We start from the raw sequence: 56,229 nt of genomic DNA on the forward strand, positions 1-56,229 counted from the left end.
CCGCCGCGGCGGCACCGTCTACGGCGCGTACTCCTCGCAGAACACCGGCCGGCTGCAGATCCAGTCGCTGATCCCGACCGCCACCGAGCCGTTCCCGACGGCCAACGTGGGCGACACCCTCAAGGGCACCACCGAAGGCCCGCTCGACTACAACCAGTTCGGCGGCTACACGCTGACCGCCCGCACGCTGGGCACGGTGAAGGCCGGCGGTCTGGAGCGCGAGACGACGCGCAAGCAGTCGCGTTCCGAGCTGGCGGTGGCGACGTACAACGTCGAGAACCTCGACCCGACGGACGCCACGTTCGCCGCCCACGCGGCCGCGATCGTGGACCACCTGCAGTCGCCCGACATCGTGTCCCTGGAGGAGATCCAGGACAACAACGGCGCGAAGAACGACGGCACGGTCGCCGCCGACCAGACGATGCAGAAGCTGATCGACGCGATCGTCGCCGCGGGCGGCCCGGCGTACGAGTGGCGCTCCATCGACCCGGTGAACCTCGCGGACGGCGGTGAGCCGGGCGGCAACATCCGTCAGGCGTTCCTCTACAACCCGGAGCGCGTGTCGTTCGTGGACCGCGCGGGCGGCGACGCCGCGACGGCCGTCGGCGTCACGAAGGTGCACGGCAAGGCGCAGTTGACTCTCTCGCCGGGCCGTATCGACCCGGCGAACGCCGCGTGGACGAACAGCCGCAAGCCGCTCGCGGGCGAGTTCAGCTTCCGCGGCAAGTCGGTCTTCGTGATCGCGAACCACTTCGCGTCGAAGGGCGGCGACCAGTCGCTGCACTCGCAGTTCCAGCCGCCGGCGCGCAGCTCGGAGACGCAGCGCCACCTCCAGGCGACCGCGGTGAACGCGTTCGTCAAGGACATCCTCGCCAAGCAGAAGAACGCGGACGTCGTGACGCTCGGCGACATCAACGACTTCGAGTTCTCGCGGACGACGAAGCTCCTGGAGGACGACGGCGCCCTGTGGTCGGCCGTCAAGTCCCTTCCGAAGAGCGAGCGTTACAGCTATGACTACCAGGGCAACAGTCAGGTTCTGGACCAGATCCTGATCAGCCCGTCGATCCGCAGGGACTGCGACTTCACGTACGACAGCGTGCACATCAACTCGGAGTTCTCCGACCAGATCAGCGACCACGACCCGCAGGTGCTGCGGTTCCGCCCGTAGTCGCGGCACGAGCACGCGGGTGAGCCCGGCCCCACGTCAGGGGGGCCGGGCTCACCCGCGTCTCCGGCGGGGCGTCAGGCTCCGAAGGCCTCGTTCAGCCAGCCCTGCCAGGCGGCCTCGTTCCCCTTGGCGTCGGCGCCCGGGGCGAAGTCGTGGACGCTCATGCCGACGGGCGCGCCCCAGTGGTTGCGGCCGAAGAAGCGGATGAGGGCGTCGTCGGTGCGCAGCCCGATGAAGTACGGGTTGCGGTAGTCGACGACGGCGTCCAGCACCTGGCCGTCGGGGCCGTGGGCCCGTACGCGCGTGCCCTCGGCGGTGTCGTCCGCGAGGCCGAGTGCCCGGCCGACGGCGGCGAAGGCGTCGGCCGCCTTTGACGCGTCGGGCCCGTCGAAGGTGGCGAAGGCGGCAGGCCTGGCCGCGAACCTCGTCAGGTACTCGCACAGGGTGTGGAGGTAGAAGTCGGTGTGCCTGCTCGCCCCGTCGTACTGGTTGTCCCAGTCGTCGACGAAGATCCCGCTGTGCACGTACCTCACCCAGGCACGCCGGCCGTCGTCGCGCGGCTCGACGGTGTAGTCGAGCTGGTTGAGGGTCTGCGCGGAGTTCTCGTCGGCACCCTCAAGGCGGTTGGTGTACTTGTGCGGCGGGTCCCAGGCGGTGACCGTGGATCCCCAGGGGCCCCGGCCGCCCTCACGCGGCTCGGGGGGCTCCATCGGCCACAGCCAGCCGCCGGTACCGCTGGTGACGGCGTCCCACACCTGGTCGGGTGTGGCGTCGACCTCGAACTCGCGGGCGATCTCGAATTCCTTGGACATGGTGTGCTCCTGCGCGTCAACTAGGCGTGTCAGTCGGTGAGTTCGGGCGCCGCCGCGGGCGCCTCGGAAGCCTTGAGCCCCTCGGCCGTACCGGATGCGTCAGCTGCACCGGACGCATCGGCCGTGCCGGACGCCCCGGGCTTGACCGTGGGATGGACCGCCACGACGATCCGGTGGTCACGGCCCCCCTCGGCGTCGGCGGAGTCGTACTTGCGGATCAGGGCGCCGACACCGGCCGTCAGCTCCTGGATGAACGCGGCCCGGTCGGCGGCGGAGGCGAAGCGCACCTCGCCGTCCAGCGCGTACGTGGCGAGCCGCTTGCGGGCCTTCGTGGCGCCCGTGATGAGCGTGCCGACGTCCCGCACCAGCCGGGCGCCGAGCGCGAGCAGCCACCGCGCCGAGAGCTGATCCCGGAAGCGGTCCGGGTCGGGCTGCACGGCGGCGAGGGCGAGCGGCGAGATGACGTACGACGCCGCCGTCGCCCTCATCAGCCGCTCGGTGACGTTCCCCTTGCGGCGCTCCCCCGCGAGCTCGACCAGACCGTGCCGCTCCAGCGTCTTCAGGTGATAGTTCACCTTCTGCCTCGGCAGTCCGACCTTGCCAGCCAGCATGGCGGCCGACGCGGGTCCGGCCGCCAGCTCGGCCAGGAGCCGGGCCCTTATGGGGTCCAGCGAGGCGGCTGCCGCCGCGGGGTCCTCGATCACGGTCACGTCCAACATGACTCCACCGTCTCACCGAACATTTTATTTGTCCAGACGGTTCTTGTTGTCGGCTTCCGTGATCTTCTGATCACTCGGGGACGAGGCCGAGCGCGTGGGTGTAGCGGCGGACCGTGGACTGCTTCAGACCGGGGTACGTCTGTACGCGCTCCCACTCAGGCGTACGGGATCCGACGCCGCCCGGCGAGGCCAGCGCGTCGATGTGGGCCTGCGCGGTCTCCCACTCGGCGTAGTTGAGGACCTTCGTGCCGTCGGTGCTCAGGTGGAAGTGGGCGGAGATCCCGCCGGGACTGAGGTTCGGCTCGCTCTCCAGGGCCTCGAACACGGCGTCCACCCAGGCGCGTTGCCGGTCGGGGTCCGGCCCCTCGAACTCGATCTCGACGATCACGACGCACCCCGGAACCCGGGTCTCCGCCTCCTGGGCGCCGCTGCGGTAGCGCCGGTAGCGGCCGAGCCCCACGCGCTCGATCCCGGGCACAGCCACGTCCACCTCGTCCACGCGCTCCTGCCGGTGGACCTTCACGAACGCCTCGTAGTCCTGCTCGCTCCGCCACTGCGAATGGTGCAGCAGGGTCGTGCCGTCCTCACCGGTGTAGACGTGGTACCCGAGCAGCCCCTCGGCCGGCCACGCCCTGCGCTCCCAGGTGGCGGCGATCGCCTCGACCGTCTCCTTCTGCCGCTCGGGCGTCCCCACCCGCCAGGTGCTGAAGAAGGGAGCCCCGACCTCGGGGCGGGTCATCGCGGGGTGCGCGTCGGTACGACGGGTCATCACGAACTCCAGTGATCGCTGATCGGTGTCCACGGCTCCACCCTCGGACCTCAACCGAACTTCAGGTCAAGCGCCGGTGCCACGGACGGGTCCGCCTCCACCGGGCCGCGACAAGCGCACGACGAGCGGCGGGGCCAGTCGATCGGCCCCACCGCTCGTCGTCCGGCACCGGTCGGTGACCGGTGCCGGAGGTGTGCGTGTGAGTAGTGCGTATCTGTGGCGCGCGTGAGTGGTGCGTGTCGGTGGCGCGCGTGAGTGGTGCGTGTCAGTGGTGTCCGTTGTGACGTCGGCGCCACACTCCCGCCGCGACCACCGCTCCGGCCCCGGCGATCAGTACGGGCCCGGGGTGCCGCTTTCCGGCCTGGACGGCATTGGTCACGGCCGTGCGCACCGGCCGGGGCACGTTGTCCTGAACGGCGTGGCCGGCCTGCGTGGCCCTGCTCTGCACCACATGCCCGGCCTGGACGGCCTTGTCCTGCACGACCTGACCGGCCTCGCCGGCCTTGCTCTGCACGACATGGCCGGCCCGCACCGCCTTGTCCTGTACGACGCGACCGGTCTCGGTGGCCTTGTCCTGTACGACATGGCCCGCCTGCGCCGCCTTGTCCTGCACGGCGTGGCCGGCCTCGGACGCCTTGTCCTTCAGTTCGGCGCCCCGGGCCCGCGCACGGCCCTTCATGTCGGCCTTCGCGGCCAACTCCTCGACGGTGTCGCCGAGTTGGCCCCGGGTCTCCTGGATCTGCCGTCGCAGCTCGTCCGGGCCCTTCGCGCCGCCGGCGGCCTTGTCGGCGGCCTTGCCGGGCTCAGTGGGATCATTCCTGTCCTTCATCGATGTGCCCTTTCCTTGATCTCGTCGACGTCGGCCCGGACGCTGTCGAGCGCCTCCTCGGGCAGCGGCGGGGCCGCGCGCCCGAGCTGGGCCCGGCCGGTCCTCGCCAGCACGCCCGCGACCAGGAAGAGCACGGCCGTGACGATGAGCGCAGCCGCCCACACGGGCAGCACGAGGGAGAGCACGGCAGCACCGGTGGCGGCCAGGGCCATCAGCCCCACGTAGGCGACGGCACCGGCCGCGCCCAGCAGCCCGCCGCCGCGTCCCACCCGCCGGCCCTTCTGCGCGAGCTCCTCCTTCGCGAGCAGTACTTCCTGTCGTACGAGCTCGGAGAGCTGTTCGGTGGCCTGTCCGACGAGTTCACCGACCGAGTGCTGCTCGCCCGGCCGCCGGTCCATGGTTTTGGTCACGGCGTCCCGCCTCCTTTCGTCCGGGACGCCCGGGTACCCTTCCGGGCCGCCGTCACCCCTGTCCGGCCCCGCGCTCGCCGAGTCGCGCCAGCTGGCTCTGGAACCAGTCGAGCCTGGCCTGCAGCAGTGCCGCCTCGGCGACGAGCTCGGGGACCCCGAGCCCCTCGGGCAGGCCGTCACCGGCGCCCGGTGCCGCGCCGCCCCCGGCCCGTACCCGCAGCCTTTCCCCGCCCAGCCGGGCGAAGGTCGCCAGCGACACCGCCGTACGGCCGCGCACGCATCCGGCGCAGGAGGCCGCGAAGCCCCGCCAGCCGGGCCTGCCCCATCCCGCGTCGGCCAGCGCCACGGCGACGGCGCCGCACGCGCAGGGGCCGACCGTGGCGGTACGCACCCGCTGCCGCGCGTACCGGAAGCCCAGCTCGAAGCGGAGGTAGGCGCCGAGGACCGTCACTTCGAGGAGTGCGGCGCTGCGGTGCTCGGCGGTGCACAGCATGGCCTCGGCCGCCGTGCGCTCGTGCACGCAGTGGAAACCGCAGTCGCAGCGGCGGTGCGGTGCCCGGTGCCGCAGGCCGTAGACGCAGTGCGCCTCGTCGAGCACTCCGTACGGCAGCGCGCCGCCCAGCGACACACCGGTGAACCCGGCCCGGGTGCCGTCCTGGGACAGCATCGGGTGGGCGATCTTGAATCCGGTCGGCGGCTCCGCCGGACGTTCCTCGGGGAGCCGCATCCTCATCGCGCGACCGGAACCTCTTCGACCGCGGCCTCCAACTCCTCGATCTCCTCGGGGAGTCGGAGCTCTTCCTCCTCCAGGCGCGGCTGCTCCTCCGCGACTCCGGTGGCCAGTGCCTTGCCCAGCTTCATGACGCCTCCCGTGACAGACGACCTTCTACCGTCCCCGCCATGGTGACCGAAACGGGGGCGAGTTCCTAGAGCGCCCCTGCCGTGCCGAATGCCGCAACAGATAAGAACCACTTACTCATATCTCGTAGAAGAATTAAGTGGAGCTTCAGGATCGGTATGCCGAGACTACCTTCATGACCTCACGACGCACCCCGCCCTTCGGCCGTGCCCTCTGCGCGATGATCACGCCCTTCACCGACGAGGGACTGCTGGACCTGGACGGTGCGCAGCGGCTGGCCGACCGGCTGGTCTCCGAGGGCTGCGACGGGCTGGTGCTGTCCGGGACGACCGGGGAGTCACCGACCACGACGGACGCCGAGAAGTCGGCGCTCGTGCGGGCGGTGGCGGACGCGGTCGGGGACCGCGCCGCGGTCGTCGCGGGCATCGGGACCGCCGACACCCGCCACACCACCGAGCTCGCCCTTGAGGCCGAAAAGGCGGGCGCGGACGGCCTGTTGGTGGTCACGCCGTACTACAGCAGGCCCCCGCAGGACGCCGTCGAGGCACACTTCCGGGAGATCGCGGACGCCTCGGGACTACCGCTCGTGCTGTACGACATCCCGGGCCGCACCGGCACCCGCATCGAGCCGGAGACGATGCTGCGGCTCGCCGGGCATCCGCGGATCGTGGCGGTGAAGGACTGCGCGTACGACCTGCTCGGCACCCAGAAGGTGCTGGCCGCCACGGAGTTGGCGTATTACACGGGCTGCGACGAGTACGTGCTCGCGCTGTACGCGATCGGCGGTGCCGGCTACATCAGCACGGTGGCGAATGTGACCCCGCGTCACTTCCGGTCGATCCTGGACGCGTTCGACGGCGGAGACCCGGACGAGGCCGTCCGGCTGCAGCAACTCACCATCCCGCTCACGGAGTTGATGATGGCCTCCGGCCTGCCCGGCACGGTGACTGCGAAGGCCCTGCTGAGCGCCCTCGGCCTGCCGGCGGGGCCGGTCCGGGCACCGCTGCGGCCCGCCGGCCGGGAGACGGTCGACGGGCTGCGGGCGGCATACGAGCGGCTGGTGGCCGCCTCGGCCGGTGTGTGATCGGAGCGGCCTGCTCAGCGTTCGGCGAAGACCGGCGTCCAGCGCCCGGCCGCACCGTCGTTCCCCTTGCGGAAACCGCTCAGCGGGACGGTCTTGTCACTGCCGATCGTGACGAGCACGAGCCGGTTGTGGAACTCGTTCGTACCGGGTGCGATGTCGAAGGCGATGAGCCGCTTGTTGTCGACCCAGGCGAGCAGCTGCTGTCCGGGGATCTTGTGGAGCCGCTTGCCGGTGTAGGGGTCGATGATCTCGGACGCGGTGGTCTTGGCACCGCCCGCGAAGTCGCCGGCGGCGAGCTTGCCGTCCGGAGAGAGACCGGCGTCGACGAACCAGTGCAGGTACTTCTCGTTCGCGGGCTTGGCGACCTCCTTGCCCTCGAAGTCGTAGTACTGCATGTGGGGTTCCGAGGTGAGACCCGAGTAGACGAGCTTGCCGTCGTGGCTGAAGGCGAAGTCCTGACGGGCGTTGAGGGAGGACCCGGGCATGTCCTCGTCGTCGTGCACCGTGACCTTGCTCCAGGAGCCCTTGCCGGAGTCGACGTCGATGACGTAGAAGCCGGTCCGGGCCGACTCTCCGAACCGCGTCGTCCAGTCGTTCTTCTTGCCGTCGCCGTCGCTGTCGTAGTCCGCCTTGAACCGCAGGTCGGGGTTCTTGCCGTACGTCGTCGCGACGAGCTTGCCGCCGTCGGGCGAGAACTCGACGCCCGCGACACCGCGGTCGACCGGGATCCAGCGCTCGACCTCGCCGGTGAGCAGGTCGAGCAGGCCGATCCGCGTGGTCGGCAGCTTCTGCTCCAGGACGGCGGCGGTGCGCATGCCGGGAGCGACGTCGAGGATCGACCACTTGGTGGTCTTCACGTACTTGCCGGTCTCCTGGTCGAGGAGACGGTAGGTACGCCGGGTGACGCCCCGGTCCTCGGTCTCCTTGACGGTGCTGTACGTGTAGTAGGCGGCCAGCGCGGTGTCGCCCGCCGCGATGAGGTCGCGCGGCGGTGTCTGGTCCGGGTGGGCGATGATGTCGCTCTGGTTGATCTGGCTGGCGAGCCGGGGCTCGTCCTTGCCGCGGTCCAGCATCGGTACGGCCACCCCGACGGCGACGGCGACCGCCGTGGCCACCGCGGCGCCGGCGATCGTACGGGTCCGGCGGCGGCGCCGGACGGCCAGGACGCGGCCTGCGAAGTCGGTCGGCGGGGTCGTGGTGTCCGCGGCCTGCTCGTGCAGGGCGTCGCGGACGAGCTGATCCATGTTCACGGACGTACCTCCACCGGTGAGAAGTCGCGGGACGGGCTCTGTTCCGCGTCGGCGGGTCCGAGAGCGGCCAGTTCCGGCGCGAGGGCGCGCAGTTTGGCGAGCGAGCGGTGGGTGGTGGACCGCACGGTCCCCACCGAGCAGCCGAGGATCCGGGCCACGTCGGCCTCCGGCAGGTCCTCGAAGTAGCGCAGCACGAGCACGGTCCGCTGCCGGGCGGTCAGCCGCGCCAGCGCTCCGCGCATCACGATCCGCAGGTCGGCCGCGGAGGAGGCGTCCGCCGTGGCCGCCCCGCCCGTCCCCTCGGGCGGTTCGGCGACCGTCAGTTCCCGTCTGCGCCACTTCAGCCGCCATCGGCTCACCTGCTGGCGGTACAGGATCTGCCGTACGTACGCCTCCGGTTCGTCGATGCGCTGCCATCGCCCGGCCGCCTTGACCAGCGCGGTCTGCAGCAGGTCCTCGGCCGCGTGGCGGTCGCCGCCGCTGAGCAGCACGGCGGTCTTCAGCAGTGCCGACGACCGGTTCTCCACGAACTCCCGGAACCGCTCTTGCCCTTGGGCATCCATCGTCACCTTCTCTCCCCCAGCGGGCTCTCCCCGCTCCCACCCGTACTGACGTCCCCGGCGGGCCCCCGCTATGCCTGACGGCGCGAGGAGTTCTCACGGTCCGGTGGTGATGTGTGCGGGTGGGTGGGGGCCGGTCGCACCCGGCATCCGACGCCCGAACGACCGAGCGCCCTCCCACAGCATGTGGGAGGGCGCTCGGTCACACAGCAAGGGCGTGGCTCAGTTGTGGCTGTGGAGGATCTCGTTGAGGCCACCCCACACCGCGTTGTTCGGCCGTGCCTCGACCGTCCCGGTGACCGAGTTCCGTCGGAACAGGATGTTGGACGCACCGGACAGCTCACGGGCCTTGACGATCTGCCCGTCGGGCATCGTGACCCGCGTCCCGGCGGTGACGTACAGCCCGGCCTCGACGACGCACTCGTCACCGAGGGCGATCCCGACGCCCGCCTCCGCGCCGATCAGGCAGCGCTCGCCGATCGTGATGCGGACGTTGCCGCCGCCGGACAGCGTGCCCATCGTGGAGGCGCCGCCGCCGATGTCAGAGCCGTCGCCGACCACGACGCCGGCGGAGATGCGGCCCTCGACCATCGACGTGCCGAGCGTGCCGGCGTTGAAGTTCACGAAGCCCTCGTGCATGACCGTGGTGCCCTCGGCGAGGTGCGCGCCGAGGCGGACCCGGTCGGCGTCGGCGATGCGGACGCCCTTCGGCGCCACGTAGTCCGTCATGCGCGGGAACTTGTCGACGGACGTCACGGCCAGGTGGAGGCCCTCGGCGCGGGCGTTCAGCCGGACCTTCTCCACGTCGTCCACGGCGACCGGGCCGAGCGAGGTCCAGGCGACGTTGGCGAGGTGGGCGAACAGGCCGTCGAGGCTCTGCCCGTGCGGCTTCACCAGGCGGTGCGAGAGGAGGTGCAGGCGCAGGTACGCGTCGTGCGCGTCGACCGGCTTCTCGTCGAGCGAGGCGATGACCGTGCGGACCGCGACCACTTCGACGCCACGCCGGGCGTCCGGGCCGATCGCCTTCACGGCGCCCTCGCCGAGCAGCTCCTCCGCGCGCTCGGCGGACAGCCGCTCGGAGCCGGAGGGGCCGGGCTCGGCGGCCAGTTCGGGGGCCGGGAACCAGGTGTCGAGGACAGTCCCGTCGGCGGCGAGCGTGGCAAGCCCGGCGGCGACGGCGCCGGTGGTGCGAGTAGCAGTCGTGTCGGTCATGAGGGAAACCTAACCGGCCGGGGCCCACGGGTGCCAACCAGTGCGCCCGGCGTCTCAGGTGCCGGGCGCGGTGTGCCTCGTACACAGGCGTACGAGGCACACGGCCCGCACTCCCCGTGACACGACCCGCACTTCCCCGTGGCGCGGGCCGCACTTCCCCCGTGACCCGCCGCTTCCCCGTGACACGGCCCGCTCCCCTCCCCTGCTTCGTCGTGCCAAGCCTTTCACCCCTGTTCCCCGCGGGGCCGTGAAAGGTTCCCCCTCGACGGACAGGAGGGTTCAGGGGATCACCCGCGCCAGCACCTCGCGCGTGTACCCCTCGTCGTACTCCGCCCCCGTCACCAGCACCTGCAGACAGATGCCGTCCATCACCGCGACGAGGGCCCGCGCGGTGACGGGGTCCGTGCGGCGGCCGATCCGCTCGGCGAGGTCCTGGCACCACTCGGCGGCGACCGGCCGCAGCACGGGGCGGCGCAGGGCGGCGAGATAGAGCTCGTACTCCAGCTCCACGCTCGCGCGGTCGCCGCCCAGCCACTCGCCCAGGAGACCGGCGAGTTCACCGGCCAGCTCGGCCCCGGTGTCCTCCAGCGCGCCCCGCGAGGCGACGACCTTCGCGAAGCCCTCGTTCGTCTGGCGCAGCGCGGCGACCATGAGCTCGTCGAGGGTCTTGAAGTGGTACGTCGTCGAGCCGAGCGGCACATCGGCCTCGGCGGCCACCGAGCGGTGGCTGAGCCCGCCGATGCCCTTGTCGGCCACGACACGGATCGCCGCGTCGATGATCCGCTGCCGCCGCTCGGGGTCGTAGCGCCTGACCATCAGCGGACCCCCGCCGGGCGGCGCGAGCAGGCTGCCGTCGCACGGCGCCGCATCAGTGCGCCCCGCCCAGGTTCAGCACCACGACCCCGCCGATGATCAGCACGATCCCGGCGAACTTGGCGGTGTTCATGCCCTCGCCCAGGAACATCATCCCGATCCCCGCGACGGCCGCCGTGCCGATCCCCGCCCAGATCGCGTAGGCCGTGCCGACCGCGACGGTCTTCAGCGTCTGCGCGAGCAGCGCGAACGCGACGACATAACCGATCGCGGTCACCAGCGAGGGCCACAGCCTGCTGAAGCCGTCGCTGTACTTCATGGCGGTGGTGGCGGCGACCTCTGCGGCGATGGCCCCGGCGAGCAGCGCGTATCCCATGTGTACGAGTGTACGCATCGATACGTACACCCGTACACAACTCCGGGAACCTCATCGGGAGCCTCGGGCGAAAGCGCCTCTTCAGCCGCGGCGCACAGGACCGGACCCCGCCACCGGGCCACTGTGCGAATGTGCGCGGCAGGCCGTGCTCGTTTGCTCATTTTCCTTATGGCGTACGGGAGTTACCGACGGTTACTGTTCGGCACCCCGCACCCGCCGTCGTCCCGATGGAGAGACCATGAGCACAGGAATCCCCCGCCCCCGCGGCCGGTGGCTGCGCGCCCTGACCGCCGGGGCGCTCGGCACGGCCGCGCTCACCGTGATGCCCTCGGCGGACGGAGCACCGGCCGGCGCGGAGGCCGCCCGCACCGAGACCCCGGTGGCCTCGGCCTCCCCGGTCGCCGGCATCACCGAGACCGTGGTCTCCGTGCGGATCCCGCTGCCCGCCTCGGTCGGCAGCCACCCCGAACGCTGCGACCGGCTGTCGTATCTGCGCTACCGCTCCTCCCAGGGACCGTCGAAGTCCGCCGACGCCGACCGGATCCTCGTCGCCCAGCCCGGCATCCTGGAGGGTGCGGGCGCCTTCGACAGCGTGGCCCGCAACACGGTGAAAACGGCCGCCGAGAAGGGCGAGCACATCGAGTTCTGGGCCCTGGACCGGCGCTCCAACTGCCTTGAGGACAACGCCGGTATCTCAACGGGCAGCACGGCCAAGGCTGTTGGCTACTACTACAAGGGCGAGAAGGTCGACGGACGCTCCTTCGACGGGTTCCTGACGAGTGATCAGACGGGCTGGCTCGCCGACGTCGGCCTGGAGCGCACGGTCCGTGACCAGTACGACCTGCTGTCCGCCGAACTGCCCAGTCAGAAGCTGCGCAAGGAGAAGGTGATGTGCGGCGGGCACTCCCTCGGCGGTGTCCTCACCGGTGTCTTCGCCACCTGGGACTTCGACGGGAACCCCACGACGACGGCGGACGCCGGCTTCAACCAGTGCGCGGGCTACTTCGCCCTGGACACGACGATCGCCACCAACCTCGACGACCTGAACGGCAGTTCGGGCACCCTCGACGGCGGCCTGCTGCCCAAGGGCACGGTCCCGGAGACGGGCCTCGGCTACACCGTCGTACAGGCCGGTCTGCGCAGCGGTGTCCTGCCCCGCTTCCTCGCGCTCCCCGCGGTGCTCAACCCCGAGATCATGAACGTCCTCGCCATCAGCGGCCTCGCCGCGCGCACCGCGCCCGACGCCCGGTCCACGCTCCAGGACGACCTCCCCGAGAACGCCAACATCGAGACGACGTCCCGCACGATGTTCTCCAAGGACGCCGGCGTGTTCCTGTCGGGCAAGCCCACGATCCGCGACTTCAAGCTCACCAACTCGGCGGTCCTCGGCGCCTTCATGGACGACAACTCGGCCCCGCTGTCCTTCATCCAGACCAGCGTGGGCCTCTTCGACGGCGGCCGGCTCGCGGACAAGAACTTCCCGGTCTCGAACGACGTACAGGGCTCACCGGCCCTGTTCGGTACGGAGTTGAAGGCGATCCCGGACCAGCCGGCCGGCCCGCTCTACACCTGGCGGAACTTCGACCGGGTGGGCGCGTCGGACGACCCGGTGCACCGCTCCGCTGACGGCACACCGTTCACGACGGCCGCCAAGGAGGTGTCGGACATCGGGGAGCTGGCCCGCAGCCTCTCCGAGCAGCCGCTGGACTTCACCGAGGACTACTTCCCGACGAAGCTGATCACCGACCTCTCGCTGGTCGACGACGCGCGCATCGCCCGGAACATGGCGCATCCCGGCGGTCTGACGGCGAACCCCACGATCACCTTCGTCGCGGGCGACGGGATCCTCGCGGACCACATCCCCGCGGACAAGAACCCCGTGGTCCTGCCCGGCTACCAGCACCTGGACGTGCTCACGGCGGCCCCGGTCCAGAACGGCGGAACCCGCGAACGGATCGCCACCCTCCTGTCGGCCTTCGCGACGCGTTGACACCGGTCCTCGCAACTCACGTCGGACACCGCTCCTCGCGACGCCTCAGGCGCCTTCTTCCGTAACCGAGTTAGGCCCTGAGAGGAACTTTCGGCCTCACCGGGACGCCGGCGGCCCGGCGCCCGAACTCCCCGCCCCGGGCGCCGGGATCGTCCCTCTCGCGGCCCTGATCTCGAATCCTTAAGCCTTGAACTATCTTTCTCGGGCCGTCGGACCCGACGATCACCGTCAACTGGCCGCCGAACCCCCGGCGTTCCTGGCAGAAACCGCTCTCAGAAACGCTACGCGGGGACCACAAGTTCTACTAATGTTCCCCTCGTCGCGCACGCGATCCTCCGGCCACAGCCGTCACGCGTGTCCGCGACCTCCGCCTCCTCTTGTGCCACGACCCACATGACCGATCCGCGTCCGCCTTCGGCGACGCTGGGGGACCTCGCATGCCAGAAAGAAATCCCGGGTCCGCTCCCGACCCGTCCACCCGCCCCGCGAAGGTGTGGGAGACCGGCGAAACCCTGGACGAGTCACGCGTACCCGGAACCCGCAGGCTCTGGCTCGCGGGAGCACTTCTCGTGGCGGTTCTCGCCTCCACCATCACAGCCGTCGTCGTGCTGGACGACGACCCGGACACCTCGGCGAAGGAGAAGACGAAGAACACCACCTCCTCGGCGAACGAGCCGCTCATACCCAGCCAGCCCCCCGCCACCGCGCCCAGCGGGAAGAGCGGCCTCGCCGCCCCGGAGTCCTCCAAGGCGGTCACGGACGGCTCCACCTCGCCCGAGGCCCAGCAGCAGGGCGGGACCGAGTCGAAGCCGGTCCCGCGGCCGTCCAAGTCCAAGTCCAAGTCCGCCGACAAGCCTCCCGCGTCCAAGCCCGCCTCCTCGAAGAAGTCCGTCCAGGCGGTCAACTACCCCGACCGCTACTGGCGCCTCGACCGCGACTCGGTGCGGCTCGACCAGGTGGGCTCCCACAGCTCGTCGTGGACCAGGGCCGAGGCCACCTTCAAGGTCGTCCCCGGTATCGCCGACTCCAGCTGTGTGTCCTTCTCCCTGGGCAACAACCGCTATCTGCGCCACTACGACTTCCGGCTCCGCGCGGACCGCCACAACGGCTCCGAGCTCTTCAAGCAGGACGCCACGTTCTGCCCCCGCGCGTCGTCCTTCTCCGGCGCGGTCATGCTGGAGTCGTACAACTACCGCGGCCGCTTCCTGCGCCACCGCAACTTCCAGGTCCGCCTCGAATCACCCGACCACAGCCAGCTCTACCGGGCGGACTCGGCGTTCAGGCTCGTGAAGGGCCTGGGCTGAGCGACCCCCCGGCAGCCGGGGCCGGCCGACACCGGCTCTCCCCGGCCCGGACGACAGACGAACGCGGCCCCCGGCATCATGCCGGGGGCCGCACACGTAAAATCAAGCGTTCGTACGAAATCAGACGTTGAAGCCCAGCGCCCGAAGCTGGTCGCGGCCGTCGTCCGTGATCTTGTCGGGGCCCCACGGCGGCATCCACACCCAGTTGATGCGGAGCTCGTTCACGATGCCGTCCGTGGCGGACTTGGCCTGGTCCTCGATGACGTCGGTGAGCGGACAGGCCGCCGACGTCAGGGTCATGTCGATCGTCGCGATGTTCGCGTCGTCGATGTGGATGCCGTAGATCAGCCCGAGGTTGACGACGTCGATGCCCAGTTCGGGGTCGACGACGTCGTACAGGGCCTCGCGGACTTCTTCCTCCGAGGCCGGTTTCATCTCGATGGTCTCGCTCATGCCGTATTCCTTTCGGCGTCGGCCTCGCCCAGGGCCTGGGCCGTCGCGTCCTTCCAGGCCATCCAGCTCAGCAACGCGCACTTGACGCGGGCCGGGTACTTGGAGACCCCCGCGAACGCGACCGCGTCCTCGAGGATCTCCTCCATCGCGTCGTCAGGCTCGATACGGCCCTTGGACTGCATCAGCTCCAGGAAGGTCTCCTGGATCTTCTGGGCCGCGGCCAGGTCCTTGCCGACGAGCAGCTCGTTCAGCACGGAGGCCGAGGCCTGGCTGATGGAGCAGCCCTGGCCCTCGTACGAGACGTCGCTGATCTTGGTGCCGTCGTACTTCACGCGCAGCGTGATCTCGTCGCCGCACGTCGGGTTGACGTGGTGCACCTCGGCGTCGCCATCTCGAAGACCGCGCCCGTGGGGGTGCTTGTAGTGGTCCAGGATGACTTCCTGGTACATCGAATCAAGCCTCACGACTCAGCCAGCTCCTCAGCCGAAGAAGTTCCGTACGTGCTCCAGGCCGTCGACCAGAGCGTCGATCTCGGTCGGCGTGGAGTACAGGTAGAACGACGCTCGTGTGGTCGCAGGAATTCCGTACCGCAGGCAGACGGGCCGTGCGCAGTGGTGACCCACGCGCACCGCGATGCCCTGCTCGTCGAGAACCTGGCCCACGTCGTGCGGGTGGATGTCACCCAGCGTGAACGAGATCGCCGCGCCGCGGTCCTCGGCCGTGGTCGGGCCGATGATCCGCAGGTCCGGGACCTCGCCGAGCCGCTTCACCGCGTACTCGGTGAGCGCGTGCTCATGGGCGAGGATCTTGTCCATGCCGATCGCGGAGAGGTAGTCGATCGCCGCGCCCATGCCGACCGCCTGCGCGATCGGCGGGGTGCCCGCCTCGAACTTGTGCGGGGCGGGAGCGTACGTCGACGAGTGCATCGACACCGTCTCGATCATCTCGCCGCCGCCGAGGAACGGAGGCAGGTCCTCAAGGAGTTCCTGACGGCCCCAGAGGACGCCGATGCCGGTCGGGCCGCACATCTTGTGGCCGGTGAAGGCCACGAAGTCGGCCTGCAGGGCCTGTACGTCCATCGGCATGTGCGGCGCGGCCTGCGAGGCGTCGATGCAGACCAGCGCGCCGACCTCCTGCGCACGGCGCACTATCGCCTCGACCGGGTTGACCGTGCCCAGGATGTTCGACACCAGCACGAAGGAGACGATCTTCGTCTTCTCGGTGATGATCTCGTCGATGTTGGACAGGTCGAGCCGGCCGTCGTCGGTCAGGCCGAACCACTTCAGCTTCGCGCCCGTGCGCTGCGCCAGCAGCTGCCACGGCACGATGTTGGAGTGGTGCTCCATCTCCGTGATGACGATCTCGGTCTCGTGGTCCACGCGGTAGGGCTCGTCGGCCCAGCCGAGCATGTTGGCCACGAGGTTGAGCGACTCGGAGGCGTTCTTCGTGAAGATCACCTCGTCGCGGCTCGGCGCGTTGATGAACGCGGCGACCTTGTCACGCGAGCCCTCGTACAGCGCCGTGGCCTCCTCCGCGAGCACATGCACACCGCGGTGGACGTTGGCGTTGTAGCGCTCGTAGTACTCGCTCAGGGCGTCCAGTACCTGGCGCGGCTTCTGCGAGGTCGCCGCGTTGTCCAGGTACACGAGCTTCTTACCGTCGTGGACCGTGCGGTCCAGGATGGGGAAGTCCTTGCGGATCGCCTCGGTGTCGAGGAGGCCCGGCAGCAGTGTCACGCGGATGCGCCACCCTTCACGTACTTGTCGTAGCCCTCGGCCTCGAGCTGGTCGGCGAGCTCCGCGCCGCCGGACTCGGCGATGCGGCCGTTCGCGAACACGTGCACGTGGTCGGGCTTGATGTAGCGCAGGATGCGCGTGTAGTGCGTGATCAGCAGCGTGCCGACCTCGCCGGACTCGCGGACCCGGTTGACGCCCTCGGAGACGACACGCAGGGCGTCGACGTCCAGGCCGGAGTCGGTCTCGTCGAGAATCGCGATCTTCGGCTTGAGCAGCTCCAGCTGAAGGATCTCGTGGCGCTTCTTCTCGCCGCCGGAGAAGCCCTCGTTCACGTTGCGCTCGGCGAAGGCCGGGTCCATGTTGAGACGCTGCATGGCCTCCTTGACCTCCTTCACCCACAGACGGAGCTTGGGGGCCTCGCCGCGGATCGCGGTGGCGGAGGTGCGGAGGAAGTTGGAGACCGAGACGCCGGGGACCTCGACCGGGTACTGCATCGCCAGGAACAGGCCCGCGCGGGCGCGCTCGTCGACGGACATCTCCAGGACGTCCTCGCCGTCGAGGGTGACGGTGCCGCTGGTGATCGTGTACTTGGGGTGACCCGCGAGCGAGTAGGCGAGCGTCGACTTGCCGGAGCCGTTCGGGCCCATGATGGCGTGGGTCTCGCCCTGCTTCACGGTGAGGTCGACGCCCTTGAGGATCTCCTTCGTGGCGTTGTCGGCCTCGACGGTGACGTGCAGGTCGTGGATTTCAAGCGTTGCCATGGGTTCCTCAGGACTCCTGGTTGAGGGAGGCGTGTACGTCAACGAGGACGCTGCCCCCTTCGATCTTTACGGGGTATACGGGGACGGGGCGCGTCGCGGGCAGGCCGGACGGTTTGCCGGTGCGGAGGTCGAACGCGGAGCCGTGCAGCCAGCACTCGATCTGACAGTCCTCCACCTCGCCCTCGGAGAGCGAGACGTTCGCGTGCGAGCAGATGTCGTTGATCGCGAACACCTCCCCCTCGGTCTTCACGACCGAGACCGGCGTGCCGTCGAGCTCCACCCTCTTGGGGGTGTCGTCCTCCAGCTCGTCCAGCCCACAGGCGCGTACGAACGTCGACGAGGCAGTCATCAGACGGACGCCTCCAGCTCCTCGTCGATCCTGGCGAGAAGGCGCTCCTGGATGTCGGCGACGCGGATCTGCTGGACCAGCTCGGCGAAGAAGCCGCGGACCACCAGACGGCGGGCCTCGTCGGCCGGGATGCCGCGGGCCATCAGGTAGAAGAGCTGCTCGTCGTCGAAGCGGCCGGTCGCCGAGGCGTGTCCGGCGCCGACGATCTCGCCGGTCTCGATCTCCAGGTTCGGCACGGAGTCGACACGGGCGCCGTCGGTCAGAACCAGGTTCCGGTTCATCTCGTAGGTGTCCGTGCCCTCGGCCGAGGCCTCGATGAGGACGTCGCCGATCCACACCGCGTGGGCGCCGTCGCCCTGGAGCGCGCCCTTGTAGGCCACGTTCGACTTGCAGTGCGGGGCGTTGTGGTCGACCAGGAGGCGGTGCTCCTGGTGCTGGCCGGCGTCCGTGAAGTACAGGCCGAAGAGCTCGGCCTCGCCGCCGGGGCCGGCGTAGGCGACCCGCGGGTGGAGGCGTACGAGGTCGCCGCCGAAGGTGACCACGAAGGACTTGAAGGTGGCGTCGCGGCCGATCAGCGCGTTGTGCTGGCCGACGTGGACGGCCTTGTCGTCCCAGTCCTGGACGGAGACGACGGTCAGCTTGGCGCCGTCACCGAGGACGTAGTCGACGTTGGCGGCGAGCACGGCGTCACCGGTGTGGTCGATGACGACGACGGCCTCGGCGAAGGCTCCGAGCTCCACGACCTGGTGGCCGTAGGCGACGCCGCCCTCGCCGTGCACGGCGACGCGGATCGGCTCGGTGAGGACCGTCTCCTTGGGGACGGTGATCACGCCGGCCTTCTCGAACGCCGAGTACGCCTGGGCGGCGATGCGGTCCACCGGAGTGCCCGCCCTGCCGAGCCGGGCGTCGTCACGGCCGACGGTCTCGACCGTGACGCCCTCGGGCGCGTCGATGGCGACCTTCACGCCGACGCCGGTCGCGACCGCGGTGCCGTCGTGCAGCCCGCGCAGGCGCTCCAGCGGGGTGAACCGCCACTCCTCCTCACGGCCGTGGGGGACCGGGAAGTCCGCCACGTCGAAGGACGGGGGCGCGCTCATGCGCGTGGCGACGGTCGACTCGGCGGCCACCGCGATCGATCCGGCGGTGGTGGAGGACCCCACCGTGGAGTTCTGAGCCTCAGCCATGGCTGTCGTAGTGCTCGCTTTCTATTACGTTCCTCGGCTCGCCCCGGAAGACGCGCCGCCTGCTGCCTGGACGCAAGGGGTGCGTCAGCCGACCGCGCCTTCCATCTGCAGCTCGATCAGCCGGTTGAGCTCGAGGGCGTACTCCATGGGGAGCTCCTTCGCGATGGGCTCGACGAAGCCGCGCACGATCATCGCCATCGCCTCGAACTCGGTCATGCCCCGGCTCATCAGGTAGAAGAGCTGGTCGTCGCTGACCTTGGAGACGGTGGCCTCGTGGCCCATGGACACGTCGTCCTCGCGGACGTCCACGTAGGGGTACGTGTCGGAGCGGGAGATGGTGTCGACGAGCAGCGCGTCACAGAGCACGTTCGACTTGGAGCCGTGGGCGCCCTCGCCGATCTCGACAAGACCGCGGTAGGACGTACGGCCGCCACCACGCGCCACGGACTTCGAGACGATGTTGGAGGAGGTGTTCGGCGCCATGTGGACCATCTTGGAGCCGGCGTCCTGGTGCTGGCCCTCGCCCGCGAAGGCGATGGACAGGGTCTCGCCCTTGGCGTGCTCGCCCATCAGGTAGACGGCCGGGTACTTCATGGTGACCTTGGAGCCGATGTTGCCGTCGACCCACTCCATGGTCGCGCCCTCGTAGGCCACGGCGCGCTTGGTGACCAGGTTGTAGACGTTGTTCGACCAGTTCTGGATGGTCGTGTAGCGGCAGCGGGCGCCCTTCTTCACGATGATCTCGACCACCGCGGAGTGCAGGGAGTCCGACTTGTAGATCGGGGCCGTGCAGCCCTCGACGTAGTGGACGTAGGCGCCCTCGTCGACGATGATCAGCGTCCGCTCGAACTGGCCCATGTTCTCCGTGTTGATACGGAAGTAGGCCTGGAGCGGGATCTCGACGTGCACGCCCTTCGGCACGTAGATGAAGGAGCCGCCGGACCACACCGCGGAGTTCAGCGACGCGAACTTGTTGTCGCCGACCGGGATGACGGTGCCGAAGTACTCCTTGAAGAGCTCCGGGTGCTCCTTCAGCGCGGTGTCGGTGTCCATGAAGATGACACCCTGCGCCTCCAGCTCCTCGTTGATCTGGTGGTAGACGACCTCGGACTCGTACTGGGCCGCGACACCGGCGACGAGGCGCTGCTTCTCCGCCTCGGGGATGCCGAGCTTGTCGTACGTGCTCTTGATGTCCTCGGGCAGGTCTTCCCAGGACTGCGCCTGCTTCTCCGTGGAGCGCACGAAGTACTTGATGTTGTCGAAGTCGATGCCGGAGAGGTCCGAGCCCCAGTTCGGCATGGGCTTCTTCTCGAAGAGGCGCAGGCCCTTGAGACGGAGCTTGGTCATCCACTCCGGCTCGTTCTTCTTCGAGGAGATGTCCCGGACGACGTCCTCGTTGATGCCGCGCTTGGCGGAGGCACCGGCCACGTCCGAGTCGGCCCAGCCGAATTCGTACGTACCCAGACCCTCCAGCTCGGGGTGGGCAGTCTCCTCAATGGGGAGCGTCATGCGGGGTTCCTCCCGGCGGTACTGGCAGATGCGTCATGGCCGTGAAAATCGTGCTTGGAAATCTTTGGGATGAACGTGGTGCAGACACCGTCGCCGTGGGCGATGGTGGCCAGCCGCTGGACATGCGTGCCGAGCAGCTGGGAGAAGATCTCGGTCTCCGCCTCGCAGAGCTGCGGAAACTGTTCGGCGACATGGGCGACCGGGCAGTGGTGCTGGCAGAGCTGCTCGCCGACCGGTGCGCTGCGCGCCGTAGCAGCGTACCCGTCCGCGCTCAGGGCCTTGGCCAGCGCTTCGGCGCGCTTTTCGGGGGCGGCGGCCTCGACGGCCTTGCGGTACGTGTCGGCCTGGGCCGCCATCCGGGCGCGGGCGAAGGCCACGAGGGCCTCGTCCCCGCCCTCGCGCTCCGCGATCCAGCGCAGGGCGTCGGCGGCGAGCTTGTCGTAGGACTGGTCGAAGGCGTCCCGGCCGCAGTCGGTCAGGGCGAACACCTTGGCGGGCCGCCCGCGCGTACGAGCGCCGTAGACCCGCTGCTCGCGGGCCTCCACGACGTCGTCGGAGACGAGCGCGTCCAGGTGCCGTCGCACGGCGGCCTGGGTGAGGCCCAGGCGCCCCGCGAGGTCGGTCACGGTCGACGGGCCGTGGTCCAGGATGGACCGCGCGACACGGTTGCGCGTGGAGCGCTCACCGGTCGCGAGCTCCTCCTGCGGGGCCTCGCCAACGTTTTTCACAACGCCATTGTTGCGTAATTCCTCAGAGACTGACAAGCCGCGTCCACGCCGACAGGGGTGCGGTGCATCACTTAGGTAAACCTAATCTGACCTGCGGGAATGATCTTTGATCGATCAATTCGGTGGCAGGGGGCAGGGTTGTCGGGGAGACTCCCGAACCATGTCGACACCCCCTCCGACCGGCCCTCTAGTCACCCGAGCCACCCTCGCGGCGGACCTGCGCGCGCTCGGCGTACGCCCCGGCGAGACCCTCCTCGCGCACTCGTCGCTGCGGTCCCTCGGATGGGTCAACGGTGGCGCGGTCGCCGTCGTCGAGGGGCTGCTCGACGCGCTCGGTCCGGACGGCACACTCGTGGTCCCCACCCAGTCCGGCGGCCTCTCCGACCCCGCCCTGTGGACCAGCCCGCCCGTCCCCGAGGCCTGGTGGGAGACGATCCGCGCCACGATGCCGGGGTACGACCCGCTCATCACGCCCACGCGCGGGGTGGGCGTGGTCCCGGAGGCCGTACGCACCTGGCCGGGCGCCCTGCGCAGCGCGCACCCGCAGACCTCGTTCGCGGCGATCGGACCGCGCGCGGCGAAGATCGTCGAGGACCACGCCCCGGACTGCCGCCTCGGCGAGAGCAGCCCGCTGGCCCGCCTGGAGGCCATGGGCGCCCGCGTCCTGCTGCTAGGCGCGGGCTACGACTCCTGCACCAGCTTCCACCTCGCCGAATACCGGATACCGTCCCCGCGTGTCGAGGTGGGACGGCCGGTCCGTACGCCCGAAGGGGGTTCCCGCTGGGAGCTCGTGACCGAGGTCTCGATCAGCTCGGAGCGGTTCGACGAACTGGGCGCCGACTTCGAACGGGACCGTCCCGTCGTACGGGGCCTGGTGGGCGCGGCCGACACCCGGCTGTTCCCCGTGGCCGACGCGGTGGCGTACGCGGAGCGGTGGCTTCAGACGCACCGTTCGCGCGAGGAGTGGGTCACCGACGACGCACCCGCCTCACGCCGCTCGTGACTCGACCCGCCCTCCGTGCCCCGCTCGCCCGTCCCTAGACTTGGCGCTCATGCGAAGCGAGGCCACCCATGCGAAGTGAGACTGTCGTCCAGGTCGAAGGCCTGGTGAAGCGGTACGGCAGGAAAACCGCGGTGGACGGCCTGGATCTGGTGGCCCGGGCGGGCATCACCGCCGTCCTCGGGCCCAACGGCGCCGGCAAGACGACCACCGTGGAGACCTGCGAGGGGTACCGCAGGCCGGACTCCGGAACGGTCCGGGTGCTGGGCCTCGACCCGGTGCGCGAGGCTTCCGCGCTGCGCCCCCGCATCGGCGTGATGCTCCAGTCCGGCGGTGTCTATTCGGGCGCCCGCGCCGACGAGATGCTCCGCCACATGGCCAAGCTGCACGCACACCCGCTGGACGTGGACGCCCTCATCGAGCGCCTGGGCCTCGGCAGCTGCGGCCGCACGACGTACCGGCGGCTCTCCGGCGGCCAGCAGCAGCGCCTCGCGCTCGCCATGGCCGTGGTCGGCCGCCCCGAACTGGTCTTCCTGGACGAGCCGACCGCGGGTCTCGACCCGCAGGCCCGCCGGGCCACCTGGGACCTCGTGCGCGATCTGCGCGCCGACGGCGTCTCGGTCGTCCTCACCACGCACTACATGGACGAGGCCGAGCAGCTCGCCGACGACGTGGCGATCATCGACGCGGGCCGGGTCGTGGCGAAGGGCACCCCCGAGGAGCTGTGCCGCGGCGGCGCCGAGAACACCCTGCGCTTCTCCGGCCGCCCCGGCCTCGACGTGGCCTCCCTCCTCAAGGCCCTCCCGGCGGACTGCACGGCGGTCGAGCTGACACCGGGCTCGTACCGTGTGGGCGGCAAGGTCGACCCGCAACTGCTCGCGACCGTCACCACCTGGTGCGCCCAGCACGGGGTGATGCCGGAGAAGATCTCGGTGGAGCGGCACACCCTGGAGGACGTCTTCCTGGAACTCACCGGTAAGGAGCTGCGCGGATGACCGCGGGAACGGACGCCCGGACCACGGGCGAGGGCACAGGCGAAGGCACGGGCACGTACGCGCCGAGGCCGGGAGCCGCCCCGCTCCCCCGCATGATCGCGGCGCAGGCGGCGCTGGAGACGAGGATGCTGCTGCGCAACGGCGAGCAGCTGCTCCTGACGGTGATCATCCCGACGCTGCTGCTGGTGCTGTTCAGCGCGGTGGACATCGTCGACACGGGCGAGGGCAAGGCGGTCGACTTCCTGGCGCCCGGCATTCTCGCGCTCGCGGTGATGTCGACGGCGTTCACGGGCCAGGCGATCGCCACGGGCTTCGAGCGGCGGTACGGCGTGCTGAAGCGGCTCGCCGCCTCGCCGCTGCCGCGCTGGGGGCTGATGACGGCCAAGACCCTCTCCGTCCTGGTCACCGAGGTCCTTCAGGTGCTCCTGGTGACGGTGATCGCCCTGGCGCTGGGCTGGTCGCCTCAGGGCAACCCGCTCGCCGTGCTGCTGCTCCTGGTCCTGGGCACGGCGGCCTTCTCGGGTCTCGGTCTGCTGATGGCGGGCACGCTGAAGGCGGAGGCCACGCTGGCCGCCGCGAACCTGGTCTTCCTGCTGCTGCTCGTGGGCGGCGGGGTGATCGTCCCGCTGGACAAGTTCCCGGACGCGGCCCAGGAGGTGCTCGGCCTGCTGCCGATCTCGGCCCTGTCGGAGGGCCTGCGGGACGTGCTCCAGCACGGGGCCGGGATGCCGTGGGGGAACCTCGGGATCCTCGCCGTATGGGCGGTGGTGGGTCTCGCCGCCGCCGGGAAGTTCTTCCGCTGGGAGTGACCTGGGAGTGATCGGGCGATGGCCGGCGACCGGCGAGGGGAGGGGGCTCGTGAAAGCATGCACAAGCGGCCCCCTACGATGGAGCCCGTGCCAAACGTGACCCGAGCCGACGCCGCCCAAGCCGTGCGCAACCCGCTCGCCTTCATCGCCGAACGCTGGACCCCGTCGCCCAGGACGGTCCAGCGCGCCGCCCTCGCCGCGCTCGTCATGGCGGTACTGATCGTGGTGACCGGAGGCGCCGTCCGGCTGACCGGCTCGGGGCTCGGCTGCCCGACCTGGCCCAAGTGCACCGACGACTCGCTCACCACCACGAGCGCGATGGGCGTGCACGGTGTGATCGAGTTCGGCAACCGCATGCTGACGTACGTCCTGTGTGCCGCGGTCGGCTGGGCGATCATCGCCGCGCGCTCGCAGAAGCCCTACCGGCGCAGCCTCACGCGGCTCGGCTGGGCGCAGTTCTGGATCGTCATGGGCAACGCGGTCCTCGGCGGCATCGTCGTCCTGGTGGGCCTCAACCCGTACACGGTCGCCGCCCACTTCCTGCTCTCCACCGCTCTGATCGCCGTCGCCACGGTGATGTGGCAGCGCACCCGGGAGGGCGACGACGCCCCGCGTCCGCTGGTCGGCAAGCCGGTGCAGCAGATGGCGTGGATCCTCGTCGCCACCACCGTCCTGCTGATCGCGGTGGGTACGGTCGTCACCGGCGCGGGCCCGCACGCGGGCGACTCCAGCGAGGTCGAGCGCATCCCGCTGAACTGGGAGAACGTCACCAAGCTGCATGCCGTGCTGGCCTGGATCGTGGTGACGCTGGCCTTCGCCCTGTGGTTCGTCCTGCGGGCCGTCGACGCGCCCAAGGGGCCCCTGCACCGCACCCGCGACCTGTTCCTGGTGCTACTCGCGCAGGGCGGCATCGGGTACGTCCAGTACTTCACCGACCTTCCGGAGGTCCTGGTCGGCCTCCACATGTTCGGCTCCTGCCTGGTGTGGATCGCCACACTCCGCGTCCTGCTGGCGCTGCGGGAACGGCCGGAGGTCGTGGCGGACCTGCCCGCCCAGTCGACACAGTCGTCGCTCTCGCGCGCGTGAGCGCCGTGCAGGTCATGTGAGGCGCCCGTCACGTGAGGTGTTCACAGGTCATTCGTACGCGGCCACCAGGCGGTCGATCGCCGGGCCGAGGTAGCCGCGGGTCAGCTCCGCCCTGCGGGCCGTCCACTCTTGGACCGGTGCCCCCGGCTCCTCGTACCGCCGCCGTCCGACGTCCGCGACCAGCTCGGCGGGCGTGCCGAGACCGGGCAGCAGGTCGAGTGCCTCCCGCTTGGTGATCAGCCGCCCGTCCTTCAGCGTGACCGTGGCACGGGCGTGGGTGACGAGCCCCAGATCCACCCAGACGTCCTGCGTCCAGTTGTCGGCCCGGTCCACCTGGCGTCGCCAGTAGTCCCGCTGGTCCCGCACGACGAACTCGGCGAGTTCGTCGTCGGTCACCGGGGGCAGCAGACTCCCGGGCGGCTCTCCTTCCAGGACCAGCCCGAAGGTGTGCAGCTCGCGCCGGGTCACCGGCGTGACCGTCCGTTTGAAGAGCTGCTGCTGCGCCCAGGTGAGGTGCCGCCGCTCCGCGCCGTCGGCCGTGGCGCGGGTCAGATAGCTGCAGTGCAGCTTGGCGACGAGCGGCTCGGCACGCAGCCGGGCATGCAGCCGGGCCACCTTCCAGAGCGTCCTCGCCGTGATCGGGCCGTCCAGGACCACGATCAGGTCCAGGTCGCTGATGCCCTCCCGGTAGTCGCCCCCGCCGAGCGAGCCATGGGCCCACACCGCGGCGGGGTCGAGATCGCGCAGTTCGGTGCGGAAGCGGTCCAGGAGCCGGTCGGTCGCGTCGCTGCGTGTCATATACACAGTCTGCACAGCTCACTCGGCCGCATACACCCGTATCACTCCACCCCGTACACCCGTCGCGCGTTCCCCGCCGCGATCAGTCCCGCCACCCGTTGCGCGTCGGCCAGCGACCAGGCGCCCTCGGCCACCCAGGTGCCGAGCACCTTGGCGAGCGCCTCGCGGAAGAGACGTGCTCCGACTACATGAAGTTCGGGCAGGCCATGTGCGCCGCTGGAGAAGAGGAGCTTGCCGAAGGGGGCGAGTTCCAGGATCTCGGAGAGGACTGCGGAGGCGCGGGCCCCGGTGCGGACGAGGGCGGCGCCCAGATCGGCGTACACATGCGGGAAGACCCCGGCGAGATGCGCCGCGTGACGGTGGTACGGGTAGCCGTGCAGCAGGACCAGGTCGGTGCCGAGGCCGGCCGTGGCGCGGGCGAAGTCGGTGAGCAGGACCGGGTCGGTGCGGTCGATGCGCAGGCCGGACTCGCCGAGCCCGGCGTGCAGTTGGAGCGGCAGACCGGAGGCGACCGCGATCCACAGGAGATGCCTGAGCAGCACCGGATCGCTCAGTTCGCCGCCCACCCGGCGCCCGGCCAGCCAACGCCCCGCCGCGCCGCGTACCTCTCCCGGCCCTGGCGGTTCGGGTGCGAGCCCCAGCCCGTGCCGTAAGCCCGCCACCGAGGTGAAGGCCACGGCGTTCGCGGCCGCCCCGTGCACCGACTCGGCGAGGTTGGCGAGGAAGGACTCGACGGTGCCGGAGGTGTCGGCGACCTGCTCGGCGAGCGGCTCCAGCCGGACGATCTCGTGGGCGTGCGCGGCCCCTGTGGCGGCCATCTCGCCGGGCCCCGTCAGATCGCCCGGCAGACCGGTGTCGACCAGATAGGTCGTGATCCCGCTCCCCCGCAGCAGCCTGCGCCCCGCCTCCAGGACGCCGAGTTCCCGGCGTCGGGCGAGGTAGCGGGCGGGCGGACAGTGTGGCTCAAGGCCCAGCAGGGGTGGACACCAGCGGCGTACGGCGAAACCGGTCTGTGTGTCGAAGAAGGTGGTCCCGGCGGCGGGCGGGCCCTCGCCCCGGGCGAGGTGGGCCTCGAAGGTGCCGAGACCCAGCTCCGTCCGCAGCACGCCGTGGCAGTACTGATCCACCAGCGACGGCGTTTCGATCATCCGGACTCCCCGCGAATGGGCCCTGCCTTCATTAAAGGGCCTAACGGGTGAACCGGGTGTCAGGTGTTGGCCACCCACACCCCGTGCGAAGCGCTCCGCGGGTTTTGCGGGTGGGTGCGGGGTGGAGGGCTGCGGTGGGGGTGCGGGTCGGTGAGTGGGGGTAGGCGCGGGTAGTTCCTGCGCTGCGGGTCGGTCGTGGTTGCTCGCGCAGTTCCCCGCGCCCCTGAAGGGGCACGGGTCAGTCGTTGCTGGGGCCGCCCAGTTGGATGCCTGCCATGCGGGTCCACTCGTACGGGCCCGTCTTGACCTTGTTCGCGAACTCGCCGTCGAAGTCGTCGTGGACGGTGATGCCGGACTTCTTCACGGCCTGTTCGGCGATGGCGAAGGTGGGGGCCACGAGGTCGCCCCAGCCGCCGTCCTCGCCGACGAGGACGATCCGGGCGCCCTTCTGGCCGATGTACGCGATCTGTCCCTCGGCGCCGCCGTGGGCCTGCGCGAAGGAGGAGATCTGCTTGGCGAGCTTCGCCGCGCGGCGCTCGGCCTTGGCGTCCTGCTTGGTGCCGGCGCCCTCGTCAACCTGCTGGGTGTCTGCCATGTCCAGGATGCTACCGACGGGTAGATCCACTGGCGACGGGGGTGGTGCGTGGGGTTGGCCACTCGCCGTTCCCCGCGCCCCTTTCGGGGCGCCCCCTCAGCCTGGCGTCAGCGGAGGAACGGGTCCACCGCCACGGCCACGAACAGCAGCGACACGTAGGTGATGGACCAGTGGAAGAGCCGCATCTCCTTCAGCTTGGCGCCCACGGCGCCGTCCTTGGCCCGGGTCTGCAGCCCGTGGGCCTCCCAGAGCCAGAAGCCGCCGGTCACGAGGGCGACGACCGTGTAGAACCAGCCCGTGTAGCCGAGCGGCGTCAGGAGCAGGGAGACGGCGACCATGGCCCAGCTGTAGAGGACGATCTGCCGCGCGACGACCTTGTTGGAGGCGACGACCGGCAGCATCGGCACGCCCACGCGCGCGTAGTCGGCCTTGACCTTCATGGAGAGCGGCCAGTAGTGCGGCGGCGTCCAGAAGAACATGACGAGGAAGAGGATGATCGGCGCCCACGACATGGAGTTCGTGACGGACGACCAGCCGATGAGCACCGGAAGGCAGCCGGCGATACCGCCCCACACGATGTTCTGCGAGGTACGGCGTTTGAGGATCATCGTGTAGACGACGACGTAGAAGAGGAGCGCTCCGAGCGACAGCCAGGCCGACAGCCAGTTGACGGCGAGTCCGAACAGCAGCGTCGAGACGACCGCGAGCGTGATGCCGAAGGCGAGGCACTCGCGTGGGCTGACCATGCCGGTGACCAGTGGACGCTGAGCGGTGCGCTCCATGAGCGCGTCGATGTCACGGTCGATGTACATGTTCAGGGCGTTGGCGCCGCCCGCGGAGAGGTAGCCGCCGAGACAGGTGAGGAGCACCAGCTTCAGATCGGGGACGCCCTGCTGCGCGAGGAACATCACCGGAACGGTGGTGATCAGCAGCAGTTCGATGATCCGCGGCTTGGTGAGAGCGACGAACGCCTTGACCCGAGCCCAGAACGGCCGGTGGTTCGTGCCCCGCTTCGCGCCCTGACTCGCCCCGAGCACACCCGCAGGACGGGATTCAACGGCCGTCACGCACACCCCTGACAGAGACATTTCAGCGAGCTCCCGGTGTGAACTCCCGGTAAAGGCTCGCGCGTACCACGCCACTGTAGACGTTGCCCAGACCCCGGCCTTCGCGGGGGTCGGGTCGTGTTGAAAGGCCTCCGCGCAGGACTGATCGGCAATGCGTTGAGCAGTCGGATGAGCGGCTCCGTATTCACTTGCCGAACACGGAACGCGCCGGTCGGGAGGCGGAAGAGGCATAGTCCCGGCAGTCTGGAATGACTCGAAAAAATGCGCGTTCCTACGGGGGTAGGCTCGACAGCGAGCCGGTGGGCGCGACGTGCACCGGCATTCGACATGTGGAACATGTGGAGAGGAGCCCTGACCCAGGGTGAGCACCAAGCCGACCACAACAGACCTCGAGTGGACCGAATTGGACCAGCGGGCCGTCGACACCGCCCGCATCCTGGCCGCCGACGCCGTACAGAAGGTCGGTAACGGCCATCCGGGTACGGCGATGAGCCTGGCGCCCGCCGCCTACACCCTCTTCCAGAAGGTGATGCGGCACGACCCGGCGGACCCCGACTGGACCGGCCGCGACCGCTTCGTGCTGTCAGCCGGTCATTCGTCCCTGACCCTCTACACCCAGCTCTACCTGGCCGGCTTCGGTCTGGAGCTGGACGACCTGAAGTCCTTCAGGACGTGGGGCTCCCGCACCCCGGGCCACCCGGAGTACGGGCACACGCCCGGCGTGGAGACCACCACCGGGCCGCTCGGCCAGGGTGTCGCCAACGCGGTGGGCATGGCCATGGCCGCCCGCTACGAGCGTGGTCTGTTCGACCCGGAGGCGGCCCCCGGAGCCTCCCCGTTCGACCACTTCATCTACGCGATCGCCGGTGACGGCTGCCTCCAGGAGGGCATCTCCGCGGAGGCGTCCTCCATGGCCGGCCACCAGCAGCTCGGCAACCTGGTCCTGCTGTGGGACGACAACCACATCTCGATCGAGGGCGACACGGAGACGGCCGTCTCCGAGGACACCGCCAAGCGGTACGAGGCGTACGGCTGGCACGTGCAGCGCGTGGCCCCGAAGCCGGACGGCGACCTCGACCCGCACGCGCTCTACGACGCGATCGAGGCCGCGAAGCTGGTGACCGACAAGCCGTCGTTCATCGCGATGCGCTCGATCATCGCCTGGCCCGCCCCGAACGCGCAGAACACCGAGGCCGCGCACGGCTCGGCGCTCGGCGACGACGAGGTCGCGGCCACCAAGCGTGTGCTGGGCTTCGACCCGGAGAAGGCCTTCGAGGTCTCCGACGAGGTCATCACCCACACCCGCGCGCTGGGCGAGCGCGGCCGTCAGGCCAAGGCCGAGTGGGAGAAGTCCTTCCAGGAGTGGCGCAACAGCAACGCCGAGCGCGCCGCCGAGTTCGACCGCATCGCCGCGACCGAGCTGCCCAAGGGCTGGGAGGAGAAGCTCCCGGTCTTCGAGGCGGGCAAGGGCGTCGCCACGCGCGCCGCCTCCGGCAAGGTGCTCCAGGCTCTCGGCGCGGTCATCCCCGAGCTGTGGGGCGGCTCGGCCGACCTGGCGGGCTCGAACAACACGACGATCGACAAGACCTCGTCGTTCCTCCCGGCGGACAACCCGCTGCCGGAGGCGAACCCCTACGGGCGCACGATCCACTTCGGTATCCGCGAGCACTCCATGGCCGCGGAGATGAACGGCATCGCGCTGCACGGCAACACCCGTGTCTACGGCGGCACCTTCCTGGTGTTCTCCGACTACATGCGCAACGCGGTGCGCCTGTCCGCGCTGATGCACCTGCCGGTGACGTACGTGTGGACCCACGACTCCATCGGTCTCGGCGAGGACGGTCCGACGCACCAGCCGGTCGAGCACCTCGCCTCCCTGCGCGCCATTCCGGGCCTCAACGTCGTCCGTCCCGCGGACGCCAACGAGACCACGATCGCCTGGCGCGAGATCCTCCGGCGCTACACCAAGGTCTTCGGCAAGGGCGCCCCGCACGGCCTCGCGCTGACTCGTCAGGGCGTACCGACGTACGAGGCCAACGAGGATGCGGCGAAGGGTGGTTACGTGCTCTTCGAGGCGTCCACCGGGACGCCCGAGGTCGTTCTCATCGCGACCGGTTCCGAGGTGCACGTGGCCGTCGGGGCGCGTGAGGAGCTGGAGGCCGCGGGCACCCCGACCAGGGTCGTGTCCATGCCTTCCGTGGAGTGGTTCGAGGAGCAGGACCAGGGGTACCGGGACAGCGTCCTGCCGCCGAACGTGAAGGCACGGGTCGCGGTCGAGGCCGGTATCGGTCTCACCTGGCACAAGTACGTAGGGGATGCCGGCCGCATCGTTTCCCTGGAGCACTTCGGTGCTTCGGCCGACGGCAAGGTGCTCTTCCAGGAGTTCGGGTTCACTGCCGAGAACGTCGCGAACGTCGCCCGGACTGTGCTCAATTCAACTACTGGGATCGCCGCAGCCCAGCGCTGACGCTGACATACGACACGTAGGAGATGCATTTTCCATGACAGACGCACTCAAGCGCCTCTCCGAGGAAGGCGTCGCGATCTGGCTGGACGACCTGTCGCGCAAGCGGATCACGTCCGGCAACCTCGCCGAACTGATCGACCAGCAGCACGTCGTGGGCGTCACCACCAACCCGTCGATCTTCCAGAAGGCGATCAGCAGCGGTGACGGTTACGAGCAGCAGCTCAGTGACCTCGCCGCCCGCAAGGTCACCGTCGAAGAGGCCATCCGCATGATCACGACGGCGGACGTCCGTGACGCCGCCGACATCCTGCGCCCGGTCTACGACTCCACGCAGGGCCAGGACGGCCGGGTCTCCATCGAGGTCGACCCGCGCCTGGCGCACAGCACCGAGGCGACCATCGCCGAGGCCAAGCAGCTGGCCTGGCTCGTCGACCGTCCGAACACGCTCATCAAGATCCCGGCGACCAGGGCGGGCCTGCCCGCGATCACCGAGACGATCGGCCGGGGCATCAGCGTCAACGTCACGCTGATCTTCTCGCTGGCGCGCTACCGCGAGGTCATGGACGCCTACCTCGCGGGCCTGGAGAAGGCCAAGGCCGCCGGGATCGACCTGTCCGGCATCCACTCCGTGGCGTCGTTCTTCGTGTCCCGCGTGGACACCGAGATCGACAAGCGGCTGGACGCCCTGGGCACCCCCGAGGCCAAGGCCGCCCGCGGCAAGGCCGGCCTCGCCAACGCGCGGCTGGCCTACGAGGCGTACGAGGAGGTCTTCTCCTCGGACCGCTGGGCCGCCCTCGACAAGGCGCAGGCCAACAAGCAGCGTCCGCTGTGGGCCTCGACCGGTGTCAAGGACAAGGCCTACAAGGACACCCTGTACGTAGACGACCTGGTCGCGCCGAACACGGTGAACACCATGCCGGAGGCGACCCTGGCCGCCGCCGACGACCACGGAAAGATCACCGGCAACACCGTCGCCGGTACGTACGAGCAGTCCCGTGCCGAGATCGACGCGGTCGAGAAGCTCGGGATCTCGTACGACGACGTGGTCCAGCTCCTGGAGGACGAGGGCGTCGAGAAGTTCGAGGCGTCCTGGAACGACCTGCTCAAGTCGACCGAGGCAGAGCTCGATCGCCTCGCCCCCTCGGAGGGCTGAAATCTTGTCAAGCAGCAATCCGCTGCGTGACCCGGCGGACCGACGGCTCCCGCGTATCGCGGGGCCGTCGGGCCTCGTCATCTTCGGGGTCACGGGCGATTTGTCCCGTAAAAAGCTCATGCCTGCTGTTTATGACCTTGCCAACCGCGGTCTGCTGCCGCCGGGCTTCTCGCTCGTCGGCTTCGCCCGCCGCGAGTGGGCGAACGAGGACTTCGCCCAGGAGGTCCACGACTCCGTCAAAGAACACGCCCGTACACCGTTCCGTGAGGAGGTCTGGCAGCAGCTCGTCCAGGGGATGCGCTTCGTCCAGGGCACCTTCGACGACGACGACTCGTTCGAGCGGCTGCGCGAGACGATCGGTGAACTGGACAAGGCACAGGGCACGGGCGGCAACTTCGCCTTCTATCTCTCCGTGCCGCCGTCCGCGTTCCCGGTGGTCATCCGGCAGCTGAAGAAGCACGGCCTCGCCGACCAGTCGAGCGGTTCCTGGCGGCGCGCGGTCATCGAGAAGCCCTTCGGCCACGACCTCAAGTCGGCCGAGGATCTCAACACGACCGTCGAGGAGGTCTTCGCCCCCGACCAGGTCTTCCGCATCGACCACTACCTCGGCAAGGAGACCGTCCAGAACATCCTGGCGCTCCGCTTCGCCAACCAGATGTTCGAGCCGATCTGGAACCGGTCCTTCGTGGACCACGTACAGATCACGATGGCCGAGGACATCGGCATCGGCGGCCGCGCCGGCTACTACGACGGCATCGGCGCCGCCCGTGACGTCATCCAGAACCACCTGCTCCAGCTCATGGCGCTGACGGCCATGGAGGAGCCCGCCTCCTTCGACGCGGACGCGCTCGCCGCCGAGAAGACCAAGGTCCTCGGCGCGGTGAAACTGCCGAAGGATCTGGGCGCCAGCACCGTCCGCGGGCAGTACGCGGAAGGCTGGCAGGGCGGCGAGAAGGCCGTCGGCTATCTCCAGGAAGACGGCATCGACCCCAAGTCGAAGACCGACACCTACGCGGCGATCAAGGTGGAGGTGGACAACCGCCGCTGGGCGGGCGTCCCGTTCTACCTCCGTACGGGCAAGCGCCTGGGCCGTCGCGTCACCGAGATCGCGGTCGTGTTCCAGCGCGCCCCGCACTCCCCCTTCGACCACACGGCGACGGAGGAGCTGGGCCAGAACGCGATCGTCTTCCGCGTCCAGCCCGACGAGGGCATCACGGTCCGCTTCGGCTCCAAGGTGCCCGGCACCTCCATGGAGATCCGGGACGTCTCGATGGACTTCGCGTACGGCGAGTCCTTCACGGAGTCGAGCCCGGAGGCGTACGAGCGCCTGATCCTGGACGTCCTCCTGGGCGACTCGAACCTCTTCCCGCGCACCGAGGAGGTCGAGCTGTCCTGGAAGATCCTCGACCCGATCGAGGAGTACTGGGACAAGCACGGCAAGCCCGCGCAGTACCCGTCCGGAACGTGGGGCCCCGTCGAGGCGGACGAAATGCTCAAGCGAGACGGACGGAGCTGGCGTCGCCCATGAAGATAGATCTCACGGACACCACGGCCAGCAAGATCAACAAGGCGCTGGTGAAGGGCCGCCGGGCCATCGGCACCCCCGCCGTCGGCATGGTCCTCACCCTCGTCATCGTCACCGACGAGGAGAACGCGTACGACGCGCTGCGGGCCGCCAACGACGCCTCGCGCGAGCACCCCTCGCGCACGCTCGTGGTGATCAAGCGCGTCTCGCGTTCGCCCCGCGACCGCACGAAGTCGCGGCTGGACGCCGAGGTGCGGGTCGGCGCGGACGCGGGCACCGGCGAGACGGTCATCCTGCGGCTGTACGGCGAGGTCTCCGACCACGCCCAGTCCGTCGTCCTGCCGCTGCTGCTGCCGGACGCGCCGGTGGTGGTCTGGTGGTCGGTGGACGCTCCGCGCGATCCGGCGGGCGACCCGCTGGGCGCCCTGGGCCAGCGCCGGGTCACCGACAGCTACGCGGCCGAGAAGCCCGTCCACGAGCTGCGGTCCCGGGCCGAGAGCTACGAGCCGGGCGACACCGATCTGGCCTGGGCCCGGATCACCCCGTGGCGCTCGATGCTGGCCGCCGCCCTCGACCAGATCGACTGTGAGGTCGTCTCCGTCGAGGTGGCGGGCGAGGAGGCCAACCCGAGCGTCGAGCTGCTCGCCATGTGGCTCGCCGACCGGCTCCACGTGCACGTCAGGCGGGCCGTCTCCGCGGGTCCCGGCCTGACCCAGGTGCGCCTGGAGACGACCGGCGGCCCCATCACGCTGCACCGGTCGGACGGGGCGATGGCCACGCTGGCGCTGCCCGGCCAGCCGGACCGCGCGGTGGCGCTCAAGCGGCGTGAGACGTCCGAGCTGCTCGCGGAGGAGCTGCGCAGGCTCGACCCCGACGACACGTACGCGTCCGCGCTGCGGTTCGGGGTGGACCGGCTGGGCGGGATCCCGTCGGCCTCGCAGCGGGCCGAGGCGTCCGCCCGCGGCCCGGAGTCGCTCCCGGTCCGGCAGAAGGTGCCGGACTCGGAGGCCACGGCGGAGCCGGCGGCCCCGGCCCGGACGTCCGCACCGGCTCTTCCGTCCGGCGCTGCGGGGTCGGCGGGCGACAGCGACGCCGGCCGTCCTACTCCGGCCCAGATGCCCCCGGTCAAGAAGGCGGACTCGTAGTGAGCACTCCCCAGTTGGTCGTCCACCGTGACAAGGAACTGATGGCCCAGGCCGCCGCGGCCCGGCTCATCACGAAGGTCGTGGACGCACAGGCCTCGCGCGGTTACGCCTCGGTCGTGCTGACCGGTGGCCGCAACGGCAACGGGCTCCTCGCGGCGCTCGCTGCCGCGCCCGCCCGGGACGCCATCGACTGGGGGCGGCTCGAACTGTGGTGGGGCGACGAGCGGTTCCTGCCCGAGGGCGACCCCGAGCGCAATGTCACCCAGGCCCGTGAGGCGCTGCTCGACTCGGTGCCGCTGGATCCCAAGCGCGTGCATGCCATGCCCGCGTCGGACGGGCCCCACGGCAAGGACGCGGACGCGGCGGCGGAGGCCTACGCGGCCGAACTCGCCGTGGCCGCCGGGCCGGAGAACCACGGTCCGGTTCCGACCTTCGACGTGCTGATGCTCGGCGTCGGTCCGGACACGCATGTGGCGTCGCTCTTCCCCGAGCTGCCGGCGGTCCGCGAGACGGAGCGGACGGTGGTGGGGGTGCACGGCGCTCCCAAGCCGCCGCCGACCCGGGTCACCCTCACGCTGCCCGCGATTCGGGCGGCGCGGGAGGTGTGGTTGCTCGCGGCGGGGTCGGACAAGGCGCAGGCGGCGGCGATCGCGTTGTCCGGCGCGGGAGAGATCCAGGCGCCGGCCGCGGGCGCGCGTGGCCGGTCGCGCACCCTGTGGCTGCTGGACGCCGCGGCTGCGTCCCAGCTGCCGCGGTCGCTGTATCCGCCGGCTTCACCCTGACGGGTGGTGGGGGCGGTGGGGGCGTTTTCTCGCCCCCGCCGCCCCTACCCATTCCCGTCACTTCCTCGGGGGCCAGCCCCCGAACCCCCGCTCCTCAAACGCCGGAGGGGCTGACTATTAGCCCGTCCGGCGTTTGAGGACGAGCGCGCCGGCGCGACAGCGGGGGTCTGGGGGCGCAGCCCCCAGGGACGGGACGGGACGGGAAGGGGCGGCGGGGGCGAAAAACCCGTGGGTGCCCCCAGCCGACGGCTACTTCACCGACCCCGCCATAACCCCCTGCACAAAGTGCCGCTGAAAAGCGAAGAACACCACCACCGGCACCACCAGCGACAGAAACGCCCCAGGCGCGAGCACATCGATATTGCTCCCGAACTGCCGTATCTGCGACTGGAGTTCAACCGTCAACGGCTGCGCCGAACTGTCGGCGAACAGCAGCGCGACCAGCATGTCGTTCCAGACCCACAGGAACTGGAAGATGGCGAGACTGGCGATGGCCGGACGCCCGACCGGCAGCACGAGCCGAGTGAAGATCCGCCACTCCCCACCGCCATCCATGCGCGCCGCCTCCAGCATCTCCTTCGGCATCTCGGCGAAGTAGTTCCGCAGCAGGAAGATCGCGAACGGCAGCCCGTACGAGACGTGGAAGAGCACGACTCCGGGAATCGTGCCGAACAGCCCCAACTCCCCGAAGAGTTTGGCCACCGGCAGCAGCCCGATCTGCACGGGCACCACCAACAGCGCGACCACCAGCAGGAAAAGGGGGTCACGCCCGGGGAAGTCCAGCCAGGCGAAGGCATATCCGGCGAGCGCGGCGATCACGACGACGAGGAACGTGGTCGGCACCGAGATCAGCACCGTGTTCCAGAAGGCCTGCGTCATCCCCGAATTGCCCAGCAGCGCCGAGTAGTTGTCGAAGGACAGCTGGCTGGGAGAGGCCAGCGCGGTCCACCAGCCACCCGTCGCGGTCTCCTGTGCCGACCGCAGCGAGGAGAGGAACAGCCCGGCGAGCGGAGTGAGCCAGACCAGGCCGACCAGCACCAGGAACGCCTGCACGAGGCTGCTGGCGAGCCCCCGCCTGATCGCGTTCATCGCTGACTCCCTCGGAAACGGCGGACGTTGAAGACCATGGCGGGGATGACCAGGAGAAGGAGCAGCACTCCCAGCGCACTGCCCAGGCCCTGGTTGTTGCCGCCGCCGAACGACACCAGCCACATCTGGGTGGCGAGCACGGTGGCGTCCTCCTGCACCGGACCCGGCGCGATGATGTAGACGAGGTCGAAGACCTTCATCACGTTGATCACCAGGGTCACGAAGACCACGGTGAGGACGGGCGCGAGCAGTGGCACGGTGATCCGCCGGAAGATCTGCCACTCGCCCGCGCCGTCCATCCGCGCCGCCTCCAGCGCGTCACGCGGCAGCGCGGCGAGCCCGGCCCCGATCAGCACCATGGCGAACCCGGTCCAGATCCACAGGTACGCGCCGATGATGGCGGGCGTCACCAGCGCGGGACCCAGCCAGGAGACGCCCTCGTACGGCGGGGCGAAGTTCGAGGCGGGCAGCCGCACGGTGTACGAGCCCGGATCGAGCCCCTGGAAGCGGAAGGAGCCGTCCGCCGCGGTGGTGGTGCTCGCGGCCGCCGAACCGTCGCGCACGGCGTCGACCCTCATCTCCGGCAGCCCGCTCTCGGTCCTGTCGACCTTGCCCTGCTCCCCTCCCCCACCACGCGTGAAGTCCAGGTAGACGACGCCGCGCAGCTCGTCGGCGGACGCGTTCCCGGTCACCGCCCGGTACGCGGGTTGCGCGCTCCCCGGCAGATCCTCGGCGCGTACGCCGACCAGCCCGAGCCCGACGGTGTCGCCGGGGGACGCCGTGGCCGTCGTACCGTACGAGCCGTCGGCGGCCCTGGTCAGGCCCTGGCCGTCGCGGGCCCGGGCGTTCGGGTACGACGACGCGTCCTTGAAGGCGTCGTGCACGGAGACGGCGGCGGCGTTCAGGACGCCCTTCTCGGGGTCCTCGTCGTACGCGAGCCGGAAGATGATGCCCGCGGCGAGGAAGGAGACGGCCATCGGCATGAACAGCAGGAGTTTGAACGCCGTCGCCCAGCGGATCTTCTCGACGAGGACGGCGAGGACGAGACCGAGACCGGTGAGCAGCGTCGGCGCGATGACGACCCAGATGGCCGTGTTCCGGACGGCCTTGAGCGTGGCGGGGTCGCGGAACATCTCGGTGTAGTTGTCGCCGCCCACGAACCGGTTGCCGGAGGCGTCGAAGAAGCTGCGGCCCACGGAGAACAGCACGGGGTAGACGACGAGCGCGCCGAGCAGGAGCAGGGCGGGGAGGACGAACGCGAGGGCGATGAACCGGGCCCGGCGCCGGGCCCGCCGTTTGCGGTCGCGGTCGGCCGGGGCGACGGGCGGCGGGCTCGCCTCTTTCAGGAGCGTGGCGGTCACGGCGATCAGCCCTTGTACGCCTTGGCCGCCGCCTGCTCCAGCGCGGCAGCGGTCCCCTTCGGGTCGGACGGGTCGCGCAGGAAGTCCTGGAGGAGCTTCCACTCGCCGGCGCCCTTGGTGCCGCCGAACGCGGCCGGGGCCTGGTCCGACATGTCGAAGCGGACCGAATCCCCGGCGTCCACCAGGGACTTGGCGGTCTCGCGGGTGACGTCGTCGCCGTAGGAGGCGAGGTCGAGCTTCTTGTTCGGGGAGAGGAAGCCGCCGGCCTCGGCCCACACGGCGGAGGCCTCGGGGGTCGCGAGGTACTCCAGGAACTCCATGGCGGCCTTCTGGTTCTTGCCGTCCTTGAGGACGACGGCCGCGTCGCCGCCGCTGACCACGGGTGCCCGGCCGTCACCGACCGCGGGGAAGGGGAAGAAGTCCGCGTCCTCACCGATCTTCCTGCCGAACTGGTCCTTGGCGACACCGGCCACGAAGTCGCCCTCGTAGACCATGCCCGCCGCGGGCTCGGGCCCGAAGACCTTCTCGACCGAGCCGGGGAAGTCGGTGTTGAGCGCGCCCTTCTGGCCGCCGGCTATCAGCTCCTTGTCCTTGAAGAGCCTGCCGAGGGTGGTGAGGGCCTCGACCACGGTCGGGTCGGTCCACTTGATCCTGTGGGCGGCCAGGGCGTCGTACTTCTCGGGGCCTGCCTGCGAGAGGTAGACGTTCTCGAACCAGTCGGTGAGCGTCCAGCCGTCCTGTCCGGCGACGGAGAAGGCCGCGAGGCCCGACTCCGAGACGGTCCGCCCGGCCTTCAGCATCGCGTCGTACGTCGTCGGCGTCTTGACGCCCGCCTCGTCGAGGGCGTCGGGGCTGTACCAGACGGTCGACTTGTGGGCGGCCTTGAAGTACAGGCCGTACAGGGTGCCGTCGACACTGCCGTAGTTCTTCCACACGCTCGCGTAGTTGCTGCCGACGGACTTCTGGGCCGTCTTGGAGAGCGGCTTGAGCCAGCCCTCCTTCGCGAACTGCTGGAGCACGCCGACCTGCGGGACCATCACCACGTCGGGGGCGTTGCCGCCTTCGATCTTGCTGCCGACGACCGTGGAGACGTTGTCCCCGGTGGAGGTGAACTGGGTCTTGGCGCCGGTCTTCTCGGTGAACGCGTCCAGGACCTTCTGGAAGTTCTTCTGCTCGCTGCCGGACCAGACACCGGCCACGTTGATCGTCTGGCCGCTGAGCGGCTTGTCGCCACCGCCCGCGGAGACGGGACCGCCTCCGCAGGCGGTGGCACCGAGGGAGAGTGCGAGGGCTATGCAGCTCGCGAGCAGGGGCGTACGTCGTCGCATCATCGTTGATGTTCCTTCTGGGGCAGGGGAATTGACGGGCAGTCAGCCGAGCTGGGTGGTGCGGGAGTCGGCGGCTCAGGGGTTGGTGCAGTCGCTGATCCACCAGGCGGCCGTCGAGCCGGGCAGGACGCCGGGCGCGCAGGGGCCGCTGGACAGCAGGGGGGTGCCGGAGACCGGCGCGGGCGTCGGAGCCGTACCGAAGTTGACCGCGCACACCAGGCCGTCGCCGCGGACGAAGGCGAGGACGCCGGGCTGGGTGTCCAGCCAGCGCAGTGCGCCCTCGCCCAACTGGGGCAGTCCGGCCCGCAGTTGGAGTCCGTCGCGGTAGAGGTGCCAGAAGGAGTGGGTGTCGGCGAGGGCGCGGTCGGTGGCGTACTCGGCGAAGTACGCGGGCTGCGGCAGCCACGGCTTGGCGCTCGCGGCGCCGGAGGTGAAGCCGAACGGCGAGGCGTGCCCCGACCACGGCAGCGGCACCCGGCAGCCGTCGCGGATCCGGGCGCGGCTGCCGGTGCGGCGGAAGATCGGGTCGGTGAGCACGTCGTCCGGCAGATCGACGACCTCGGGCAGCCCGAGCTCCTCGCCCTGGTAGATGTACGCGGCTCCGGGCAGCGCCAGCATCAGCAGCGCGGCGGCGCGGGCGCGGGCGGCGCCCAGACCGCTGCCCTCGGTGCCCAGTTCGCCGTAGCGGGTGACCGTGCGGACCTGGTCGTGGTTGTTGAGGACCCAGGTGACCGTCGAGCCGGTGCCCGCGATGTCCTGCATGGCGTGGGAGATGACCTTGCGGAAGGCGTCCGCGTTCCAGGGCGCGCTCAGCAGGTCGAAGAAGAAGGCCTGGTGCAGCTCGTCGTGGCGTACGTACAGGGCGTGTTCGCGGGCGGTCGGCACGGAGACCTCGCCGACGAGCAGCCGCTCCTGGCCGTCCCGGGCGGTGTACTCCTCGCACACCGACCGCCAGTGCCGCCAGACGTCGTGCACCTCGGGCTGGTTCCAGGCGAGCGGGTTGACCGAGTCGCGGGTGCGGGCGTCGGCCTCGGGGTCGGGCGAGTCCGGCAGTTCGGGGTGCTTGTAGAGGCCGGCGGCGACGTCGATGCGGAAGCCGTCGACGCCCCGGTCGAGCCAGAAGCGCAGGGCGTGGTCGAAGTGGGCGCCGACCTCGGGGTTGCGCCAGTTCAGGTCGGGCTGCTCGGGCGTGAACATGTGCAGGTACCACTGGCCCGGGGTGCCGTCCTGTTCGGTGACCCGGCTCCAGGCGGGGCCGCCGAACATGGAGTGCCAGTTGTTGGGCGGCTGCGAGCCGTCCGGGCCCCGGCCGTCGGCGAAGTGGAAGCGGGCGCGGGCCTCGCTGCCCGGTGCCGCGGCCAGTGCCTCACGGAACCACGGGTGATCCTGCGAGCAGTGGTTCGGGACGATGTCCAGGAGCACCTTGATGCCGAGCCGCCGGGCGTCCGTCATCAGCAGGTCGAACTCGCCGAGGTCGCCGAAGACCGGGTCGACGTCGCAGTAGTCGGCCACGTCGTAGCCGTGGTCGTGCTGCGGCGAGGGGTAGAAGGGGCTCAGCCAGACGCCGTCGACGCCCAGCTTCTTCAGATACGGCAGTCCGGCCCTGACCCCGGCGAGATCGCCGATGCCGTCGCCGGTGCTGTCCAGAAAGCTCCGGACGTAGACCTGGTAGATCACTGCGTCGCGCCACCAGTGCTGCATGTCGATCGTCACCCGTTGACCTGTCTGTGCGTGCCTCCGGTTATGCATGCATGTTAAGTAGCGATGTCGCGCAGGTGTCAACGAACGGGCGGAGAGTCCTCAGAAGTTGGGGTTTTATAGGAGGATATTTCTATCCGCAGAGCCGAAGACGAGACAGGCGCGTTACCTAACAAGTAACTAGGATCGGTCGCACGCGCATCGGAACGCCGGAAAGAGGGCTCAGCCCCGGCGGGAGATGTCCGCCAGCTCGCGTGCGAGACGTCGCACCGCGGCCTCGGGCGTCTGGCGCCCGGTCATCGCGTCGTGCACCACGGCCTGCACGGCCAGGCTGACCTGGTCGTAGCGCGGGCTCTTGGGACGCGGCGCCGCCGCCTCGACGCTCGCGCGGAGCGTCGGCAGGTACGGGAACCGCCGGATCAGCTCCGGGTCCCGGTAGAGCGCGGCCCGCACGGGCGGCAGCGCGCCCTCGGTGAGAACCTGCCGCTGCACCCGCTCGCTCGTCAGGTACGCGATGAGGCGCGCGGCGGAGTCGGGGTGGCGGGCATGTGCGCTGACCGCGAGGTTCGAGCCGCCGAGCACACTCGCCCCCGGCCCGCCGGGCCCTGGCAGCGGCACCGCGCCGACCTTCCCGGCGACCGCCGAGCCCTCGGCGGAGGCGCCGACGTATGCGTACGGCCAGTTACGCAGGAAGAGGAGACGGCCGTCCTGGAAGGCCTGTTTGGACTCCTCCTCCTTGTACGTGAGCGCCTTCTTCGGGATCCAGCCGTCCCGAACGCCGCGGGAGAGGAAGCCGATGCCCTCGCGGGCCGCCGCCGAGTCGACGGTGACGCGCTCGCCCTCGTCGCCGAGGATCGTGCCGCCCGCCGAGTAGACCGCCTCGGCGGCGTTCACCGTGAGCCCCTCGTAGGGCAGGAACTGGCCCGCGTAGCCGTCGAGCCCGTACTCCGGCGCGATGGCCTTCGCCTGTTTCTCCAGCTCGGCCCAGGTGCGCGGCGGCTCGACGCCCTCCTTGTCGAGGATGTCCCTGCGGTAGAGGAGCAGTCCCGCGTTGGTGACGTACGGGACCGCGTACAGCTGTCCGTCGTACGTCGCCGTGTCCTCGACCTGCGGCAGGAAGCCGTCGAGCGGGAAGCGGTCCCGGGACAGCGGGGAGATCCAGCCGGCGGCGGCGAACTCCGAGGTCCAGGCGACGTCGATGTTGAGGACGTCGAAGCGGCTCGGGCCGCCGCCGCGCAGGTCGGTGGTCATCTGCGCGTGGGTCTCGTCGGCGGAGTCCGGGAGTTCGACGAGGGTGACCTTCTCGCCGGGGTGGGTACGGTTCCAGCCGTCGAGCAGCGGCCCCAGATAGCTGGTGAGGTCCCCCGCGGTGGCCAGCGTGAGCGGGCCCCGGCCGCCACCGCGCGCTCCGTCGGCCTGCGCGCCCGAGGCGACGTAACCGGTCAGAACCACCGCCGCGACCAGGAGTCCCCTACCCGCGGCACGTATCCACCGCATAGGTTCCTCCTTGGTACACCGGCTGCCGGGCACCTTCGCCCGGAGTCAGAGGCCATGTATACCTGTTAGGTATGGGCGATACTAGGGCCTGCGGCACATCGGCCCCTCAACACCGGCTGGAGCGCCCCGAAGGCGAACCGAGAGAAAAGGCGGAGGAGAGCACTGGTGCGGCTGCCCCTCCTGGCCCTGCTGGCGCGCGGCCCGGCGCACGGCTACGAGCTCAAGCAGGACCTTGAGCAACTGCTGGGCGCCGCGTACCCTCAGCCGAACGTCGGCCAGATCTATGTGACGCTCGGCCGCCTCGAGAAGTCGGGACTGATCGAGGGCGAGGAAGTCGAGCAGTCGAGCCGGCCCAACAAGAAGATCTACCACCTCACCGACGCCGGGCGTGAGGCGCTGCGCGCCTGGTACGAGGAGACGGCGGACGAGCCGCGCGTGCGGGACGAGTTCTTCATGAAGCTCGCGCTCGCGCCACAGACCGGACTCGCCGACCAGATCACCCTGATCAACAAGCAGCGGCGCGAGTACCTGAACACCATGCGCGGTCTGTCGAAACTCGCCGCGACCGAGAGCCGGGACAACCGCGTCTCCCAGCTGCTCATAGAGGGCGCCATGCTGCATCTGCAGGCCGACCTCGACTGGCTGGAACGCTGCCAGGAGGAATTGGAGGAGCTGGAGTGAGCCGCACCGCTCCTTCGTCGCGCGCCGAGGGCGCTCCGCTGCTGCGCGCCGAGGGCCTGGTCAAGGCCCACTACGGCGAGGGCGCCCCCGCGCATGCCGTGCGGGGCGTGGATCTCGCCGTACGGCAGGGTGAGTTCGTCGCCGTCACGGGTCCCTCGGGCGCCGGGAAGTCGACGCTGCTGCATCTGCTCGGCGGGCTCCAGCGACCGGACTCCGGCAGCCTCTGGCTGGACGGCGCGTGCACGGACGCGTACGGCGAGGCCCGCTGGGCGGTCGAGCGGAGGCGTCGTATCGGCATCGTCTTCCAGTTCTTCAACCTGGTCTCGAACCTGTCGGTCGCCGACAACGTCGAGCTGCCCGCCCTGCTCGCCGGCCTCTCCCCCAAGCAGGCGCGCGCCGAGCGCGAGGGGCTCCTCGCCGAGCTGGGCCTGGAGGGCAAGGAGCGCAGCATGCCGGGCGAGCTGTCCGGCGGCGAGCAGCAGCGGGTCGCGCTGGCCCGCGCCCTGGTCAACCACCCGCCCCTGCTGCTGGCCGACGAGCCCGCGGGCAGCCTCGACAGCAAGGGCACCCGCGAGGTGACCCGGCTGTTGTCCCGCTTCCACCAGCGCGGCCAGACCATCGTGCTGGTCACCCATGACGCACGGCTCGCGAGCGCCGCGGACCGGGTGATCAGCTTCTTCGACGGCCGTATCGCCGACGACGCGGAGCTGGACACCGCGCCCGCGCGCGGCACGGGGATATCCGGCGTGCTGGAACTGAGGGACTGAGCGGCGTGCGCGAACCTCTGCCGAAGACCGTCTGTCAGGACGTCTCCGCCGTGCACGGACCGCGGAACCGGCCCTTCGTGCGCGAGCCGAGGGGCTGAGCCGCCGTGCGGGCCACCCTGCGCTGGGCGCACGCCGATCTGCGCACGCATCGCGGCGAGGCGCTGTTCATCGTGCTCGCCACCGCCGGGATCGTCGCCTCGCTGCTGCTGGCCACGGCACTCTTCGGGTACGCGACCAACCCCTGGCAGCGGGTCTTCACCCAGTCGCAGGGCGCGCACGTGTGGATCCACACCGGCCCGTCGGCCGACGCGCGCGAACTCGCCGAGCTGGACGGCGTCACGTCCGTCGCGGGCCCGTACCCCACCGCCGCGGCCACCGTGGAGTCGCGCGGTACCCGTGCCTCCGTCGAGCTGCGCGGCATCGTCGGCCGGCCCTCGACCGGCCGTCCGCTGCTCGCCTCCGGCCGCTGGCTCGACCCCGCCGCGCCGGACGGTGTGGTGCTGGAGAGCAGCCTCGCCCGGGCGCTGTGGGCCGAGCCCGGGGACACGCTCACGGTGCCCGGCACGGCACGGACCCTGACCGTCCTCGGCGTCGCCGACAGCGCCGAACCCCGCTACAGCCCCGGGGAGCGGTCGGGCCTCGTGTGGGCCCTCCCGGCCGCCGTGCGGCACACCGACGGGGGCGGCGGCCAGGTGACCGGCCTGCGGCTGACCGATCCCGGCGACACGGACTACGCCGTCCAGCGGGCCGTCACCCTGCTCGGCGCCGGAGCGGTCACCGACGTCTCGCACTGGCAGCAGGCGCGGTCGGAGGCCCAGGGCGGCAACCGGCTGCTGGGCCAGGTTCTCGGGCTGTTCGGTCTCGGCGCCCTGGTCGCCGCCGCGCTCGCCGTGCACGGGGCGATCGGCACCCGTATCCGCGGCCATCTGCGGGACATCTCGGTCCTGAAGGCGATCGGCTTCACCCCGGGCCAGGTGGTGCGGATCTTCCTGCTCCAGCATGTGGCGTTCGCGCTTCTCGGCGCCGTGCTCGCCACCGTCGTCATCCAGGCCCTGGGCAGCCGGGTCCCGGGACGTCTCGGGGACGCGGTCGGTGTGTGGCAGGGGCTTCCGGGGCACACGGCGGCACTGCTCGCCGTGCCCGTGGCCGCGGTGCTGTTCATCGCCGCGACGACCGGGCTCGCGGCCTGGCGGGCCGGGCAGGTTCCTCCGGTGCCGGGGCTGCGGGGCGCGGCACCGCTGGGCGGCCGGCTGTCGGGCCTGGCGCGCGGGGCGCTCGGGCTGCGACTGCCGTCCGCGCTGGTCCTGGGCTGGCACAAGGCGTTCTCGCGCCGCCCCCGCTCGCTGGCCACACTGGCCCGGCTGGCGCTGCCGCTGCTCCTGATCGTCGTGGCCATGAGCGCCTGGACGACCATCGACCGCTTCCAGACCAGGCCCGACCAGATCGGCCTCGCGGCCGCGCTCACCGTACGGGCCGACGAGGCCCTGACCGATCCGGACGTACGCGCCCTGCTGGCCCGGAACCCGCAGGTCGACGCCGTCCACCCGGGCGTCGAGGTGGCCGCCCTGGTCCCCGGCCAGACGGGCACGATCGCCCTGCGCGGGCTCGGCACGCACGAGGATCCGTACCCGTTCTCGCTGGCCGAGGGACGCCCCGCGCGCGGCCCCGACGAGGCGGTGGCCGGTCAGGGCCTGCTCGATCTGCTGGACGTGCGCGTCGGGGACTGGGTGCGGATGACGGTGGGCGCGCGGCCGCAGATCCTGCACATCGTCGGGCGCAGCATCGAGCCGGAGAACGGCGGCCGGGTCATCTCCACCTCGCTCGACACCCTCCGGGAGAACGACCCGGGGCTCGGTCCTGCCCTCTACCAGCTCCAGCTACGCCCCGGCGCAGACCCGCAGCGGGTTGCGGCGGAGCTGACCGAGGCCGCGCACGGAGACGTCAGCGTGCACGCCGTGCCGAACCCGGCCGACGGGCTCTCACCGCTGCGCGGGGTCGTCGTGGGACTGATCGCCGTGCTTGCCCTGATCGGCCTCATCGAGCTGCTCACGGCGATCGGCGGCACGGTGCGCGAGGGCGAGCGGGACCTCCTCGCGCTGAAGGCCATCGGGCTGACCCCGCGGCAGATCACCGCGATCACGGTGACCGCCACGGCGTGTACGGCACTGGGCGCGGTCCTCGTCGCCGCGGCACTGGGGGTGCCGCTCGCCCACTGGCTGATCGACGCACAGGGCAGGTCGAGCGGCATCGGCGCCGGGATCGCCCGGGGGCCCTCCCCCGGACTCCTGCTCCTCCTCGGCACGGCCGCCGTACTCGGCGCCGCCGCACTGGCCGCCCTGCCCGCGGCCAGGTCGGCCCGCCGCCGGCTCGCGGACACGCTGAGCGCGGTGGCCTGAGCCGCCGGGCCGGGGCCTGGTCGGTCAGGTCCGGTAGGGCGGCTGCGGCGGTCCGTACGGGTTGCCCTGGACATGCGGCGGGTACGGCACGCCGTTGCCCGGCGGATACGGCTGGCCCGGAGGCATGTACGGCTGACCGGGCGGCGCGTACGGCTGGCCCGGCGGCGGGTACATGTTGCCCTGGGGCGGCACGTACCCGTTGTTCGGCGCGTACGGCCGCGGCGGCGGGAGCGTCGACGGATGCGCGGTGAGCCGGATGCCGTGGTGGCGTCGCAGCCGGTGCAGCTCCAGGGCGGCGATGCCCGTGACCGTCAGCGGGGCGCCCAGGATGAAGACGACCCCCAGCTTGAAGCTGAGCCCGTGCAGATCACCGGTGACCAGGTCCGGAAGGGCCATCAGCCAGGTCGTCACGGTGGCGAGCAGTGCCGGCAGGGCGCGGTGCACGGCGGCGGAACCGAAGAAGTTCCCGGACAGCTGCACGGCCCCGTACATCAGCATGCCGGTGATCCACATCGCCGGCAGGCCGAGCACCACCGTCCAGATGGTGCCGAGCTGGATCGACAGCTGCCACAGCAGCACCGTCCCGACGACCATGACGATGAAGAGCAGCAGCAGCTTGAGCGAGTTGAACAGGGAGCCGCGCAGCTCGCGGATCCGGCCGGTGCGCCGCCAGACGAAGAGCATCACGCCCACGGTCAGCGGGGTGATGAACAGCAGCACGAGGGCCGCCACCACGATGTTCTCAAGTACCTCGTTGAAGTCGAACTTGCCCTCCACGAACGTGTACACACCGAACGCCGCCACGGCTCCGGCAACGACACGTACACGCTTGAGGCGCTCCACCGACGGATCGACCGCCGGCGGGATCCACGCCGGGTGGAACACCGCCTGGGCCACGGCCTTGGGCTGCAGAATCGACGCCATCGACAGGTTGCGGCTGAGCCATCTTCCGCGCGAACCAGCCATGTTCAGCTCCCCCGAGCCCTCGACGTCATGATCGCCCGAAATTCTAAGGGAGGCGGACGGTCAGTTCACCGTCCGCCTCCCGACCCACACGACTACTCCACGACTACTTCCGGCCCCGCAGTTCCCGGTACCTGGCCACGAGCGCGGTGGTGGACTCGTCGAGGCCCGGCACGTCCGCACCCTCCGTCAGCGCGGGCTCCACGCGCTTGGCGAGGACCTTGCCGAGCTCGACGCCCCACTGGTCGAAGGAGTCGATGTTCCAGATCGCGCCCTGCACGAACACCTTGTGCTCGTAGAGGGCGATCAGCTGGCCGAGCACCGACGGGGTGAGCTCGCGCGAGAGGATGGTCGTCGTCGGGTGGTTGCCCTTGAACGTCTTGTGCGGCACCAGTTCCTCGGACACGCCCTCCGCCCGCACCTCGTCCGGCGTCTTGCCGAAGGCCAGCGCCTGCGTCTGCGCGAAGAAGTTCGCCATCAGCAGGTCGTGCTGGGCGACCAGACCCGGCAGCAGATCGGCGACCGGCTCGGCGAAGCCGATGAAGTCCGCCGGGATCAGCTTCGTGCCCTGGTGGATGAGCTGGTAGTACGCGTGCTGTCCGTTGGTGCCCGGAGTGCCCCACACGACGGGGCCCGTCTCCCAGTCCACCGGCCGCCCGTCGCGGTCCACGGACTTGCCGTTGGACTCCATGTCGAGCTGCTGCAGGTACGCCGTGAACTTGGACAGGTAGTGCGAGTACGGCAGCACCGCGTGCGACTGGGCGTCATGGAAGTTGCCGTACCAGACACCCAACAGGCCGAGCAGCAACGGGACGTTGGACTCGGCGGGCGCGGTCCTGAAGTGCTCGTCGACGAGGTGGAAGCCGTCGAGCATCTCCCGGAAGCGGTCCGGGCCGATCGCGATCATCAGCGACAGACCGATCGCCGAGTCGAACGAGTAGCGGCCGCCGACCCAGTCCCAGAACTCGAACATGTTGGCCGTGTCGATACCGAAGTCCGAGACCTTCTCGGCGTTGGTCGACAGCGCCACGAAGTGCTTGGCGACGGCTTCCTGACCGGCCTTCAGCTCGGTGAGGAGCCAGTTCCGGGCGGAGGTCGCGTTGGTGATCGTCTCGATGGTGGTGAAGGTCTTCGAGGCGATGACGAACAGCGTCTCGGCCGGGTCCAGGTCCCGTACCGCCTCGTGCAGGTCGGCCCCGTCCACGTTGGACACGAAGCGGACCGTGAGACCCCGGTCGGTGAAGGACCGCAGCACCTCGTACGCCATCGCCGGGCCGAGGTCGGAGCCGCCGATGCCGATGTTCACGACGTTCTTGATGCGGCTGCCGGTGTGCCCGGTCCACTCGCCCGAACGGACACGCTCGGCGAAGCCGGCCATCTTGTCGAGGACGGCGTGCACGGCCGGTACGACGTTCTCGCCGTCGACCTCGACGACCGCGCCGCGCGGGGCGCGCAGCGCGGTGTGCAGGACCGCGCGGTCCTCGGTCGTGTTGATCTTCTCGCCGCGGAACATGGCGTCCCGCAGCCCGAACACGTCCGTGGCGGCGGCCAGTGCGCGCAGCAGCCGCAGCGTCTCGTCGGTGACGAGGTGCTTGGAGTAGTCGACGTGCAGATCGCCGACCTGAAGCGTGTATCCGGTGCCGCGTCCGGGGTTGTGGGCGAACAGCTCACGGAGCTGTGCCTCGCCGAGTTCCTTCCGGTGCCCGGCCAGAGCGGTCCACTCGGGTGTCTGGTCGAGCCTGGTACGGCTGTCTGCGTTCATGTGGGACTTCCGCCTCTTTCCTGCCTGTGCCGCGTACCTTGCCCCGCTGCCGGTCCCAACCTAATTGATCAGGGCGGGACGTGAGCTGTCGTCCCGCCGTCGTCCGGCTCAACAACAGATACGTCCGGCTTGAGCACGCGTATCAGCGCGGCAGAGGAGAAGGCACGGGCACAGTCCCGGTGCGCGTCCCGAACGAGTCCGGCCGGACACCCGTGGGTGTCCGGCCGGACCTCGACTTCTAGATCTCGCCCCGCAGTTTGGCGAGCGCCTCGGCGAGGATGGCCTCGCCGTCCGCGTCGCTGCGCCGTTCCCGTACGTACGCGAGGTGCGTCTTGTACGGTTCGGTGCGCGGCGGGTCCGGCGGGTTGTCCCGGTCCTGTCCGGCGGGGAAGCCGCAGCGCGGGCAGTCCCACGTATCGGGGACCTGCGCGTCGCTGGCGAAGCTGGGCTGCGTCTCGTGCCCGTTCGAGCACCAGAAGGAGATGCGCAGCCGCGGCGCGGACTCGCCACGCTCGGCCTCGCCCATCGGCCCCGCCCCGACCCGGCTTCCTCGGATCGCGTTGCCACTTGCCACGGTCGTAACTCCCTGCGTAATGGTGCCGCAAAGCGAGTCGGCGTTTCGCTTCGCTGCGAGCGCCTCAGTCTACGTAAGGCCCAACGCGCGTCTAGTAGATGGAGTTACACCCCGCCGCAAGACGCAAGCCCCATGATAGGCCGCGCTTGCGGGCGCGTACCGTACATGGGGCCTTACGTGCGGAATGTGCTTGCGTAATGTGCGTTTGTGCTGCCGTTGCGATGTCGGCGGTGATCAGTTGTTGACCTTCATCAGAAGGCCGAGCACCACAATGGACGCGAACCACAGCAAACCGACCACCACGGTGATGCGGTCGAGGTTGCGTTCGGCGACCGAGGAGCCGCCGACGGAGGACTGCATGCCGCCACCGAACATGTCGGAGAGACCGCCGCCCTTCCCCTTGTGCATCAGCACCAGCATCATCATCAACAGGCTGAAGACGATCAGGGCGATCGAGAACCCCATAACCACGGCTGGACCAACTTCCTGGGACTTGGACGGACCACGGGGGCCGGTGCTTCGGGTACGAAGCCGCCCGGCCCCCGCAAGGGTACGACGTAACGCCGCTACGGCCTACTCGCAGGTCGCCGGTTCGTTACGGAACGCGGCTCACTGGTCGCGGAAGCGGACGATCTTGACGAACTCCTCGGAGTCCAGGGACGCGCCGCCGACCAGGGCACCGTCGATGTCCGGCTTCGCCATGATCTCCGCGACGTTGCCGGACTTCACGGAGCCGCCGTACTGGATACGGACGGCGTCGGCCAGTTCCTGCGTGTACAGCTCGGCGAGCTTGCCGCGGATCGCCGCGCAGACCTCCTGCGCGTCGTCGGAACCGCAGACCTTGCCGGTGCCGATGGCCCAGACGGGCTCGTACGCGATCACGATCGTCTCGGCCTGCTCGGCCGGGAGGTCCTTGAGACCGCCCTCGACCTGAGTGAGCGTGTGAGCGACGTGGTTGCCCGCCTCGCGGACGTCCAGCTCCTCGCCGACGCACAGGATCGGGGTGAGGCCGTGCTTGTAGGCGGCCTTGACCTTGGTGTTCACGACCTCGTCGGTCTCGTTGTGGTACTGGCGGCGCTCGGAGTGGCCGATCGCCACGTAGGTGCACTTGAGCTTGGCCAGCATCGAGCCGGAGATCTCGCCGGTGTAGGCGCCCGAGTCGTGCGCCGAGATGTCCTGGGCGCCGTACTTGATCTTGAGCTTGTCCCCGTCGACCAGGGTCTGCACCGAACGCAGGTCGGTGAAGGGCGGCAGGACCGCGACCTCACAGGCCTTGTAGTCCTTGTCGGCCAGGGCGAAGGCGAGCTTCTGGACGTGGGCGATGGCCTCGAGGTGGTTGAGGTTCATCTTCCAGTTGCCCGCCATCAGCGGCGTACGAGTGGTCATACGGGGTCAGTCCTCCAGTGCGGCGAGGCCGGGGAGCGTCTTGCCCTCTAGGTATTCGAGGGAGGCGCCGCCGCCGGTCGAGATGTGGCCGAATGCGTTTTCGTCGAAGCCCAGGATGCGGACGGCCGCGGCGGAGTCGCCGCCGCCGACGACCGTGAAGGCCTGGGAGTCGAGAAGGGCCTGGGCGACCGCCTTGGTGCCCTCGGCGTAGTCGGGGTGCTCGAAGACGCCCATCGGACCGTTCCAGAAGACCGTGGCGGCGTCGGTGAGCTTCGATGCGTACAGCTTGCGGGATTCCGGACCGATGTCCAGGCCCATCCGGTCGGCCGGGACGGCGTCCGCGGCGACGGTGGTGGGGTTGGCCGGAGCCTTGGTCTTCAGGTCCGGGAACTCGGGGCCGACCACGACGTCGACGGGGAGGACCAGCTCGACGCCGTTCTTCTCGGCCCGCTCGATGTACTCCTGGACCGCCGGGATCTGGTCCTCCTGGAGGAGCGACTTGCCGATCTCGTAGCCCTTGGCCTTGAGGAAGGTGTACGCCATGCCGCCGCCGATCAGCAGCCGGTCGGCCTTGCCGAGCAGCTGGTCGATCACGGCGAGCTTGTCGGACACCTTGGCGCCGCCGAGCGCGACCACGTAGGGGCGCTTGACGTCCTCGGTGAGCTTCTTCAGGACACCGACCTCGGTGGCGATGAGGTAGCCGGCGTAGTGCGGCAGCCGCGCCGGAAGGTCGAAGACGGAGGCGTGCTTGCGGTGCACGGCACCGAAACCGTCGCCCACGTAGACATCGGCCAGCGCCGCGAGCCGGTCGGCGAACTCGCCGCGCTCGGTGTCGTCCTTGGACGTCTCGCCGGCGTTGAAGCGGAGGTTCTCGATGACCGCGACCTGGCCGGGCTCCAGCCCGTTGACGGCTTCGTGCGCGGCGGGGCCGACGGTGTCCTGGGCGAACGCCACGGGCGTGCCCAGCAGTTCGCCGAGTCGTTCGGCGGCGGCGAGCAGCGAGAAGGCGGGGTCCGGGGCGCCCTTGGGGCGGCCCAGGTGCGAGGCGACGACCACCTTGGCGCCCGCCTCGGCGAGGGCCTTGACGGTGGGCAGGACGGCGCGGATGCGGCCGTCGTCGGTGATGAGGCCTTCGGCCAGCGGCACGTTCAGGTCGGCGCGGACGAAGACCCGCTTGCCGTCCACGCCTTCGGCGAGAAGTTCGTCGATCGTCTTCATGAGGGGCTCCTAAAGAAGGCTCAAGTGGTCCGAGAGGGCTGATCGATCAGCACGCGGCACAGGGCTCGGTCAGCGCGGCGGTGCGCTGCCCGAGCCCTGTGCTCACATCGAAGTGCCTGCTCCGGGACTTAGAGCTGGCCGCCGACGAAGACCGTGAGGTCCACGAGGCGGTTGGAGTAGCCCCACTCGTTGTCGTACCAGCCGAGGATCTTCACCGTGTTGCCCTCCTGGACCATGGTCAGGGAGGAGTCGAAGGTGCAGGAGGCCGGGTCGCCGACGATGTCCGAGGAGACGATCTGGTCCTCGGTGTAGGTCAGGAAGCCCTTGAGGTCGCCGTCGTCGGAGGCCTTCTTGAACGCGGCGTTGACCTCGTCCTTGGTGACCTCGCGCTGCAGCGTGACGACCAGGTCGGTGGCCGAGCCGGTCGGGACCGGGACGCGCATCGCGATGCCGTCCAGCTTGCCCTTGAGCTGCGGGAGGACCAGGGCGGTGGCCTTCGCGGCACCGGTCGTGGTCGGGATGATGTTCTCGGCGGCGGCGCGGGCGCGGCGCAGGTCCGAGTGCGGGAAGTCCAGGATCCGCTGGTCGTTCGTGTACGCGTGGACCGTCGTCATCAGGCCCTTGACGATGCCGAAGTTCTCGTCGAGAACCTTGGCCATCGGCGCCACACAGTTGGTGGTGCAGGAGGCGTTCGAGATGACGTGGTGGTTGGCCGCGTCGTACTTGTCCTGGTTGACGCCCATCACGATGGTGATGTCCTCGTCCTTGGCCGGAGCCGAGATGAGGACCTTCTTGGCGCCACCGGTGATGTGTTTGGCGGCGTCGGCCTTCTTGGTGAAGATGCCGGTCGACTCGATGACGATGTCGACGCCCAGGTCACCCCACGGGATGTCGGCGGGGTTGCGCTCGGAGAGCACCTTGATCGTCTTGCCGTCGACGGTGATCGTGTCGGCGGTGTGCGACACCTCGGCCTTGAGTCGGCCCAGGATGGTGTCGTACTTCAGCAGGTGAGCGGTGGTCGCGGTGTCACCCAGGTCGTTGACAGCCACGATCTCGATGTCTGCACCCTGCTCCAGCAGCGCGCGGAAGTAGTTACGACCGATGCGGCCAAAGCCGTTGATGCCTACGCGGATCGTCACGAACCGATCTCCTCGTTAGGAACGCCGGCTTTGGACGCCGGCGAGTTTGTATGGGATGTCCCCGACCGCCTACGACCCTACCTCCCTGACGCTCCCGGAGTGACATCGAGTGCCCCATACACGGCAGGGCGGTCCGTACCCACCAGTAGGGGTACGGACCGCCCGGGCTTGACGCCCTTGTTCGCCCCTGTCAGCTGCGCAGAGCCGCCAGGGCCTTGCCGAGCAGGGCCGTCCGGTCGGCGGCCGCGGTGACGTGCTCAAGGCCGAAGCCGAGCAGCACGGTGTCACGCGTGGTGACCGCTCCGTACGTCTTGAAGAGTTCGCCGGACAGGCCCCAGTCGTTCACGACCGCGGGGCTGCCCGCGGGCGGCCCGGGGACGTTCCAGGCGCCGAGCGACGTCTCGAAGCCGTCGGTCTGTCCGGCCGTACCGCCGATGACGACGGAGGCGTTGTCGGCGAGCACACCGTGGCCGCCCGAACCCGGGTCGGTGATGTAGCTCAGCGACACCTCCACCGTCTTTCCGGCGTACGCGGAGAGATCGAAGTTGACTTCCTGCCAGCCGTCGGAGGCCCCGGTGAAGCTGTTCCAGGCGCCGCTCGTGCCGGTCGGGGTGCAGCCGGCGGAGCCTGGGGTCAGATAGCGCTTGAGGGCGGGGTGCGCCTGGATGAAGTACCCGGCCTCGCACTCCACGGGAACCGCGGTGCTGGTGGCGCCGCCCTTCTCGGGGAGCGTGGTCCAGTCGTCGGCCCCGGCCGTGTGCGCTTCGAGCGCGGCGTGGTCGTAGCCGGCCTCGGTGTCCCACAGGAGCTGCGTGCGCAGGGTGGGTGCCTGGGCCGCGGTGACCCCGGTGAGGTCGATGGTGCGGGTGAGCCGGTTCCAGGCGTAGTCGGAGTGCGTGACGGCCGCCATGGAAGTGCCTTCGAAGGGACCGTAGGGGTTGACGGTCCCCGGGTACGCTCCCGCTCCCGCGCTCGCGAACTGCGGGTACGTCTCGACAGGCAGCGTGTCCGAGGTGACGCTGTACGCGCCCGCCGCGTTCAGCGGGTTGCCGGGTGCGCCGCCGAGCGGTCCGGTGGCTCCGGCGAGCTTGCCCGAGCCGGTGAAGGACGTGACGCCCGGCGTCGTCGTACGGGAGTAGGCGCCGAGGTAGTACTGGCTGAAGTCGTTCGTCAGGGCGCCCGGCAGTGCGACGTTGCCGCCCGCCTGCTCGCCCGCCTCGATCAGCTTGCCGCCCTCGTTGAGGTAGGCGCGCAGTTGCAGCTGCGTGGCGTAACCGGGGCGGTCGGCGCCGGTGTAGTGGACGACGTTCTTGAAGTGGCCGAGGACGCCGAGCGCGTCCGGCACGCCCTGGGTGGCGACGTCCCAGACGAGGGGCTTGCGGCCGTTGGCCTTCAGGGCGTCGACGTAGGTCTGTGCCTGCGTCGCTGCGGCGGCACCCTCCTCGGCGACCACCAGCGTGTCGGCGCGCGGCCGTTCGGCCACCGTGTAGGTGAATCGCCCACTGGAGGTGGGCTTCCCGCTCTTCGTCTCGCCGGTGAACCAGACCTCGACCTTGTCGCCCGGGTCGCCGTCCGCCACGAAGGCGCGGTACTCGTCGAAGTAGAGGTTGTCCTCGCCGCCGAAGGTCTCGCCGCCCTTCCAGGGCTTGAGCGCCATGTCCTCCGTACGGCCGCCGTTGACGCGGTACCTGAGCTCCTTGTCGCGTACGGACTTACGGGCGACGACCGTGATCTCCTGGTCGGCGCCGCGGGAGTACGACGTGGTGAAGGGGGCCGGGGTGAAGTCGGGGGCGTCGATGCCGACCGAGGACTTCGGCTGGTCGGGCCTGGCGGCGCTCTCGGCGACGGAGAGCGCGAACGGGACGTTCTTGGCGAACTCCTGCTGGATCAGCTTCTCGTCGTCCGGGAAGGTGAAGATCGACTCGCAGTCCACCGCGTTCCAGGCGTCGTTCGGGTCGAGGTCCGACGCGGTCTGGCAGGTCGACATCTCGGGGGTGAACATCGCCGTGCCGTTGACGTTGGACGCGTGTCCGTCGGCCTCGCCGTTGGTCGTGTAGAGCTCGGAGGAGACCTGCGGGTGGTAGCCGGGGATCGCCGAGTTCTCGGGGGTTCCGGCGAGCGACTTGTAGAGCACGTCGTCCGGGCTCGGCGACGCCACCTGCCAGCCGACTCCGTAGAGGAGCAGTTCGGCGGCCGAGTGGTAGTTGATGCCGTAGTCGAAGCCGACGCGCTTCTCGAAGGCGTCCAGCGCCTTGGTCTCGGGCTCGGAGCCGGGGCTCGCGCCGCGATAGGTCTGGCTGGTCGGGAACGGGGACGAACCCTCGTCGTCGTAGCCCCACTTGTAGGAGAAGTTGCGGTTGAGGTCGACGCCGTCGCCGGTGGTCCAGGCGCCGTCGCCGTTGATGTCGCGCATGTTCTTGCGCCACTGGCGGTCGCCCTCGGCCTTGAACGTCCAGTCGTAGCCGTCCGGGTTGGCGGACAGGACGAACCAGAGCTCGGTGGAGTTCACGAGCTTGGTGACCCGCTGGTCCTTGCCGTAGTTGTCCAGGTAGTAGTGCATCAGGCGCCTGGTCATCTCCGGCGTGATCCACTCACGGGCGTGCTGGTTGGACATGTACAGCATGGAGGGCTTGGCGCCGTCCTTGGTCTTCTTGGCGCCCTTGCTGAGCTTGAGGGCCAGGATGTCCTGCCCCTGGAGGGTCTTGCCGATGGAGACGACCTTCGTCAGGGACGGGTTCTGCTGCCCGGTCCTGAGGATCTCCTCCTGGAGGTTGCCCTTGCCGCTGTAGGGCCGGTAGACGCCGTCCCCCGCGGCGGCCACGCGCGCGCGTGCCTTGGCCGAGAGCTTGTGCTCGGCGAGGTCGACGCCCTTCTTCTCCAGCTGGTCGGCCTGCTTGCCGGTGAGGTAGACCTCGACCGTGGCCG

General features: G+C 70.0%; 53 protein-coding genes (2 of these 53 running past the window's edge). 16 read left to right on the top strand and 37 right to left on the bottom strand.

Annotation, left to right across the window (positions count from 1 at the left end):
- Positions 1–1,168 carry the 3' portion of an endonuclease/exonuclease/phosphatase family protein gene (locus ACH4YP_RS33170; protein WP_398494461.1) on the top strand. The gene continues 665 nt to the left of window position 1, outside the view, so only the last 1,168 of its 1,833 coding nucleotides appear in the window; its start codon lies beyond the left edge, outside the window; the stop codon is at positions 1,166–1,168.
- 74 nt (positions 1,169–1,242) lie between these two features.
- Here the strand turns inward: ACH4YP_RS33170 and ACH4YP_RS33175 are convergent, their stop codons facing one another.
- The 7 genes from ACH4YP_RS33175 to ACH4YP_RS33205 form a co-directional block, all read right to left on the bottom strand.
- Positions 1,243–1,980 carry an SRPBCC domain-containing protein gene (locus ACH4YP_RS33175; RefSeq protein ID WP_398494463.1) on the bottom strand — a complete coding sequence of 246 codons (738 nt, stop codon included), beginning with the start codon at positions 1,978–1,980 and terminating at the stop codon, positions 1,243–1,245.
- Positions 1,981–2,009: 29 nt separating this feature from the next.
- Positions 2,010–2,699 carry an ArsR/SmtB family transcription factor gene (locus ACH4YP_RS33180; RefSeq protein ID WP_398494465.1) on the bottom strand — a complete coding sequence of 230 codons (690 nt, stop codon included), beginning with the start codon at positions 2,697–2,699 and terminating at the stop codon, positions 2,010–2,012.
- 70 nt (positions 2,700–2,769) lie between these two features.
- Complete coding sequence (locus ACH4YP_RS33185) at positions 2,770–3,468, bottom strand: antibiotic biosynthesis monooxygenase (RefSeq protein ID WP_398494614.1); 699 nt, start codon at positions 3,466–3,468, stop codon at positions 2,770–2,772.
- Positions 3,469–3,733: 265 nt separating this feature from the next.
- Complete coding sequence (locus ACH4YP_RS33190) at positions 3,734–4,297, bottom strand: DUF3618 domain-containing protein (protein WP_398494467.1); 564 nt, start codon at positions 4,295–4,297, stop codon at positions 3,734–3,736.
- Entirely contained in the window at positions 4,294–4,707 is a 414-nt protein-coding gene (locus ACH4YP_RS33195; RefSeq protein WP_398494469.1) for a phage holin family protein, read from the bottom strand. Before ACH4YP_RS33195 ends, ACH4YP_RS33190 begins: the two co-directional genes overlap by 4 nt.
- A gap of 52 nt (positions 4,708–4,759) precedes the next feature.
- Positions 4,760–5,440: a hypothetical protein gene (locus ACH4YP_RS33200; RefSeq protein ID WP_398494470.1), complete on the bottom strand. Its 681-nt coding sequence runs from the start codon at positions 5,438–5,440 to the stop codon at positions 4,760–4,762.
- Positions 5,437–5,568: a hypothetical protein gene (locus ACH4YP_RS33205; protein ID WP_398494472.1), complete on the bottom strand. Its 132-nt coding sequence runs from the start codon at positions 5,566–5,568 to the stop codon at positions 5,437–5,439. The genes ACH4YP_RS33200 and ACH4YP_RS33205 overlap by 4 nt, the downstream gene beginning before the upstream one ends.
- 173 nt (positions 5,569–5,741) lie before the next feature.
- On the opposite strand from ACH4YP_RS33205, the gene dapA reads away from it, so the two are divergent.
- Positions 5,742–6,650: a 4-hydroxy-tetrahydrodipicolinate synthase gene (gene dapA / locus ACH4YP_RS33210; RefSeq protein ID WP_398494474.1), complete on the top strand. Its 909-nt coding sequence runs from the start codon at positions 5,742–5,744 to the stop codon at positions 6,648–6,650.
- A gap of 14 nt (positions 6,651–6,664) precedes the next feature.
- Here the strand turns inward: dapA and ACH4YP_RS33215 are convergent, their stop codons facing one another.
- The 5 genes from ACH4YP_RS33215 to ACH4YP_RS33235 form a co-directional block, all read right to left on the bottom strand.
- On the bottom strand, positions 6,665–7,900 hold the full coding sequence (locus ACH4YP_RS33215) for a WD40 repeat domain-containing protein (RefSeq protein ID WP_398494476.1): 1,236 nt from the start codon (positions 7,898–7,900) through the stop codon (positions 6,665–6,667).
- The gene (locus ACH4YP_RS33220; RefSeq protein WP_361065797.1) at positions 7,897–8,463 is read right to left on the bottom strand and encodes a SigE family RNA polymerase sigma factor; all 567 of its coding nucleotides are present in this window, start codon (positions 8,461–8,463) and stop codon (positions 7,897–7,899) included. The genes ACH4YP_RS33215 and ACH4YP_RS33220 overlap by 4 nt, the downstream gene beginning before the upstream one ends.
- A 219-nt stretch (positions 8,464–8,682) precedes the next feature.
- Positions 8,683–9,672 carry a 2,3,4,5-tetrahydropyridine-2,6-dicarboxylate N-succinyltransferase gene (dapD, locus tag ACH4YP_RS33225; protein ID WP_361065769.1) on the bottom strand — a complete coding sequence of 330 codons (990 nt, stop codon included), beginning with the start codon at positions 9,670–9,672 and terminating at the stop codon, positions 8,683–8,685.
- A 279-nt stretch (positions 9,673–9,951) separates the two neighbouring features.
- Positions 9,952–10,488, bottom strand: a complete 537-nt coding sequence (locus tag ACH4YP_RS33230; RefSeq protein ID WP_361065767.1) for a TetR family transcriptional regulator — start codon at positions 10,486–10,488, stop codon at positions 9,952–9,954.
- Between the two features lie 52 nt (positions 10,489–10,540).
- Positions 10,541–10,861, bottom strand: a complete 321-nt coding sequence (locus ACH4YP_RS33235; RefSeq protein WP_362074524.1) for a multidrug efflux SMR transporter — start codon at positions 10,859–10,861, stop codon at positions 10,541–10,543.
- A 238-nt stretch (positions 10,862–11,099) separates the two neighbouring features.
- Here ACH4YP_RS33235 and ACH4YP_RS33240 point away from each other — a divergent pair, with 238 nt between their 5' ends.
- A complete protein-coding gene (locus ACH4YP_RS33240) occupies positions 11,100–12,851 on the top strand; it encodes a hypothetical protein (RefSeq protein ID WP_398494478.1) in 1,752 nt (583 codons plus the stop codon).
- 437 nt (positions 12,852–13,288) lie between these two features.
- Complete coding sequence (locus tag ACH4YP_RS33245) at positions 13,289–14,155, top strand: AbfB domain-containing protein (protein ID WP_398494480.1); 867 nt, start codon at positions 13,289–13,291, stop codon at positions 14,153–14,155.
- A gap of 120 nt (positions 14,156–14,275) precedes the next feature.
- On the opposite strand, the gene ACH4YP_RS33250 is transcribed toward ACH4YP_RS33245, so the two are convergent.
- The 8 genes from ACH4YP_RS33250 to ACH4YP_RS33285 all read right to left on the bottom strand — a co-directional run bounded on the left by ACH4YP_RS33250 (position 14,276) and on the right by ACH4YP_RS33285 (position 20,875).
- Positions 14,276–14,608 (bottom strand): metal-sulfur cluster assembly factor, encoded by a 333-nt coding sequence (locus tag ACH4YP_RS33250; RefSeq protein WP_107017666.1) that lies wholly within the window; start codon positions 14,606–14,608, stop codon positions 14,276–14,278.
- The gene (gene sufU / locus ACH4YP_RS33255) at positions 14,605–15,072 is read right to left on the bottom strand and encodes a Fe-S cluster assembly sulfur transfer protein SufU (RefSeq protein WP_398494482.1); all 468 of its coding nucleotides are present in this window, start codon (positions 15,070–15,072) and stop codon (positions 14,605–14,607) included. Before sufU ends, ACH4YP_RS33250 begins: the two co-directional genes overlap by 4 nt.
- 15 nt (positions 15,073–15,087) lie before the next feature.
- On the bottom strand, positions 15,088–16,344 hold the full coding sequence (locus ACH4YP_RS33260; RefSeq protein ID WP_361065754.1) for a cysteine desulfurase: 1,257 nt from the start codon (positions 16,342–16,344) through the stop codon (positions 15,088–15,090).
- On the bottom strand, positions 16,341–17,105 hold the full coding sequence (sufC, locus tag ACH4YP_RS33265) for a Fe-S cluster assembly ATPase SufC (RefSeq protein WP_361065751.1): 765 nt from the start codon (positions 17,103–17,105) through the stop codon (positions 16,341–16,343). Before sufC ends, ACH4YP_RS33260 begins: the two co-directional genes overlap by 4 nt.
- A gap of 7 nt (positions 17,106–17,112) precedes the next feature.
- Positions 17,113–17,454 (bottom strand): non-heme iron oxygenase ferredoxin subunit, encoded by a 342-nt coding sequence (locus ACH4YP_RS33270; protein WP_361065748.1) that lies wholly within the window; start codon positions 17,452–17,454, stop codon positions 17,113–17,115.
- The gene (sufD, locus tag ACH4YP_RS33275) at positions 17,454–18,638 is read right to left on the bottom strand and encodes a Fe-S cluster assembly protein SufD (RefSeq protein WP_398494485.1); all 1,185 of its coding nucleotides are present in this window, start codon (positions 18,636–18,638) and stop codon (positions 17,454–17,456) included. The genes ACH4YP_RS33270 and sufD overlap by 1 nt, the downstream gene beginning before the upstream one ends.
- Positions 18,639–18,722: 84 nt before the next feature.
- Positions 18,723–20,147: a Fe-S cluster assembly protein SufB gene (sufB, locus tag ACH4YP_RS33280; RefSeq protein WP_361065742.1), complete on the bottom strand. Its 1,425-nt coding sequence runs from the start codon at positions 20,145–20,147 to the stop codon at positions 18,723–18,725.
- A complete protein-coding gene (locus tag ACH4YP_RS33285) occupies positions 20,144–20,875 on the bottom strand; it encodes a metalloregulator ArsR/SmtB family transcription factor (RefSeq protein ID WP_143637377.1) in 732 nt (243 codons plus the stop codon). Before ACH4YP_RS33285 ends, sufB begins: the two co-directional genes overlap by 4 nt.
- Before the next feature lie 160 nt (positions 20,876–21,035).
- Here ACH4YP_RS33285 and ACH4YP_RS33290 point away from each other — a divergent pair, with 160 nt between their 5' ends.
- The 4 genes from ACH4YP_RS33290 (at position 21,036) to ACH4YP_RS33305 (ending at position 24,765) form a co-directional block, all read left to right on the top strand.
- Entirely contained in the window at positions 21,036–21,878 is an 843-nt protein-coding gene (locus ACH4YP_RS33290) for an aminoglycoside N(3)-acetyltransferase (protein ID WP_398494488.1), read from the top strand.
- Between the two features lie 68 nt (positions 21,879–21,946).
- The gene (locus ACH4YP_RS33295) at positions 21,947–22,870 is read left to right on the top strand and encodes an ABC transporter ATP-binding protein (RefSeq protein WP_398494490.1); all 924 of its coding nucleotides are present in this window, start codon (positions 21,947–21,949) and stop codon (positions 22,868–22,870) included.
- Entirely contained in the window at positions 22,867–23,679 is an 813-nt protein-coding gene (locus ACH4YP_RS33300) for an ABC transporter permease (protein ID WP_398494491.1), read from the top strand. Before ACH4YP_RS33295 ends, ACH4YP_RS33300 begins: the two co-directional genes overlap by 4 nt.
- Before the next feature lie 78 nt (positions 23,680–23,757).
- Positions 23,758–24,765 (top strand): heme A synthase, encoded by a 1,008-nt coding sequence (locus ACH4YP_RS33305; RefSeq protein ID WP_398494493.1) that lies wholly within the window; start codon positions 23,758–23,760, stop codon positions 24,763–24,765.
- Between the two features lie 48 nt (positions 24,766–24,813).
- Here the strand turns inward: ACH4YP_RS33305 and ACH4YP_RS33310 are convergent, their stop codons facing one another.
- The 4 genes from ACH4YP_RS33310 to ACH4YP_RS33325 form a co-directional block, all read right to left on the bottom strand.
- Positions 24,814–25,563 (bottom strand): nucleotidyltransferase domain-containing protein, encoded by a 750-nt coding sequence (locus ACH4YP_RS33310; protein WP_398494495.1) that lies wholly within the window; start codon positions 25,561–25,563, stop codon positions 24,814–24,816.
- 41 nt (positions 25,564–25,604) lie between these two features.
- A complete protein-coding gene (locus tag ACH4YP_RS33315) occupies positions 25,605–26,711 on the bottom strand; it encodes an amidohydrolase family protein (RefSeq protein WP_398494497.1) in 1,107 nt (368 codons plus the stop codon).
- A 238-nt stretch (positions 26,712–26,949) separates the two neighbouring features.
- Positions 26,950–27,306 (bottom strand): hypothetical protein, encoded by a 357-nt coding sequence (locus ACH4YP_RS33320; protein WP_361065722.1) that lies wholly within the window; start codon positions 27,304–27,306, stop codon positions 26,950–26,952.
- A gap of 107 nt (positions 27,307–27,413) precedes the next feature.
- Positions 27,414–28,379, bottom strand: a complete 966-nt coding sequence (locus tag ACH4YP_RS33325; RefSeq protein ID WP_361065794.1) for a heme o synthase — start codon at positions 28,377–28,379, stop codon at positions 27,414–27,416.
- Between the two features lie 355 nt (positions 28,380–28,734).
- Between ACH4YP_RS33325 and tkt the strand changes: the two genes are divergently transcribed.
- The 5 genes from tkt to pgl are packed head-to-tail and all read left to right on the top strand — an operon-like array spanning position 28,735 to position 35,445.
- A complete protein-coding gene (tkt, locus tag ACH4YP_RS33330; protein ID WP_398494499.1) occupies positions 28,735–30,840 on the top strand; it encodes a transketolase in 2,106 nt (701 codons plus the stop codon).
- Positions 30,841–30,874: 34 nt separating this feature from the next.
- Positions 30,875–31,993 (top strand): transaldolase, encoded by a 1,119-nt coding sequence (gene tal / locus ACH4YP_RS33335; protein WP_361065718.1) that lies wholly within the window; start codon positions 30,875–30,877, stop codon positions 31,991–31,993.
- Positions 31,994–31,997: 4 nt separating this feature from the next.
- Positions 31,998–33,521, top strand: a complete 1,524-nt coding sequence (zwf, locus tag ACH4YP_RS33340) for a glucose-6-phosphate dehydrogenase (protein WP_361065715.1) — start codon at positions 31,998–32,000, stop codon at positions 33,519–33,521.
- A complete protein-coding gene (gene opcA, locus ACH4YP_RS33345; RefSeq protein WP_398494502.1) occupies positions 33,518–34,663 on the top strand; it encodes a glucose-6-phosphate dehydrogenase assembly protein OpcA in 1,146 nt (381 codons plus the stop codon). The genes zwf and opcA overlap by 4 nt, the downstream gene beginning before the upstream one ends.
- Positions 34,663–35,445, top strand: a complete 783-nt coding sequence (pgl, locus tag ACH4YP_RS33350) for a 6-phosphogluconolactonase (protein WP_398494504.1) — start codon at positions 34,663–34,665, stop codon at positions 35,443–35,445. The genes opcA and pgl overlap by 1 nt, the downstream gene beginning before the upstream one ends.
- Positions 35,446–35,694: 249 nt before the next feature.
- Here the strand turns inward: pgl and ACH4YP_RS33355 are convergent, their stop codons facing one another.
- The 5 genes from ACH4YP_RS33355 to ACH4YP_RS33375 all read right to left on the bottom strand — a co-directional run bounded on the left by ACH4YP_RS33355 (position 35,695) and on the right by ACH4YP_RS33375 (position 42,418).
- Positions 35,695–36,534 (bottom strand): carbohydrate ABC transporter permease, encoded by an 840-nt coding sequence (locus ACH4YP_RS33355; RefSeq protein ID WP_398494506.1) that lies wholly within the window; start codon positions 36,532–36,534, stop codon positions 35,695–35,697.
- Positions 36,531–37,895 (bottom strand): carbohydrate ABC transporter permease, encoded by a 1,365-nt coding sequence (locus ACH4YP_RS33360; RefSeq protein WP_398494507.1) that lies wholly within the window; start codon positions 37,893–37,895, stop codon positions 36,531–36,533. Before ACH4YP_RS33360 ends, ACH4YP_RS33355 begins: the two co-directional genes overlap by 4 nt.
- Positions 37,896–37,900: 5 nt before the next feature.
- On the bottom strand, positions 37,901–39,226 hold the full coding sequence (locus ACH4YP_RS33365) for an ABC transporter substrate-binding protein (protein WP_398494509.1): 1,326 nt from the start codon (positions 39,224–39,226) through the stop codon (positions 37,901–37,903).
- 72 nt (positions 39,227–39,298) lie between these two features.
- The gene (locus ACH4YP_RS33370) at positions 39,299–40,972 is read right to left on the bottom strand and encodes a glycoside hydrolase family 13 protein (protein ID WP_361070736.1); all 1,674 of its coding nucleotides are present in this window, start codon (positions 40,970–40,972) and stop codon (positions 39,299–39,301) included.
- Positions 40,973–41,143: 171 nt separating this feature from the next.
- Positions 41,144–42,418: an ABC transporter substrate-binding protein gene (locus ACH4YP_RS33375; protein ID WP_398494511.1), complete on the bottom strand. Its 1,275-nt coding sequence runs from the start codon at positions 42,416–42,418 to the stop codon at positions 41,144–41,146.
- Positions 42,419–42,583: 165 nt separating this feature from the next.
- Here ACH4YP_RS33375 and ACH4YP_RS33380 point away from each other — a divergent pair, with 165 nt between their 5' ends.
- The 3 genes from ACH4YP_RS33380 to ACH4YP_RS33390 all read left to right on the top strand — a co-directional run bounded on the left by ACH4YP_RS33380 (position 42,584) and on the right by ACH4YP_RS33390 (position 46,262).
- Positions 42,584–43,099 carry a PadR family transcriptional regulator gene (locus ACH4YP_RS33380; RefSeq protein WP_361070730.1) on the top strand — a complete coding sequence of 172 codons (516 nt, stop codon included), beginning with the start codon at positions 42,584–42,586 and terminating at the stop codon, positions 43,097–43,099.
- Positions 43,096–43,866: an ABC transporter ATP-binding protein gene (locus tag ACH4YP_RS33385; protein WP_398494513.1), complete on the top strand. Its 771-nt coding sequence runs from the start codon at positions 43,096–43,098 to the stop codon at positions 43,864–43,866. Before ACH4YP_RS33380 ends, ACH4YP_RS33385 begins: the two co-directional genes overlap by 4 nt.
- A 104-nt stretch (positions 43,867–43,970) precedes the next feature.
- Positions 43,971–46,262, top strand: a complete 2,292-nt coding sequence (locus ACH4YP_RS33390) for an ABC transporter permease (protein ID WP_398494515.1) — start codon at positions 43,971–43,973, stop codon at positions 46,260–46,262.
- 24 nt (positions 46,263–46,286) lie between these two features.
- Here the strand turns inward: ACH4YP_RS33390 and ACH4YP_RS33395 are convergent, their stop codons facing one another.
- The 8 genes from ACH4YP_RS33395 to ACH4YP_RS33430 all read right to left on the bottom strand — a co-directional run.
- Positions 46,287–47,228 (bottom strand): DUF3824 domain-containing protein, encoded by a 942-nt coding sequence (locus tag ACH4YP_RS33395; protein ID WP_398494517.1) that lies wholly within the window; start codon positions 47,226–47,228, stop codon positions 46,287–46,289.
- A 103-nt stretch (positions 47,229–47,331) separates the two neighbouring features.
- The gene (gene pgi / locus ACH4YP_RS33400) at positions 47,332–48,987 is read right to left on the bottom strand and encodes a glucose-6-phosphate isomerase (RefSeq protein WP_398494519.1); all 1,656 of its coding nucleotides are present in this window, start codon (positions 48,985–48,987) and stop codon (positions 47,332–47,334) included.
- Positions 48,988–49,225: 238 nt separating this feature from the next.
- A complete protein-coding gene (locus ACH4YP_RS33405; protein ID WP_003957010.1) occupies positions 49,226–49,561 on the bottom strand; it encodes an RNA polymerase-binding protein RbpA in 336 nt (111 codons plus the stop codon).
- A 234-nt stretch (positions 49,562–49,795) separates the two neighbouring features.
- Entirely contained in the window at positions 49,796–50,026 is a 231-nt protein-coding gene (gene secG / locus ACH4YP_RS33410; protein ID WP_361070715.1) for a preprotein translocase subunit SecG, read from the bottom strand.
- A 144-nt stretch (positions 50,027–50,170) separates the two neighbouring features.
- On the bottom strand, positions 50,171–50,947 hold the full coding sequence (gene tpiA / locus ACH4YP_RS33415; RefSeq protein WP_398494521.1) for a triose-phosphate isomerase: 777 nt from the start codon (positions 50,945–50,947) through the stop codon (positions 50,171–50,173).
- 6 nt (positions 50,948–50,953) lie between these two features.
- Positions 50,954–52,165, bottom strand: coding sequence for a phosphoglycerate kinase (locus ACH4YP_RS33420; protein WP_398494522.1), 1,212 nt, complete (start codon positions 52,163–52,165; stop codon positions 50,954–50,956).
- Between the two features lie 128 nt (positions 52,166–52,293).
- A complete protein-coding gene (gene gap / locus ACH4YP_RS33425; RefSeq protein WP_361052739.1) occupies positions 52,294–53,304 on the bottom strand; it encodes a type I glyceraldehyde-3-phosphate dehydrogenase in 1,011 nt (336 codons plus the stop codon).
- A 190-nt stretch (positions 53,305–53,494) separates the two neighbouring features.
- Positions 53,495–56,229 carry the 3' portion of a M14 family zinc carboxypeptidase gene (locus tag ACH4YP_RS33430; protein ID WP_398494525.1) on the bottom strand. Its footprint extends 220 nt past the window's final position, so the window shows 2,735 of its 2,955 coding nt (coding positions 221–2,955); its start codon lies off the right edge, out of view — the gene reads right to left on this strand; it ends in the stop codon at positions 53,495–53,497.

It is taken from the genome of Streptomyces sp. NPDC020747, assembly GCF_044334695.1.
GTDB lineage: Bacteria > Actinomycetota > Actinomycetes > Streptomycetales > Streptomycetaceae > Streptomyces.

Bases quoted from the DNA above. Each gene is read 5' to 3' on its own strand.
- ACH4YP_RS33200 (WP_398494470.1), bottom strand. From the start codon at position 5,440: ATGAGGATGCGGCTCCCCGAGGAACGTCCGGCGGAGCCGCCGACCGGA.
- sufB (WP_361065742.1), bottom strand. From the start codon at position 20,147: ATGACGCTCCCCATTGAGGAGACTGCCCACCCCGAGCTGGAGGGTCTG.
- tpiA (WP_398494521.1), bottom strand. From the start codon at position 50,947: ATGACCACTCGTACGCCGCTGATGGCGGGCAACTGGAAGATGAACCTC.
- ACH4YP_RS33305 (WP_398494493.1), top strand. From the start codon at position 23,758: ATGGAGCCCGTGCCAAACGTGACCCGAGCCGACGCCGCCCAAGCCGTG.
- pgi (WP_398494519.1), bottom strand. From the start codon at position 48,987: ATGAACGCAGACAGCCGTACCAGGCTCGACCAGACACCCGAGTGGACC.
- ACH4YP_RS33370 (WP_361070736.1), bottom strand. From the start codon at position 40,972: ATGCATAACCGGAGGCACGCACAGACAGGTCAACGGGTGACGATCGAC.
- tal (WP_361065718.1), top strand. From the start codon at position 30,875: ATGACAGACGCACTCAAGCGCCTCTCCGAGGAAGGCGTCGCGATCTGG.
- ACH4YP_RS33295 (WP_398494490.1), top strand. From the start codon at position 21,947: ATGCGAAGTGAGACTGTCGTCCAGGTCGAAGGCCTGGTGAAGCGGTAC.
- dapD (WP_361065769.1), bottom strand. From the start codon at position 9,672: ATGACCGACACGACTGCTACTCGCACCACCGGCGCCGTCGCCGCCGGG.
- ACH4YP_RS33240 (WP_398494478.1), top strand. From the start codon at position 11,100: ATGAGCACAGGAATCCCCCGCCCCCGCGGCCGGTGGCTGCGCGCCCTG.
- ACH4YP_RS33355 (WP_398494506.1), bottom strand. From the start codon at position 36,534: ATGAACGCGATCAGGCGGGGGCTCGCCAGCAGCCTCGTGCAGGCGTTC.
- ACH4YP_RS33245 (WP_398494480.1), top strand. From the start codon at position 13,289: ATGCCAGAAAGAAATCCCGGGTCCGCTCCCGACCCGTCCACCCGCCCC.
- opcA (WP_398494502.1), top strand. From the start codon at position 33,518: ATGAAGATAGATCTCACGGACACCACGGCCAGCAAGATCAACAAGGCG.
- ACH4YP_RS33315 (WP_398494497.1), bottom strand. From the start codon at position 26,711: ATGATCGAAACGCCGTCGCTGGTGGATCAGTACTGCCACGGCGTGCTG.
- sufD (WP_398494485.1), bottom strand. From the start codon at position 18,638: ATGGCTGAGGCTCAGAACTCCACGGTGGGGTCCTCCACCACCGCCGGA.
- ACH4YP_RS33180 (WP_398494465.1), bottom strand. From the start codon at position 2,699: ATGTTGGACGTGACCGTGATCGAGGACCCCGCGGCGGCAGCCGCCTCG.
- secG (WP_361070715.1), bottom strand. From the start codon at position 50,026: ATGGGGTTCTCGATCGCCCTGATCGTCTTCAGCCTGTTGATGATGATG.
- sufC (WP_361065751.1), bottom strand. From the start codon at position 17,105: ATGGCAACGCTTGAAATCCACGACCTGCACGTCACCGTCGAGGCCGAC.
- ACH4YP_RS33220 (WP_361065797.1), bottom strand. From the start codon at position 8,463: ATGGATGCCCAAGGGCAAGAGCGGTTCCGGGAGTTCGTGGAGAACCGG.
- ACH4YP_RS33310 (WP_398494495.1), bottom strand. From the start codon at position 25,563: ATGACACGCAGCGACGCGACCGACCGGCTCCTGGACCGCTTCCGCACC.
- dapA (WP_398494474.1), top strand. From the start codon at position 5,742: ATGACCTCACGACGCACCCCGCCCTTCGGCCGTGCCCTCTGCGCGATG.
- ACH4YP_RS33395 (WP_398494517.1), bottom strand. From the start codon at position 47,228: ATGGCTGGTTCGCGCGGAAGATGGCTCAGCCGCAACCTGTCGATGGCG.
- ACH4YP_RS33185 (WP_398494614.1), bottom strand. From the start codon at position 3,468: ATGACCCGTCGTACCGACGCGCACCCCGCGATGACCCGCCCCGAGGTC.
- ACH4YP_RS33290 (WP_398494488.1), top strand. From the start codon at position 21,036: ATGTCGACACCCCCTCCGACCGGCCCTCTAGTCACCCGAGCCACCCTC.
- ACH4YP_RS33205 (WP_398494472.1), bottom strand. From the start codon at position 5,568: ATGAAGCTGGGCAAGGCACTGGCCACCGGAGTCGCGGAGGAGCAGCCG.
- ACH4YP_RS33375 (WP_398494511.1), bottom strand. From the start codon at position 42,418: ATGCGGTGGATACGTGCCGCGGGTAGGGGACTCCTGGTCGCGGCGGTG.
- ACH4YP_RS33230 (WP_361065767.1), bottom strand. From the start codon at position 10,488: ATGGTCAGGCGCTACGACCCCGAGCGGCGGCAGCGGATCATCGACGCG.
- ACH4YP_RS33420 (WP_398494522.1), bottom strand. From the start codon at position 52,165: ATGAAGACGATCGACGAACTTCTCGCCGAAGGCGTGGACGGCAAGCGG.
- ACH4YP_RS33175 (WP_398494463.1), bottom strand. From the start codon at position 1,980: ATGTCCAAGGAATTCGAGATCGCCCGCGAGTTCGAGGTCGACGCCACA.
- ACH4YP_RS33250 (WP_107017666.1), bottom strand. From the start codon at position 14,608: ATGAGCGAGACCATCGAGATGAAACCGGCCTCGGAGGAAGAAGTCCGC.
- ACH4YP_RS33365 (WP_398494509.1), bottom strand. From the start codon at position 39,226: ATGATGCGACGACGTACGCCCCTGCTCGCGAGCTGCATAGCCCTCGCA.
- ACH4YP_RS33235 (WP_362074524.1), bottom strand. From the start codon at position 10,861: ATGGGATACGCGCTGCTCGCCGGGGCCATCGCCGCAGAGGTCGCCGCC.
- ACH4YP_RS33190 (WP_398494467.1), bottom strand. From the start codon at position 4,297: ATGAAGGACAGGAATGATCCCACTGAGCCCGGCAAGGCCGCCGACAAG.
- ACH4YP_RS33320 (WP_361065722.1), bottom strand. From the start codon at position 27,306: ATGGCAGACACCCAGCAGGTTGACGAGGGCGCCGGCACCAAGCAGGAC.
- ACH4YP_RS33270 (WP_361065748.1), bottom strand. From the start codon at position 17,454: ATGACTGCCTCGTCGACGTTCGTACGCGCCTGTGGGCTGGACGAGCTG.
- ACH4YP_RS33300 (WP_398494491.1), top strand. From the start codon at position 22,867: ATGACCGCGGGAACGGACGCCCGGACCACGGGCGAGGGCACAGGCGAA.